This window comes from Microbacterium sp. NPDC079356 (assembly GCF_049545465.1).
GTDB lineage: Bacteria > Actinomycetota > Actinomycetes > Actinomycetales > Microbacteriaceae > Microbacterium > Microbacterium gawkjiense.
In genome coordinates this window covers 279,442-336,796 of record NZ_JBMWDN010000001.1, presented here as the reverse complement: position 1 = coordinate 336,796, position 57,355 = coordinate 279,442, and the positions used below count along the sequence as shown (strand labels likewise).

Here is a 57,355-nt window from a genome sequence, read left to right as displayed (position 1 = left end):
CGACGATCTCCACGACGGCGCGGCGACCGTCGGCATCCCGCCGGCAGTGGACGACCAGACCGACCGAGGCGGCGATCGCGGGCAGGAGGAAGTCACGGTCGATGTTCCGCCCGGCCAGCAACGGGAGCGAGCCGAGCTTGCGGAGCGCGTCGGGCGCCGAGTTGGCGTGGATCGTGGCGGCGCCCGGGACGCCCGTGTTCAGGGCGAGCAGCAGGTCGAGGGCCTCCGCATCGCGGACCTCGCCGACGACGAGGCGGTCGGGCCGCATGCGGAGCGCTTCCTTCACGAGCCGGCGCAGCGACACCTCGCCGGTCCCTTCGAGGCTGGGCTGACGGCCCTGCAGCGCGACGAGGTCGGGGGCCTGCGCGTTCAACTCGAACGTCTCCTCCACCGTCACGATCCGGTGGTGCGCCGGTGCGGCGGCGATGAGGGCGCCGAGCAGCGTGGTCTTGCCGGCGTGCGTCGCGCCCGAGACGACGACGCTCGTACCCTCGCGCATCGCGGTGCGGAGGATCGCCGCCGCCTCGGGGGCGACGGACCCGGCGGTGACGAGGTCGTCCAGGGTGCGGAAGCGGGTGAGGAACTTCCGGATGTTCACCGCCCAGTGCCGGCGCGTGATGTCGGGGATGACGACGTGCAGGCGCGACCCGTCCGGCAGCGACGCGTCGACGAACGGTTGGCTGAGGTCGACGCGGCGGCCGGTGGCGTGCAGCATCCGCTCGACCAGGTCGCGCACGGCCGCGTCGGTCAGGACGATCGGTGCGCGTTCGCTGCGCCCCTCGCGGGCGACGTAGACGCGGTCGGGCGCGTTGATCCAGATCTCCTCGACCTCTGGGTCGTCGAGGAGCGCCTGCAGGGGGCCGTACCCTGCGACGGTCGACAGGATGTCGCGGACGGACCCCGCTTCGTCCTCGATGACCTCCACGCCTCGCGCGAGGGCAAAGTCGTTGTGGCGACGCACCTCGGCGCGAGCGATGAACGCTGCGCGGTCGGGGTCTCGCGACGGGTCGACCTGCTCGCTGCGCAGCCGCTCGCGCACCCGCTCGGCGACCGCGGCGAGCCCGCGGGTCGACGTCGGGGCGGACGCGATGCTCATGGCCAGGGATCCTCGCAACCCGACCCCACCCGGCGCGGGAGTTATCCACACGCCACCGGCTCCAGGTGGACTGCGGACGCCCCTTCGGCGGGAGGCGAGAATCGAAGGATGGACGGAACGCGACGTGTCGACCTGCCCGTGCTGTACTTCGGGACCCCGGTCGCGTTGATCACCACGGTGAATCCCGACGGGTCCTCGAACATCAGCCCGATTTCCTCCGCCTGGACGCTGGGCGACCGCTACATGCTAGGGCTCGGCGCCGACGGCCAGGCGGTCGCCAACCTCCGCCGCGTCGGCGAACTCGTGATCAACCTGCCGTCATCCGACCTCGTCGGCGCGGTCGAGGCGATCGCGCCGACGACGGGGCGGAACCCGGTGCCCGAGGCCAAGAGACCCGCCTACCGCCACGAGCCCGACAAGTGGACCCTCGGGGGTCTCACCCCCCTCCCGTCGGACGCGGTGACGGCGGCACGTGTGGCCGAGTGCCCGGTGCAGATCGAGGCTCGTGTGGCGCAGATCGTCGGCGTCGACGGTGGCGACGCCGTCGCCGTGGAGGCGCAGGTCCTGCAGGTCCACGCGCACGAAGGGATCCTGCGGGCGGGGCAGGACCGCGTGGACACCGACGCGTGGCGACCGCTGTACTACGGGTTCCGCCACTACTTCGCGCAGGGGCCGCACGTCGGCGCCAACTTCCGGGCGCCGCTCCTGGACGATCCCGCGCATACCTGACCAGGTCGGCATCGCCGCGCGATCCTCGGGATATCCCTCTCAGTCGTCTCCCACCGCGCGCCCTAGACTGAACGCACCAGCGGGAGTGGTGAAATCGGCAGACACGCAGGATTTAGGTTCCTGTGCCTTCGGGCGTGGGGGTTCAAGTCCCCCCTTCCGCACGAGGCACCCGCGTGCCTCACACCTTGCGCCCGTCCGTCGGCGGGCCCACCGCCGCGAATCGAAGGACCTCCGTGCACCCCTTCGCACTGCTTCCCTGGCTCGATCCCGAGACCATCATCAACGCGGCCGGCCCGTGGGCCCTCGTCGTGGTCTGCTTCATCGTCTTCGCCGAGACCGGCCTGCTCGTCGGCTTCCTGCTGCCGGGTGACACCCTGCTGATCATGGCGGGCCTGCTGTCGAACCCGGTCACCCACGCCCCGAACGGCGTCTTCGGGATCAACGTCTGGGTGGTCGGCCTGCTGATCGGTCTCGCGGCGTTCCTCGGCGGTGAGGTCGGATACCTGATCGGTCGCAAGGGCGGACCCGCCGTGTTCGAACGCAAGGAGTCCGGCCTCTTCAGTCGCAGCAACGTCGAGCGGACGAATGCGTTCTTCGAGCGCTACGGCGGCGTGACGGTCATCCTCGCCCGTTTCGTGCCGATCGTGCGCACCTTCGCCCCGGTCGCCGCCGGCGTCGGCAAGATGGCATGGCACAAGTACTCGCTCTACAACCTGATCGGCGCCGTGATCTGGGGCTTCGGTCTGACGGTCGTCGGTTACCTCGTGAGCCTCATCCCGGGCGTCGGCGAGTTCGTCGCCGAGTACATCGACGTCATCCTGCTGGTGGCGGTGGCCGGCACCATCATCTTCATTGTGTGGCACTACTTCGCCGAGAAGCGCAAGGTCAAGCGCGAGATGGCCGCCGGACCCGACGGCGTCACCGACCAGGCCGAGGCGCAGCAGCTCGTCCTCGAGCCCGAGGCGTTCGACGAGCGCCCCGACGGGGAGAGCCGCCGCTCCTGATCAGGAGGCCTTCTTCTTCGCGGGCTTCTTCTTCGCCGCCGCCGGCTTCGTGTCGGCGGCGGCGTCTTTCTTCCCAGCGTCCGTCTTCCCGCTGCCCGCGCGCGCGGCGCGGCTCTTCTCGACGCTCGCCCGCAGGGCCTCCATCAGGTCGATGACCTCGCCCCCGGAGGCATCCGTCTTCTCGCCGAAGGTCTCGGCGGTGTCGAACGCGTCGCCCTTCTCGAGCTTCGCCTCGATGAGGGTGCGCAGCTCCTGCTGGTACTCATCGGTGAACTCGGTCGGGTCGAAGTCGCTCGAGAAGCTGTCGACGAGGGATGCCGAGAGCTCCAGCTCCTTGCTCGAGATCTTCACTGGCTCATCCAGCACGGGGAACGACGCCTCCCGCACCTCGTCCGCCCACAGGAGCGTCTGCAGCACGAGCACGTCGCCGCGCACGCGGAGCGCCGCCAGCCGGGTCTTCTGCCGCAGCGCGAAACGGACGATCGCGGTGCGGTCGGTCTGTTCGAGCGTCTGCCGCAGCAGGACGTAGGCCTTGGGGCTCTTCGAGTCGGGCTCGAGGTAGTACGCCTTGTCGAGCGTCAGCAGGTCGATCTGCTCGGTCGGCACGAACTCGACGACTTCGATCTCGCGGCTGCGTTCGCTCGGCAGGGCCGCGAAATCGTCGGAGGTCAGGACGACGGTGCGCTCGCCGTCGTCGTACGCCTTGTCGATCTCGGCATACGGGACGACCTCGCCGTCGATCTCGCAGATGCGCTGATACCGGATGCGGCCGCCGTCCGCCGCGTGCACCTGATGCAGGGACACGTCGTGGTCCTCGGTCGCGGAGTACACCTTGACGGGCACGTTCACCAGGCCGAAGGTGAGGGCGCCTTTCCAGATCGCTCGCATCACACCAGTAGACACCCGTCACAGCACGTTGCGACAGGGCTTGCGCACTACTCTGGGCCCATGCCAGCCCCACCCCAGGAGGTCGTCGTCGACGGGCGCCGCCTGCGGCTGACGAATCTCGACAAGGTCATGTACCCGGAGACGGGGACGACCAAGGGCGAGGTCATCGACTACCTCACCCGCATCGCGCCGGCGATGCTGCCGCACCTCGCCGATCGGCCGGTCACCCGCATCCGCTGGCCCGACGGCACCGGCGAGGGCTCGTTCTTCGCGAAGCACCTCGAAGCGGGGGCGCCGCCCTGGGTCGCGCGGCGGCCCATCGAGCATTCGACCGGCGCGAAGGACTACCCGCTCGTCGACGGGATCCCGACTCTCGTCTACCTCGCGCAGGTCGCCTCGATCGAACTGCACGTCCCGCAATGGCGCTTCGACGCCACCGGGGGACGACGGAACCCCGACCGACTTGTCCTCGACCTCGATCCGGGCCCGGGAGCGGGGCTCGCCGAGTGCGCGGAGGTCGCGCGCTGGGCGCGCGCGATCCTGATCGACCTCGGGATGGACCCGGTGCCCGTCACGAGCGGCAGCAAGGGCATCCACCTGTACGCCCCCCTCGACGGATCCCGCACGAGCGACGAGATCAGCGCCTTCGCGAAAGAACTCGCCCGCCTGCTCGAAGCCGACCACCCCGACCTCGTCGTCAGTCAGATGTCAAAGGCCGCCCGTCCCGGCAAGGTGTTCCTCGACTGGAGCCAGAACAACGGCAAGAAGACGACGATCGCACCGTACTCGCTGCGGGGCCGCGACCGGCCGACCGTCGCCGCGCCGCGCAGCTGGGACGAGCTCGACGACCCCGATCTGCGCCACCTGCTCTTCGACGAGGTCCTCGAGCGGCTGGGCGAGGTCGGCGACCTGTTCGCCGCGCTGGCGCCGACGGATGCCGGGCCGCTCACCTCGTACATCGCGAAGCGCTCCGCGGCGAAGACGCCCGAGCCCGTGCCGGACTCCCCCGCCGGCGCACCGTCCGCCGGCTCCGCGCGCTTCGTCATCCAGGAGCACCACGCCCGGCGCCTGCACTACGACCTGCGTCTCGAACGCGACGGCGTGCTCGTCAGCTGGGCGGTGCCGCGCGGCATCCCGGACTCCCCCTCGACGAACCACCTCGCGGTCATGACCGAGCCGCACCCGATGGAGTACCTGGGCTTCGCGGGCGAGATCCCGGCGGGCGAGTACGGTGCCGGGTCGATGTCGATCTGGGACAGCGGCACCTTCGCGCTGGAGAAGTGGCGCGACGACGAGGTGATCTTCACCGCGACCGGTCGCGAGGGCGGTCCGCTCGGTTCGGTGCGGCTCGCCCTCATCCGCACGAGCGGCGACGGCGAGAAGTCGCAGTGGCTGCTGCACCGGATGAAGACGGATGCCGCGCCCCCCGCATCCGCCCCTCCGACATCCGCGTCGCCGCCCTCCGCCGGCACGCCCCTCCCGACGCCGTCGCCGATGCTCGCGACGACCTCCACCCCTCCCCTGGCGCGCCGCGCGGCGGAGCGATGGGGAGCCTGGGTCGAGTTCAAGTGGGACGGCGTACGTGCCCTCGGAATCTGGAACGGACAGACGTTGCGGCTGCGGGCCCGTAGCGGCACCGACATCACGGCGCGCTACCCCGAGGTGACCGCGGCGGCGGCGTTCGGTCCCGCCTCCTGCGTGGTGGACGGCGAGATCGTCGCTTCCGACGAACGCGGTCGACCGAGCTTCTCCCTGCTGCAGCACCGGATGCACCTGACGAAGACGCCCGAGATCGAACGCGAGGCGCGGCGGATCCCGGTGCAGTACCTGCTATTCGACGTCCTCGAAATCGACGGGAGGGATGCCGGGCCGCTGCCCCTCGCGCAGCGGAGGGAGCTCCTCGAACGGCTCGCCGCCGATGCGCACGAGCCGATCGTCCTCCCCCCGATCGCGGACGACGTCGACGACGCCCTCGCCACGGCGCGCGCGATGGATCTGGAGGGTGTCGTCGTCAAGGACCCGTCGTCGGTCTACCGACGCGGTCAGCGCAGCGACCAGTGGCTCAAGGTCAAGCTCACCCTGATGCAGGAGATCGTGATCGGCGGCATCCGTCCGGGCAAGGGCGGTCGCTCAGGGGGGATCGGGTCGCTCCTGATGGGGATCCCGACGCCCGACGGGCTGCACTACGTCGGTCGGGTCGGCTCCGGCTTCGGCGACGCGACCCTCGCTCGATTGGATGCCGCGCTCACCCCGCTGCGCACCGACGAGAACCCGTTCGTCGACGTTGGCCGGGAAGAGGCATCCGATGCGCTCTGGGTGCGCCCCGAGCTCGTCGGCGAGGTCGAGTACGCCGAGGCGACGCCGAACGGGACCCTCCGCCACGCGCGCTGGCGCGGTCTGCGACCCGACAAGACCCCGGACCAGGTCCGGATGGAGGACTGACCGGCGTCAGGCGTGGGCGTCGTGTTCGACGTGACCGGCGGGTTCGAGCTGGAACGTGGAGTGCGCGACGTCGAAATGCCGGGACAGGCAGGACTGCAGCTGCGACAGGAGTGCGCCGGCGCGATCGTCGGCGAAGTGGTCGGGTGCGACGACCACGTGGGCCGTGAACACGGGCGCGCCCCGGGTGAGCTGCCACACGTGGACGTCGTGGACGTCGACGACGCCCTCGGCGCCGAGGATGTGATCCCGGATGTCGGCGACCTTCGTCCCCGCCGGCGCGCGCTCCCCGAGCACGGCGAACACCTCGCGCAGCAGGGCGACGGCGCGGGGCACGATGAGGGCGGCGATGAGGAGGGAGGCCACGGCGTCCGCCGGCATCCATCCCGTCAGCCAGATGACCCCGGCGGCGAGGATGACGACGACGGAACCGATGAGGTCGCCCAGCACCTCGAGGTAGGCGCCGCGCACGTTGATGCTCGTGCGTTGAGCGGCGCTCAGGACGTAGAGCGAGACGCCGTTCGCGACGAGGCCGATGACCGCGACCACGAGCATCGGCAGCCCCTGCACCTCGGCGTCGGCGGGGTCGACGAGTCGGGAGATCGCCTCGACGGCGATCCATCCGCCCAGCACGATCAGGATGACGGCGTTGAGCAGCGCGCCGAACACCTCGGCCCGCTGGTAGCCGTAGGTCTGGCGTTCGTCGGCGGGACGCGCCGCCACCGACGCCGCGATGAGGGCGATGACGAGACCCGAGCTGTCGGTGAACATGTGCCCGGCGTCCGCGAGGAGCGCGAGCGATCCCGTGAGGATCGCGCCGACGAGCTGGATGACGAGCACGGTCGCGGTGATGCCCAGCGAGACAGCGAGCAAGCGGCGGGGATGTCCGCCGCGGATGCCGGTGGGCGCGTGATCGTGCATACCTCGAGGGTAGGGCGGGGCGGCCGCCCTCCCGCCCGGTTCGGCCTACTCGGGAATGAGTCCGATTCTCAGGCTCAGCCGTGTGCGCGGGCGTGGGTCAGAGCGCGGCGAGGAGCGGCGCCAGCGCCTCGAATGCACGGGCACGATGCGACGTCGCGTTCTTCTCCGCGGCCGACAGCTGCGCGGCCGTCCGCCCCTCCGCGTCGTCGGGCAGGAACACCGGGTCGTACCCGAACCCGTTCCCACCCGCGGGAGCCGTCGCCAGCCGGCCCGGCCAGATCCCCGTCACCACGTGCTCCTCGCCGCCCGGGACGACGAGCGCGACCGTCGACACGAACTGCGCCGTCCGATGCGGGTCGGTGATGTCGGAGAGTTGATCGAGCAGCAGCTCGTAGTTCGCGACGCCGTCCTTGCGGTGCCCGGCCCAGTAGGCGGAGAACACACCGGGCGAGCCGCCGAGCACGTCGACGCTGATCCCGGAGTCGTCGGCCATCGCGGGGAGCCCCGTGTGGACGGCCGCCGCGCGCGCCTTAATCAGCGCGTTCTCGGCGAACGTCACGCCGTCCTCGACGGGCTCGGGTCCGTCGTAGCCGACGACCTCGAGGTCGGGCCGCGTCGCGGCGACGATCGCACCGAACTCCTCGACCTTGTGCGCGTTGTGCGTCGCCAGGACGATACGGCTCACGCGCGCTCCTGCGCGAGGGCGGCGAGCTGGATGTCGCGGAGGTCGCCGCATCCGTTCACCCCGAGGTCGAGCAGCGCGTCGAGCTCCCGCTTGTCGAAGGGCGCCCCCTCGGCGGTACCCTGCACCTCGACGAACAACCCGCGACCGGTGACGACGACGTTCATGTCGGTCTCGGCGCGCACGTCCTCGACGTAGGCGAGGTCGAGCATGGGCTCACCGTCGATGATCCCGACCGAGACCGCCGCCACCGAGTCCAGGAGCGCCTTCGCGTTCTTCCCGACGAACCCCTTGGCCCGGCCCCACTCGATCGCGTCCGCGAGGGCGACGTAGGCGCCCGTGATCGCCGCCGTGCGGGTGCCGCCGTCAGCCTGGAGCACGTCGCAGTCGATGACGATCGTGTTCTCGCCGAGCGCCTTCGTGTCGACGACCGCGCGGAGCGCGCGACCGATCAGCCGGGAGATCTCGTGGGTGCGGCCGCCGACCTTGCCCTTGATGGACTCGCGGTCGTTGCGGGAGTTGGTCGCGCGCGGCAGCATCGCGTACTCGGCGGTGACCCACCCCTTGCCCTTGCCGGTCAGCCAGCGCGGGACGCCGTTGGTGAAGGATGCGGTGCACAGCACCTTCGTTCCCCCGAAGGAGATGAGGGCCGACCCCTCGGCGTGGGCGCTCCAGCCGCGTTCGATGGTGACGGGGCGCAGCTGGTCGACGGCGCGGCCGTCGGCACGGGTGGTCTCGGTCATGAGGTCTCCTTCGGTAGGTCGATGGCACCGGTCTGGACGAGGCGGACACTGCTCACACCGCGTCCCATCAGCCGGTCGGCGAGGCGGAGGAAGTCCTCGGCGGAATCCCCCGTCGCCTCGTAGACATGCGTTGGTTCCGCGTCCGGTCCAGCCAGCAGGTCGCGCGACACGAGCTGACGATAGACGTCCTTCGCGGTCTCGGTGTCGCTCGAGACGAGCGACACGTCCGGGCCCATCACGTAGCTGATGGCGCCCTCGAGGAACGGGTAGTGGGTGCAGCCGAGCACGAGGGTGTCGATCCCCGCGTGACGCAACGGCGCGAGGTACTCCTCGGCGACGCGCAGGACGTCGGGCGTGTCCGTGACCCCCGCCTCCACGAAGTCGACGAAGCGCGGACAAGCCTGGGCGAAGACGCTCAGGCGCTCGTTGACGCCGAGCATGTCCTGGTACACGCCCGAGCCGATGGTGCCCGCGGTGCCGATGACGCCGATCCGCCCGTTGCGCGTGGTCGAGATGGCGGTGCGCACGGCGGGGCCGATGACCTCGACGACGGGCACGTCGTACCGCTCCCGAGCGTCGCGCAGGAGTGCCGCCGACGCGGTGTTGCACGCGATCACGAGCATCTTCACGCCCTCGTCGACGAGGGCGTCGAGCACCTCGAGGCCGTAGCGCCGCACGTCGGCGATCGGTTTCGGTCCGTACGGGGAGTGCGCCGTGTCGCCGATGTAGAGCACCGACTCCCGCGGCAGCAGCTGCGAGACAGCGCGGGCGACGGTGAGGCCGCCCACTCCGGAGTCGAAGATCCCGATCGGTGCGTCCGTCACGATCGTCCAGCCTAGTCTCGCGCGGGGGTCCACTCGCGCGTGGCTAGAGTGACGGCATGGGCATGTCCACGGCGCTGCTGACCGACCGCTACGAGCTCACGATGCTGGATGCCGCGCTGCGCGACGGCACCGCCGACCGCCGCTGCGTGTTCGAGCTCTTCGGCCGCCGCCTCCCGGGCGGACGCCGCTTCGGTGTCGTCGCGGGAACCGGGCGACTGCTCGCGGAACTCGCCGACTTCCGGTTCGAGGAGGCGGAGCTCGCCTTCCTCCGCGACAACCGCATCGTCAGCGCCGAGACCATCCGCTTCCTCGAGGACTACCGCTTCCGCGGGACGATCAGCGGGTACCGCGAGGGAGAGCTCTACTTCCCCGGCTCGCCGATCCTCACGGTCGAGGGCTCGTTCGCCGAGGCCGTCATCCTCGAGACCCTCGCCCTCAGCATCCTCAACCACGATTCGGCGGTCGCCACCGCTGCGGCGCGCATGAGCATCGCCGCCGGCGACCGCCCGCTCGCCGAGATGGGGTCGCGCCGTGCGGCGGAGCGCTCCGCCGTCGCCGCAGCCCGGGCCGCCTACATCGCGGGCTTCTCCGCGACGAGCAACCTCGAGGCCGGGCGCACCTGGGGCATCCCGACCATGGGGACGGCCGCACATGCGTGGACACTGCTCCACGACACCGAGGAGGACGCCTTCCGCAGCCAGATCGACGCGCTCGGCACCGACACGACGCTCCTCGTCGACACCTATGACATCCGCCAGGGCGTCGAGACGGCGATCCGTGTGGCGGGCACCGGCCTCGGAGGCGTGCGCCTCGACTCGGGAGACCTCCCGACCGTCGCCGCGTCGGTGCGCGCGCAGCTCGACGAACTCGGCGCCACGGGTACCCGCATCACCGTGACGAGCGACCTCGACGAGTTCGCGATCGCGGCACTGGCGGCATCCCCCGTCGACGCCTACGGCGTCGGGACCTCGGTCGTGACGGGATCGGGCACTCCGACCGCGGGCATGGTCTACAAGCTCGTCGCACGGCAGGGCGCCGACGGCGGGTGGGTCTCCGTCGCGAAGGCCTCGACGTCGAAGGCGTCCGTGGGCGGACGCAAGGCTGCGTTCCGCACCCGCGTCGACGGGGTCGCGACGGGCGAGGTGGTCGCCGTCGCCGCCGGCTTCGACGAGCTCGACACGCCCGCCGCCCACCCCGATGCCCGTCCGCTGCAGGTCGCTCTGGTCCAGCAGGGCGAAGCGGATGCCGCGCACCTCGGACCCGACGGCGTCGCCGCCGCACGGGCGCATCACCTGCGCGTGCGGGAGGAGCTGCCTGTCACCGCTCTCGCCCTCAGCCGCGCCGATCCGACGCTGCCGACGGTCTACGAGGTGAGCGAGGCGTAGATCTCCTTGCACGTGGGGCACACCGGAAACTTCTCGGGGTCGCGCCCCGGCGTCCACTTCTTGCCGCACAGCGCGCGAACGGGCTTGCCGGTGATCGCCGATTCGAGGATCTTGTCCTTCTTGACGTAGTGCGAGAACCGCTCATGGTCACCCGGCTCGATGGACTCCTCGCGGATGAGCTCCTCGAGCTCACGGTCGAGTGTGGCGAGGCCGCCCTGATCCGGGCTGTCGATCGGCGTGCTCATTCCCCCGAGTGTACTGCCGGCGGGACCCTCGTGGACGGGGGTCAGTGCGTTTCGGCGAACTCCATGAGGCGGCTCGTGCGGCGCTCGAAGACCGCCCCGCCGACGGCGATCCCAACCGCCAGAACCGTCACCCCCACACCCATGCCGGCCCAGAAGGACGTCCATGCGACGCCCTCGTCGCCGCCGAGCGCGAGCCAGCCCGACCACAGCGCGGGGACGGAGAGGATGATCGCCCCGAACAGGACCGCCGCCTGAGCGACCGACCCGCCCGTGCGCTGCGGCTGCTCGAACGGTCCTTCTCCGGGACGCGAGACCGCGTAGGGCGCGGCCGCAGACGCCACAGAGCTGAGGCCGAGACCCGTCGCGAAGAGCGAGACGCAGACTCCGACGAGGGCCGGGAGCACCACCCACCGCCCGTGGACCCAGATCGAGAGGGTGATGGCGAGCGCCAGGAGCGGCACCCCGAGGAGCAGAACGGGGACGAGGCGCCCCACCCGGTCGGCGACGCCGCGGACACCGGCGGAGATGTGCAGCCAGATCCCGGTCGAGTCGTACGCGAGGTCGTTGTGCACGAGCCAGCCGAGGAACAGCGCGAGGATCGGCGGCGGGATCAGCGCGACGGTCGACAACGGCACGCCCACCACCAGGAGCGGCAGCACGATGAGGACGGAGGCGATGGGAACGACCACGATGTTGGCGAGGTGCCGAGGGTCGCCCGACCAGTACACGATGCTGCGCGCGGCGATCGCGCCGCCGGGGGTGCCGGGCATGACGGCGAACCAGCCGAGTCCGCGACGCTCGCGCACCGGTACCTCGCGCTCCGTTGCGCTCATCATGATCTGGACGAGCAGCCGCCACGCACCCGCCAGCGCGAGCACGGTCACGAGGGCCACGAGGACCGAGACGACGAGGTCGCCGCCGGTGCGTAGCGGGATGGCGACGGCTGCCCCGAGAGGCGTCGCACCCAGCACCTGCGCCGCCTCGGCCAGCTGCGAGGGCAGACCCCCGGACCACTCGAGCGAGAAGGCGAACACGGCCACGGGGATGACGACGATCGCGGCCGCTGTGACCATCAGGCCCGTGAGCTGCGGCGACCTGCGCTCGCGGAGGGCGAGGACGGAGACGGCCATCGCGCACCGCGCGGCGAGGACGTTGGTGGCGACGAACAGCACCGCGGCGAGGACGGCGAGGGCGGGTGACGCGCCGTGACCGATCCACGCCACGGACATCGCGACCGCGACGGCGATCGTGACGAGTCCCGGTAGCCCGAAGGGGGATGCCGCCACCACCGCCCACGCGACGATCCGAGGCTCGACGCCCGTCACGACGAACCGCCGGGGGTCGAGAGGATCGTCGGCGCCCGTGAAGAGCGGTACGAGGAGGAAGCCGCCGACGATGAGCGATCCGCCCACGACGACGAGCGTCGCCGCATCCGCATCCGGAACGCGGTCGAGCCGGACGAGCGCGACGCACACCGCCGCCACGGCGACCGCGAGGATCCCGAAGGCGGCCAGGCGGCGGACGAGCACGCCGGGGCGGGCGTTCAGCGAACCCGCGAGCAGCGCGAGCCTCAGTCGGAGTACGTGTGCAACCACTCCAGGCCTTCCACGTCGCTGAGTCCGCCGGACAGCTGGACGAAGCGCTCCGCGAGGGTGTGATCACCACGGACCTCGTCGACGGATCCATGGGCCAGCACCTGGCCGGCGACGATCACGGCGACGCCGTCGCAGACGCGCTCGACGAGCTCCATGCCGTGGCTCGAGAGAATGACGGTGCCACCGCGCGCCACGTACGCCGTGAGGATCTCGAGGATCACCTCGCTCGAGACGGGGTCGACCGCCTCGAAGGGTTCGTCCAGCACGAGCAGGCGGGGAGCATGGATCATCGCGCCCGCGAGCATGATCTTCTTCGTCATGCCCGCCGAGTAGTCGGACACCGGCCGCACGAGCGCCGCGGTCAGATCGAAGGCGCGGGCGAGGTCTTCCGTCCGCTCGGCGACGACGGCCGGGCGGAGCCCGCGCAGGACGCCGTAGTAGTGCAGCAACTGCCGCCCGGTGAGGCGGTCGAACGTGCGCAGCCGATCGGGCAGGACGCCCATCAGCGCCTTCGCCGCGCGCGGATCCCGCTGCAGGTCGACCCCGCCGACGACGATCGTCCCGGCATCGGGCCGCAGCAGACCGGCGATCATCGAGAGGGTCGTCGTCTTTCCCGCGCCGTTGGGTCCGACCAACCCGTAGAAGGTGCCCGCGGGGATCTCGAGGTCGACGGCGTCGACGGCCCGCGTGCGACCGAACGACTTCGAGACCTTCTCCAGTCGCAGTGCCGGGGCGGGATCGGATGCGTCGGCGCCCGCCTCGGCGCCGTCGAGGTCGAGGACGGCCGTCGCCGTCTCGAGCGCGCCGGCGTCGGTCGCCGTGTCGTCGTCCGTCGCGGTCTCGTCAGCCGGGTCCGGCTCGGTCTCCGGCGCGGGCTCGACCTCGGGCTCCATCGCGGGCTCGGGTTCGACCTCGGGTTCGATCTCGGGCTCGGTTTCGACGCCGGCCGCGAGTTCGGTCTCGGGCTCGGTTTCGACGCCGGCCTCGGGTTCGACCTCGGGTTCAGGTTCGGATGCGGAGACGTGCTCGGTTTCGGCTGGAGACTCGTATTCTCCCTCGGGCTCGCCGTCAGCCTCGGGCTCGGGCTGAGCCTCGGGTTCGGCCTCGGGCAGCACCTCCTGCTCCGACACCGGCTCCGACGTCGCGTCGTCCTGGTCGGCGGGGGCCTCACCCGGGTCGCGAGAGGCCTCCTCGAACCGCGCAGCGGCGACGGCGGCCGGCACCTCGGGCTTGGGCGGCAGGGCCTGCGCGACCTCGTCGACGGGTACGGGCGGAGGCGGCGGAACCGGGTTGTCGGCGCCGGACACGGGAGCCTTCTTGCGGGGCGGTCGTGTCTTGGGAGGCGTCACCCCTCAAACTTAGCAAGCCCGACCGGTGCGACTTCCGGCGCACGCCACAGGGGGTCGCTCTATCACGAATGCACAACGTCGGGCCAGGATACGGGCCCTTTTCAGGTGACACCGATAGCATCGAGGGCGGCACGAAGATGTGTCTTTCCGATGTACGGACAGTGACCACATCGTCAGGAGCACCCCGTGACCAAGATCGTCATCCTCGCAGCCGGCATGGGCTCGCGCCTCGGCCGCAGCCTGCCCAAGCCGCTGACCGCGCTGAGCGACGGCCGCAGCATCATGGGGCAGCAGCACGACAACATCCGCGCGGCATTCGGGCCCAAGGCCCACATCACCACGGTGGTCGGCTACCGTGCCGAGACCATCGTCGAGGCCTTCCCCGACGTCGACTACGTCTACAACGACCGCTACGACCAGACCAACACGTCCAAGAGCCTGCTGCGTGCCCTCAAGGCGACGGGCAAGTCGGGTGTCCTCTGGATGAACGGCGACGTCGTGTTCGATCCGCGTGTGCTCGGCCGGGCCCTGGCGCTCATCGAGGCGGACCAGTCCTTCGTGACGGTGAACACCTCGAAGGTCAGCGACGAAGAGGTCAAGTACACCGTCGACGCGGACGGCAACATCGCCGACCTGTCGAAGACCGTCGTCGGCGGCCTCGGCGAAGCGGTCGGGATCAACTACATCTCGCGCGCCGACAAGCCGGCGCTCATCGCTCAGCTGGGCCACGTCGACAACCAGGACTACTTCGAGCGGGGTCTCGAGCTCGCGATCGCCGACAACGGCCTGAAGCTGCGGCCCCTCGACATCTCCGACCTGTACGCCGTCGAGGTCGACTTCGCGGAAGACCTCGATCGGGCGAACCTCTACGTCTGAGGCAGCGGACGATGCGTCCCGGCGCATCGTGAGATCCACCATGAGTGACGTCCCCCGCATCCACTCCCTTCCGGACGGGGCGCCCTGGGCGGGCGGGCTCCCCCCGGAGGGTTCCCCCGAGCACCCGTGGATGATCCGACTGCTCGACCGCGTGCTCGCGGTGCAGCGGCCGGCCGTCCTCGCGCACCTGCGGACGATCCGCGCGCGGCATCCCGAAGCGACCCCGGCCGAGATGGGCCGGATCCTCGAGCGTCGTTACCTCGCCACCGTCACGACCGGCGGTGCCGCCGTCGGCGCCACCGCCGTCGTGCCCGGCATCGGCACGGGCGTGACGCTCGCGCTCAGCGGTGCCGAGACCGTCGGATTCCTCGAGGCGACAGCCCTGTTCGCACAGTCCCTGGCGGAGGTGCACGGCATCCGCGTCAACGATCCCGACCGAGCCCGTGCACTCGTGCTGACCCTCATGGTGGGTCGCGAGGGTGTCGACCTGGTGAGCCAATTCGCCCGCCAGGTGAGCGGCACCGGCCCGGCCCGCGATGCGTACTGGGGCCAGATGATCACGACGTCGCTGCCGCGAGCGATGGTCGGTCCCCTCATCGACCGCCTCAAGGGCGCCTTCCTCCGTCGATTCGCCGCCCAGGGCAGCGCGTCCCTCCTCGGGCGGGCACTCCCCTTCGGCATCGGTGCGGTCATCGGCGGCGGCGGCAACCACATCCTCGGCCGACGGGTCATCGTCGGAGCCCGGCGCGCCTTCGGTCCGCCGCCGCTCGAGTTCCCGGCGGAGCTCACGGCCGTCGCTCCGCGTCGGCTGCCGCGATCCCGCAGGAAGCGACACGGCGACGACCCTGCCCTCAGCGGGTAGCGTGGCCGCGTGCTCCCCATCCTCGTGGCCCTTCTGATCGCCAACGCCCTGTTCAACGTGCTCGTGTGGCCGACGTTCTTCCGTCGCGTCTCTCGCGACACACGGGCGCGGGACGCGCAGGGCCGACCGACCCGGTTCCTCGTCGTGCACGCCGTCCTCATCGGCGTCGCCCTGCTGCTCGCGGCGGCATCCCTCGTCGTCGGCGTCCTGGCCGCCACCGGCGTCGGCAGCTGACCGTCGCGGGGCTGCACACCCGGCCCGGCGCGCGCAAGTGGTGTGGAGGCGGCGCGCGGACTGACTAGCGTTGTCGAATGGTCACGACTCCCTCGCAGCAGCCGTCCGGCCGGATCCAGAGCCTGGACGGACTTCGCGGAGTGGCCGCCCTCGTCGTGCTCCTGCACCACTGGCTGCTGATCGCGGAGCCGCTGCTGGAGGGAACCGTCAGCTGGGCGGTCATCTCCCAGTCCCCCGTCAAACTCCTCACTGCCGGCAACGAAGCGGTCCTCGTCTTCTTCGTGCTCTCGGGACTCGTGGTGGTCCTGCCGGTCTTCAAGGAGAACTTCTCCTGGATGGGCTTCCTCTCGGCCCGCGTCGTCCGCCTCTACGGACCCGTCATCGCCTCGCTGGCCCTGAGCGCGATCCTGATCCTCCTGGTCCCCCGCGACCCGTCGCGCATGCCGCCGGGGTCCTGGATGGCGGAGACGCACGCGGACAGCGTGTCGGCGGGATCGTTCCTGGCACAGGCATCGCTCGTTCCGCGTCAGTATCCCCTCAACAACCCGTTGTGGTCGCTCCACTGGGAACTGCTCTACTCGATCGTCCTGCCGCTGGCGACGGCTCTGGCTCTGCTCGTGCGGCGGCACGCGCTCGCGGCGGTCATCGTCTGCTGCGCCCTGAGCGTCGTCGGGCGCCTCTTCGAGCAGAGCGAACTGCTCTACTTCCCCGTCTTCGTGATCGGGACGATCATGGCTGCGCGGATGCCGGACCTGCTCGCCTGGGTGGAACGCCCCCGCCCGCGCTGGTTCATGCCGCTGTTCACCCTGGTGAGCGCCCTCATGCTCATCGGCAGCTGGCTGGCGCGCCCGATCTTCCCCAGCGGCACCGACCTCAATCACCTGCTGTGGGCGTTCGCCGCACCGGGTGCTGCCGGCACCGTGCTGGTCGCGCTCGCGTGGCGGCCGGCGATCCGGCTCTTCGAGACACGCCCGATCCAGTGGCTCGGCAAGATCTCCTTCAGCCTCTACCTCGTCCACGTGCCGGTGCTCGCCACCCTCGCCTTCGCGTTCGGATCCGAGGCCTGGGGGCTCGTCGGTCTTCTCGGCATCCCCCTCAGCCTCCTGGTCGCCTGGGGGTTCTACGAGGCGGTCGAAGCTAGAATGCACAAGGCGGCGCGACGCGTTCACCGAGCAGTTGCGGCGCGAGCGCGTCGCCGGGCCGGAGAAGTCGCGCCCTGACCTGCCGTCGACGAGAGCACAGCACCCCTCATGCGTTCGCCCCTTCCGCCCGCCGTCACCCGTGCCATCCGCTCCGCCCTCACCCGCGCCAAGCGCGTGCCGACCTCCGAACTCATCGCCTGGTCCCGGTCGCGGCCGATCCGGCATCGGACGGTCCTCTACGAGTCCTTCGCGGGCAACGGTGCGCTCTGCAATCCCGAGGCGATCTTCCGGGCCCTCCTCGCCGATCCTGAGTTCGCCGACCTGACGCACATCTGGGCGATCAGTGACGCGGATGCCGCAGCCACCCTCCGCGCGGAGTTCGCCGGCGACCGGCGGGTCGAGATCGTCTCCCGGGGCGGCGGCGCCTATTGGCGTGCGGTGTCGACCGCGGGGTACCTCATCAACAACGCGACCTTCCCGACGGCATTCAGCAAGCGGGTGGGACAGGTCTACCTGAACACCTGGCACGGCACTCCGCTGAAGCTGATGGGCTTCGACATGCCGGGCGGCGCACGGGAGTCCGCCAACACCCTGCGGAACCTGCTGAACGCCGACTACCTCCTCGCGGCGAACCCCTTCATGGCCGAGACCATGTACGAGGACGCCTATCAGCTGCGCAACGTCTACCGGGGCGCGATCATCGAAGAGGGCTACCCCCGCATCGACCGTCAGCGAATGCCCGAGGCGGAACGCGTCGCCCGGATCGCCGACCTGGGGAGCCGTCTGGGCATCGAGCTCACAGGCCGGCGCATCGTCCTGTTCGCACCGACGTGGCGAGGCAGTTCGTTCCAGGCGCCGGACGCCGACCTCGCCCATCTCGCCGACCAGGCGGCGGGCCTGCAGCGACAGCTCGGCGACGACGTCGTCGTCCTCCTCAAGACCCACCAGGTGGTCCACCGCGCGGCCAGCGGCATCCCGGCACTGCGCCGCCTGCTCGTTCCCAACACGACGCCGACCAACGTGCTCCTCGGTCTCGCGGACGCCCTCGTGACCGATTACTCGTCGATCTTCTTCGACTACCTCGCGACCGATCGGCCGATCGGCTTCCTCGTGCCCGACGGCGACGCGTACGGCGCCGAGCGCGGCACCTACATGCCGCTCGACGAACTGCCCGGTCCGGTGCACACCGACCCCGAGGCGCTCGGGCGCGACCTGGCCGCGCTCCTGGCCCCCGGTGCTCCAGCGCACCCGCGGTACGCGGACTGGGCCCGCCGCTTCGTGCCCCACGAGGACGGCGGAGCCACGTCCAGGGTCATCGACGTCGTGTTCCGGGGCCGCACCGCCGAGCGCCGGGTCCGCCCGGTGCGCCGCGACGAGCGTTCGCGCCTGCTGTTCTACCTCGGCGGCATGCGTCTGAACGGCATCACGACCGCAGCCGTCAACCTGCTGAACTCGCTCGACACCGAGAAGTACGACGTGACGGCGCTCATGGCGTTCCCGCGCGGCGCGACGACCACGCACAACCAGTCGCGACTCGACCCGGGCATCCGGCAGGTCTTCCGCGTCGGCGGCATGAACGGGCTGAAGGCCCGTCAGATCATGCGGCGCGTCGCCGACGTCAGCACCGACCCGCTGCGAGCCCACCGGCGACTCGGCCACCGCACGCTCTGGCGCGACGAGTGGACGCGCATCTTCGGGTCCGCCACGTTCGACTGGGTCGCCGACTTCAGCGGATACAGCCCGTTCTGGGCCCACCTGATGCTGCACTCGCCGCGCGCCGTCCGCGCCATCTGGCTGCACAACGAGATGGCCGCCGATCGCGACCGCACGGTCAACGGCAAGCAGCCGTTCCGCCGGTCTCTCGGCCGCGTGTTCGCCATGTACCGGGCCTACGACCAGCTCGTCTCGGTGTCGCCCGCCCTCACCGACCTCAACCGCGCCGAGCTGGCGGAGTACGCCCCCGGCGACCGGTTCGTCACCCTGCGGAACCTGCCCGACATCGTGTCCGCGGCCGCACTCGACGAGCGAGACGAGGAAGGCGAGGAGCCGGAGGAGGATGCCGTGCTCGGCGAGACGCTCGACGCCGCCCTCGCGGTGCCGGGGATCCGCAGGTTCGTCACGGTCGGACGGCTCTCGACCGAGAAGAACCACGCGCGCCTGATCCGCGCCTTCGCCCTCCTGTCCGCGACCGAACCCGACACCCAGCTGCTCATCGTCGGCGGAGGGCCCCTCCGTCGCGACCTGGAGCAGCAGGTCCGCGACGCGGGACTCACCGGACGCGTCATCCTGACCGGGCCGCTGCGGGACCCGGCATCCGTCATGCGGCGGTGCGACTGCTTCGTCCTCTCGAGCGACTACGAGGGCCAGCCCATGGTCCTCATCGAGGCAGCGCAGCTGGGCCTCCCGATCGTCTCGACCGCCTTCGGATCCGCCCGCGGTGCGCTCCCCGGCGACGACATGCACATCGTCGACCGCGAGGACACCGCCCTCGCCGCGGGGATGGCGGACTTCCTCGCCGGGCGCGTGGCACCGGCATCCCTCGACGTCGCGGCCTACACCGCCGAGGTGCTCACCCAGTTCGACGCTCTCATCCCCCGTACCCCCGGCGCGTCGTGACCGTCGACGCCCCTGTGCCGGCGCCCGGATCGGGAGTCACGTTCGTCATGCCCGTGCTGAACGAACGGGACTACCTCGAGCGCGCGGTGCAGACGGTCCTCCAGCAGGACGTCGACGGACCCGCGGAGCTGATCCTGGCGCTCGGCCCCTCGAGCGACGGGACGACGGAGCTCGCCGGGCGACTGGCCGCGGCGGACCCCCGCATCCGTCTCGTGGAGAACCCGCAGGCCGACATCCCGGTGGCCCTGAACCTCGCGATCCGCGCCGCGCGGCATCCCACGATCGTGCGGGTCGACGCGCACTCCGAACTCGCCCCGGGGTACACGCGGCGCGCGCTCGCCACCCTCGAGCGCGCTCGCGCCGCGAACGTCGGTGGCGTGATGCGCGCCGACGGGCGCACCCCGTTCCAACGCGCGGTGGCGATCGCCTACAACTCCCCCGCCGGCCTCGGCGGCGGGGCGTATCACGTCGGGGCGCCGGAGGGCCCGGCCGAATCGGCCTACCTCGGCGTCATGCGACGCGAGGTGCTCGAGGAAGTCGGACTGTTCGACGAGTCGATCCGCCGCGGCGAGGACTGGGAACTCAACCTCCGCATCCGTCGGGCCGGCTACCGCGTCTGGTTCGACCCCCAGCTGGCCGTGACGTACTGGCCGCGCGAGAGCTGGGCGCGCCTAGCGCGGCAGTTCGTCGCAACCGGGACCTGGCGCGGTGAGCTCGTCCGCCGGTTCGGGCGGCTCAACTCGCTCCGCTTCTTCGCACCGCCCGCGCTGGTCGCCGCCGTCGTGGCGAGCCTCGTGATCGCGGTGCTGCAGGTCACCGGCCTGGTGAGCGGTGTCGCCTCGGCGGTCCTGTCGGTCGTCCACCTGCCGATCGCGCTCTACATCCTCGGCGTCCTCGGCTTCGGCGTCGTCGCCGGGCGGTCGTTGCGGGAACGCGCCTGGCTGGCCGCGGTCCTGCCCACCATGCACCTCTCCTGGGGAGCGGGCTTCCTCGCCGGCCTCGTGCGGGGGGCGAAGGACACGATCGACACGTCACGGTTGGATCGCAACACGCCCCTGCCGTGACGACAGCCGCCACGGCAGCGGCGAGGCGTCAGTCGCGCGAGATCATGCCCTGGTCGAGGAGGCGCGCGACGACACGCTCGGCGGCGCGGCCGTCGTCGCGCGCGTTGAACCGTGCGCTCCAGGAGGCATAGCGCTCCGCGAAACGCTGGGGAACGTCCGGATCGTTCAGTCCCGCCGTCAGCTCGTCCTGCGTCGCCGCGAGCGGCCCCGGTGCCCGTTCGGCCAGGTCGAAGTAGAACCCGCGGAGCCTGCCGCGGTAGTGCTCCAGGTCGGGCACGAAGAAGTGGACCGGTTTGCCGGTGGCGGTGAAGTCGAACATGACGGAGGAGTAGTCCGTGACGAGCGCATCGGCCGCCAGGAGGAGCGCCGAGATGTCGGGGTACCCGGTGACGTCGACGACGCGCGGCCCCGTCGCATCCGCGCCGGGGAGGAGGGTCCGCGAGTGGCCTCGCACGAGGACCGTGGCCCCGGCATCCTGCGCGAGCTTCTGCAGGTCGAGGAAATCGACCATCTGCTCGCGGTCGTCACGCCACGTCGGCGCGTAGAGGAGGACGCGCTCGTCCGGCCCGACGCCCAATGCGCGGCGGACGGCGTCGCGATCCCCGGTGCGCAGCACGTCGTTGCGGGGATAGCCCTCCACCCACACGGGCCGCCGACCGAAGGCGTAGGCGGTGCGGAGGATGCGGGCCGCGTACGGGTTCTGCGCGAGCAGCACGTCCCACCGCCGGCTCTCGCGGACGACGGCGAGAGCACGACGCGGGTCGAACCCGGGCCGGTCGAGGGCGAGCCGCTTCAGCGGTGTGCCGTGCCAGGTCTGCAGGACGCGTTGGCCGGGACGCCGGACGAACCGACGGCGCAGCCAGTCGTTGACGACCAGCAGGCGCGCCGCACCGCGCGCGCGCCACCACTCCGGGGACCCCTCGACCACGGCGACGGCGCCGGGCGGCACCTCGACCGACCGGTCGACGACGCTCCAGTAGCGGACGACGGTCGGGGCGATCCGCGCGATCTCGGCGTCGATCGCCCGCGGGTTGCAGCTGGCGTTGCGGCCGTAGAAGCTCTCGAAGAAGACCGCGTTCTCGAGGTCGTCCGATCGGTCGGCGTAGGCCCGCTCGAGCGCAGCCTGCCCGGCGGGCGCGGCGTCGGCCTCGGTCAGCGGCGGGCCGACGATCACCTGCCCGTCGCGGACCTCGACGGCGAGGGTCTCCGCCACCGTGCGCGCCAGCGGAGCGATCTCCGCCGAGCCCGGCGCGGGACCGTCGAACTCGAGGCGGTAGGTGCCGCTGGGCAGCGCGAGCTCGGGCCTTCCCCACCGCGACACCCGCAGCGGGAGGACGGCTCGCCAGCCCGCATCCGCCGCCGAGATCGACGCCGCGGAAACGGCTCGAGGCCCCGCGGCACGGAGCCCGGCGGGAGCGGGGCCGCGACCCTCGAACTGCAGCGCGTCCCCGGCCACCAGCGACACCTGGATCATCCTCGACCCCTTCCCCGGCGCGTGGTCGACAGTCCGCGGCGGATGGCGCCGTGGACGCGCTCGGCGTTGCGGCCGTCGCGGTAGGCGTGGACCTGCGCGCTCAGCGCCTCGGCACGCGCGACGCGGCGCTCGCGCTCGCGGTCGTCGCCCAGCACCGCCGTGACCTGCGCCATGACGCCAGTCCAGTCGACGGCGACGTCCTCGCCCGCGACGTCGCGGTAGCGACCGTAGAACCCGCGCTCGGCGGCGTAGCGGGCCTCGTCCGGCGCGAAGAACACCACCGGTACCGGCACGAGCGCCGTGTCGTAGACGAGCGACGAGTAATCCGTGATGAGGACGTCGAGGGCCGGGAGGGCCGGGGTCACGTCCGGCAGCAGGTCGGACCCGAGCAGACGGATGCGGTCGCCCGCCGCCCCGGCGCGGTACTCCCCCGCCCCCAGCGGATGCGATCGCACGAGCAGCACGGCGTCGACGCGCTCGAGCGCGGTCGAGATCGTCTGCCACTCGCTCGAGGTCGGCACGGCCGGATCCGGCTCGCCGTCGCGCCACGTCGGCGCGTAGAGCACGACTCGGGCGCCGCCGAGCGGCCCCACGAGCGCCTCGACGTCCGCCCGGGCCTCGGCGGCGGAGCGCCCGCTCGAGAGCACGTCGACACGGGGCTCGCCCGTGACGAGCACCCGGTCGTGACCGAGCCCGAACGCCGACTCCAGCCGACCGCGGACGAGATGCGAGGCGGCCGGGAGCAGACGGATGCGTCGCTGGGTGTGCCGGTAGGCGATCCGCAGCAGGCCGGCGAGCCCCGGGATCGGCAGGGGTGCGCGCGCCGTGACCGGGGAGTCGAGGCCGAGCCGCTTCAACGGGATGCCGTGCCAGAGCTGCACGAGGTAAGACCCGGACGTGGCGTAACGGTTCACGTCGCCGGCGCCGTGCGTGACGACCACGACGCGAGCGCGCGCGGTGAGCCAGAAGCCCCGCAGCCCGCGTTTGGGGGCCGACGGGATGCCCGCTCGGCGCGCGGCATCCGCGTCGGCATCCGACCCGGTGAGCCACACCGCACGTTCGCCCGCAGCGGCCGCGACGTGCCACAGCGCGAGGGCGCCCTCGCCGATCCCGACGGCGGAGCCGAAGACCCACAGGTCCCGGGAGCGCGGGATGACACGGGTGAGGACGAGCCCGAGGACGTGGAGCGGAAGCCTCATCACCTGGGCGGCATTGCCCGACGCGAACGAGAAAGACCCCACCCCGCGAGCCTATCGCGGGGTGGGGTCGTGACTCGGACGGGCTACTCGGTCAGCTCGCCGAGGGTGACATCGGCGCTCTGCGTCTTGCCGTCGCGAACGTAGACGAGACTGGCCTTCGCGCCCGCCGCCAGCGCACGGACCTGGGCGGTCAGATCGGTCGCGTCGCGGACCGGGACGCCGTCGAACTCGGTGACGACGTCGCCCGCCTTCAGTCCTGCCTGCGCCGCGGCACCACCCGAGGTGACGTCGCTGATGAGGGCCCCCGCGACGGTGCTGTTCTCGGCGTCCGCGGCGTTGCCGACCATCGCGCCGAGCAGACCGTGGCTGGCGGAGCCGTCCGCGATGATCTCGTCCGTGACCCGCTTGACGATGTTCGACGGGATGGAGAACCCGACGCCGATCGATCCCGCCTCGCTCGAGGAGGACGAGCCGCCGCCCGCCGTCGCGATCGCGACGTTGATGCCGATCAGGTCGCCGGTGTCGTCGACGAGCGCACCGCCGGAGTTGCCCGGGTTGATGGCCGCGTCGGTCTGGATGACGGCGATCGAGATCGTGCCCGAGGATCCGGAGCCGCGCTCCTGACCCTGGCCGAAGTCGAACTGGAACGGCGACTCGCCGTTCTGGCCCTGGTCCTGCTGCTGCTCACCGGAGTCCGGGACGGCCGAGGACGCGATCTGGATCGAGCGGTTCAGCGCGCTGACGATACCGGTGGTGACGGTGTTCGACAGACCCAGCGGAGCGCCCACGGCGACGGTCGTGTCACCGACGTTGAGCTTGCTCGAGTCAGCGAAGGTGATCGGGGTCAGCCCGCTCGCCCCCGTCAGCTTGATCACGGCGAGGTCGTAGATCGGGTCGGTCCCGACGATCTTCGCGTCGTACACGCGGCCGTCCGACGTGGTGACCCGGAGGGCCGCATCCGAGCTCGCCCCGTCGAGGGTGACGACGTGCGTGTTCGTGACGATGTAGCCGTCGGAGCTGAGGATCACACCCGATCCGGTGCCGCCGCCGTCCGACGACGTCGCACTGATCGTCACGACGCTCGGGAGGGTCTTGGCCGCGATCCCCGTCGTCTGGTTCACGTTGTCGGGATCGTTGACCGTGACGGTCGTCGATCCGCGCGACACCGAGGTGCTGCTGTTCGCAGCGAACATGTCGTTGCCGATCGCGGCACCGCCGAGACCAGACACCGCGCCGACGATGGCCGCGGCGACGAGGACGGCGACGATCTTGCCGGATCCGACCTTGGCCTCGGCCGCACGGGGCGCGTGAGCGTCGGGCTGGGGTGCGGTCGGCTGACCGGAGAAGCTCGCTCCCGGTGCGTGCTGTCCGCTCGCCTGCGAGCCGTGCGAGAACCAACCACCGCCCGCGTGCGGGGCGCCGGATGCCTGCGGGCCGGCGGCCGACGGACCGGCGGCGCCCGAGTCGGGCAGCGGCGGACGCGGCGGCACGGGGGCGCCGGACGTGTTCGGGTCGGGGATGTTCGAATCGCTCATGGGACTGCTCCTTCTTCGAGGCGACTTCAGAGTGCTCCCGGAGTCTGTGGGCCAGCTATGCCGACCCTCCGATCAGCCTATGGGAGTGGATGACGCCCCGGGTCGCGCCCGCGGAAGCCGCCCGGTGCCGGGCGATACGCTGGGCCGGTGCTGCACATCCCCGGTGCCTGGCAACGCGCAGCCCGCGGCGCCGGCCTCCTCGCCCCCGACGGGACGCTCGCGGCGACGATCTTCGCGGAGATCACCGCCGCCGCCGTCCGCCACGACGCGATCAACCTCGGCCAGGGCTTCCCCGACGAGGACGGTCCCGCCGAGGTGCTCGCCACTGCCGTCGACGCGATCCGTTCCGGCGTCAACCAGTACCCGCCGGGACGGGGAATGCCGGTGCTCCGAGAAGCCGTCGCGGATCACCAGCACCGCTTCTACGGCATCGGCCTCGACCCCGAGCGGCAGATCCTCGTCACGGCGGGAGCGACCGAGGCGCTGACGGCGACCCTGCTGGCCCTGCTGGAGGGACCGGACGATGAAGTGGTCGTCTTCGAGCCCTACTACGACTCCTACGCCGCCGCGATCGCCCTCGCGGGGGCCCGGCTCGTCCCGGTGCCGCTGCGCTGGCCCGACCTCGAACCGGACCTCGCCGATCTGCGCGCGGCGGTCGGCGAGCGGACCCGGATCATCCTCGTCAACGACCCGCACAACCCGACCGGAACGGTGTTCTCCGCGGAGGTGCGCGCCGAGATCGTGCGCCTGGCCGCACACCACGACGCCCTGATCGTCACCGACGAGGTCTACGAGCACCTCGTGATCGACGGGACGCACATGCCGATCGCGACGCTTCCCGGCGCCACCGAGCGGACCCTCACGATCTCCTCGGGCGGCAAGACCTTCCGCACGACCGGATGGAAGGTGGGGTGGGTGAGCGGCCCGGCTGACCTCGTCGACGCCGTCCTCGCGGTCAAGCAGTATCTGACGTATGTGAACGGCGCCCCGTTCCAACCCGCGATCGCCGTCGGCCTCGGGCTGCCGGACGCCTACTTCGACGACCTCGCCGCGACGCAGCGGGAGAGGCGTGACCTGCTCGGCGAGGGCCTGATCGCCGCCGGCTTCGACGTGTCGACGCCGGCCGGGTCGTACTTCACCGTCGCCGACGTCGGTCCGCTGCTGGATGCGGGAGAGGATGCGGCCGGGTTCTGCCGCACGCTGCCCGAACGAGTGGGGGTCGCCGCCATCCCCCTCACCGCCTTCGTGTCCGAGGACCATCGAGCGGACTACGCGGGCCTCGTGAGGTTCGCGGCGTGCAAGCGGACGGACGTCATCGCCGAGGCGGCGCGGCGCCTCGCGGCATCCGCTCGGTGAGACCCGTCCGGGACCTCACTCCCGCGGCACGACGCGGTAGCGGCGCAGCGCTAGCGCCGGGTTGACCCGTCGCACGCGGTCGACCACCGCGGCGTCGACGGCGGCCACCGCGACATCGGTGGCGGTGCCGATGGAGGCCACCGGGACGCCCAGCGGATCGATGACCACGGAGTGCCCGACGCCGAGCGGCGGCGGGTGATCGGCGCCGGCAACGTAGAGCGTGTTCTCGATCGCTCGCGCCTGCAGGAGCGTCCGCCAGTGATCCTCCTTGAGCGGGCCCCGCACCCACTCGGCGGCCACGAGCACGACGTGTGCGCCGGTGTCGGCGAGGATCCGGGCGACTTCGGGGAAGCGGAGATCGTAGCAGGTCATGAGGGCGAATCGGATGCCGTTCACCTCGAACGTCTCGGGCGTCTCGATCCCGCCCGGCTCCACCCAGTCCGATTCGCGCTGCCCGAACGCGTCATAAAGGTGGAGCTTCCGGTAGCGCGCGACGACACCGCCGGCGTCGACGGCGACGACGGTGTTGCGCACGCGATCGCTGCTCGCGGCCCGTTCGACGAGGCCCGCGACGATGTGGACGCCGTGGCGGGCGGCGAGATCCGTGAGCGCCGTCACGAAGGGGCCGTCGAGGTCCTGCGCGTGCGCGGCGAGCGAGGCGTCGAACGGGTCGACGAAGTAGCTCGCGTACTCGGGGAAGAGGACGATCCGCGCCCCGCGCGAGGCGGCGCGCGCGACGAGGTCGGCGATCGTGTCGAGGTTGGCCGCGTCATCGGCGGCCGGCGCGAACTGCGCGACCGCGAGGCCGAGCGGGGTGACGGTCATGGAGTGCCTTCCGAGCGACGGCGCGTGACGAGCGGGACGATGAGCCAGAGGGCCGCGATCACGACGGCCAGGCCGACTCCCGCCACCCAGGATGCCGCACCGCCCACGACGACGTCGAACACGAACGTGACGACGCCGACCAGCAGGGCCGACACCAACACGAGCGCGCCGATCATGCAGAGATGACCGAACCGGACGATGGCGGGCTTGGCGCGACGGGCGAACAGGATGCGGTGCACCGAGACCGGGGCGAGGGCCACGACGGCGCTCAGCGCCGAGAGGACCACGAGCACGAGGTACCCGAGCCGCTGCGAGGACTCCAGGTCGCCGAAGGAGGGTTGGAACGCGAGGGCGAGGAGGAAGCCGGTGAGGATCTGCGTGCCCGTCTGCAGCACACGCAACTCCTGCAGCACCTCGTTCCAGTTGCGGTCGGCCCGTTCGTCGCGGGTCTCGTCCCGCCCGTCGGGCTGTGCGTCGGCGGAGGCATCGGTGTCGCGGCGGACCATGCGTTCCATCCTGCCGACAACGGGCCGCATCCTCGGACCGATTCGCGTGCCCGCGAAACCCGTGCTAGTGTTTTCTCTTGTGCCGCGGGGTGGAGCAGCTCGGTAGCTCGCTGGGCTCATAACCCAGAGGTCGCAGGTTCAAATCCTGTCCCCGCAACAAGAAGAAGAAGGCGTTCCCTCTCCGGAGGGGGCGCCTTCTTCGCGTTCGAACCACGGATCGAGCCGTCACTCGGCCAGCATCGCCCGCTCCATGTCGGCGAGGAACCGCACGATCGTGCGCAGTTCGTCGTCGGAGTACGGTTCGGTCGCCTCCCGCATCCGCCGCAGCCGTTCCCCGAAGTGCTTCCGGAAGGTCGCACGCGCCTCGTCGGTGAGCGCGACGATCCGCGACCGTCGGTCGTGTGGGTGGGGCTTGCGGACCAGGTAGCCGTCGGCTGTCAGCCGGTCGAGCAGTTTCGTCGTCGATGCGGTCGAGATCGCGAGGTGCGTCGCGAGATCGTGGGGCTTCACGACCTCGCCGTGCTGCTCGCGGACGATGAGCATGCGGAGGGCAGCGAGGTCGGTCGTGTTCATGTCCATGTCGCCGCGCATCGAGGCGAACATTCGGTCCAAGGCGTCCGAGAAGGCCCGCACCGCCTCGAGCGCGCCGAGCACAACGACGTCGCGCTCGTTGGCCGGAATCCATGGTTCCGCCACCATTGGACACCTTTCCGGTCGGTCTGTATCATGTCGATTGATCGCTAGATAATCTAGCAAATTACGGAGGAATCGTGTCGGACATCGAGTACGTCGTTCTGCTGGACGACGACGGACGCGACATCGGCACGGCTCCGAAGGCTAGCGTGCACGGGACCGACACCGCACTCCACCTCGCCTTCTCGTGCCACGTCTACAACGATCGCGGGCAGCTGCTCGTCACTCGACGCGCGCTCAGCAAGACCGCCTGGCCGGGCGTCTGGACGAACTCCTTCTGCGGACACCCCGCCCCCGCCGAACCCGTGCTCGACGCCGTCCACCGTCGGGCGGCGTTCGAGGTCGGCCTCACCCTCCGCGACGTCTCGCTCGCCCTCCCGCTCTTCCGGTACCGGGCCACGGACGCCTCGGGCATCGTCGAGCACGAGATCTGCCCCGTCTACGTCGCCTACACGGACGACGAGCCGCGGCTGAACCCCGACGAGGTCGCCGAGGCCCGCTGGGTCGACCCCGCCGACCTGGATGCCTCGCTCACGACGACGCCGTGGGCCTTCAGCCCGTGGCTCGTGCTGCAGGCGCAGCAGCTCGAGCTGTTCGCCCCGCACGAGCAACGGAGGGCCTCGTGATCGGCCTGCCCCCCGCCGCCTGGCGGGAGATCGACGATGCGCTCGAGGTCGCGCTCGAGCGGCTCCGGGTGCGCTCGGCGGCGCTCGGCGAGGCATCGGCGGCTCTCGGGGACGCCACCGCGGCCTCTGCGACGGGCGGCAAGCGCCTCCGGCCCGCGCTCGTCGTCGCCGCCTTCGAGGCGTTCGGCGGTGATGCCGGCCACTCCCCCGGCCTGTGGCGCGTCGCGGCCGCCTTCGAACTGCTCCACGCCGCCTTCGTCGTCCACGACGACCTGATCGACGGCGACGTCGAGCGGCGCGGCATCCCGAACGTCGTCGGCCGCTTCCGCGAACGCGCGCGCGTGCGGGGCGGGGACGAGGACGAATCACGACTGCTCGGGTCGGCGGCGGCGGTGCTCGCGGGAGACCTGCTCCTGTTCGAAGCGACCCGGCTGATCGCGACGGCACCCGCCACGTCGCCCCAGCGTGCGGCCCTGTTCGTCCTGCTCGACGACGCGGTCCTCGTCTCGGCGGCCGGGGAGCTCGCCGACGTCGAACAGTCCATCGGCGCGGACCTGCCGCCGACGGACACGCTCCTGCGCACCGCGCGCGACAAGACGGCCTTCTACTCGTTCCAGGCGCCGCTGGCCGCCGGCGCCCTGCTCGCCGGCGCGAACGACGACCAGCGCGCGGCGCTCGAGGCGGCCGGGTCCGCCATCGGCGTGGCGTTCCAGCTGGCCGACGACCTGATCGGCACCTTCGGCACCCGTGCCGAGGCCGGGCGCGAACCCGGCGCGGACCTGCGCGCCTCGAAACGGACCCCTCTCATCGCGATGGCGGCCGAGACCGAGGCCTGGCCCCAGATCGCCTCGGCCCTGGCGATGGCCCCCACCGGCCCGATCGCGATCGAACACGCCCAGCGCGAGCTGACGGCGAGCGGCGCCCGGGAGCGCACCGTCGAGATGATCGCGCAGACGCTGCGCTCCGCGCGGACCCTCGCCGCCGACGCCGCGCTCCCCCGCGACGCCGTCGTCCTCCTCGCCGCACTCGCTGCCGCCGTGGAGGACCGCATCCCCCGATGACCGACACGCTCTACGACGAGACGGCGGTCGCCGCCGCGGCATCCGTCATCCGCGCCTACTCCACGTCGTTCGGCCTCGCGACGAGCCTGCTCGGGCCGCGCGTCCGGCCGCATGTGCGGAACGTCTACGCCCTCGTCCGCGTCGCCGACGAGATCGTCGACGGCGCAGCCTCCGCTGCGGGAGTCCCGCTCGGCGAGCAGCGCGACGTGCTCGACGCACTCGAAACCGAGACCTACGCCGCGATCGAGCGCGGCTTCAGTGCGAACCTCATCGTCCACGCGTTCGCGCGGACGGCGCGGGAGTGCGGCATCGCGCGGCACCACATCGAACCCTTCTTCGCGTCGATGCGCACCGACCTCGAGCGCGCCGAGCACGACGAGGCGTCGCACGACGACTACGTCTACGGCTCGGCGGAGGTCGTCGGGCTCATGTGTCTGCAGGTGTTCGTGAACGCCGGCGCGGGAGTCCCCCGCGCCCCCGACGCCGTCCTGGTCACGGGGGCGCGTCGGCTCGGCGCGGCGTTCCAGGACATCAACTTCCTCCGCGACCACGCCGACGACGCCGGGCGGCTGGGACGGGACTACCTCGGTGTCGGCGACGGCGCGACGCGCCGCCGCGAGGTGCTCGCGCGCATCGACGGGGACCTGGATGCCGCGGCCGCGACCATCCCGCTCCTCCCCGCCGACTGCCGGGTCGCCGTCGCCACCGCGCACGGCCTCTTCGCCGAACTCACCGAACGGCTGCGCCGCGCCGAGGACCTCAGCGTCCGGGTCCGCGTGCCCACGCCGGTCAAGGCGGCGATCGCCGCCCGCGCGGCCGTCGCGCACCGTCGACCCCTCACGCCTCGCACGACACGACAGAACCGGAGAACCCCCGAATGAGCCGGCGTATCGCGATCATCGGTGGCGGCATCACAGGCCTGGCGACCGCGGCGCTGCTCGCCGACCGCGGTGACCGGGTGACCGTCTTCGAGGCGTTGGACGACGTCGGCGGGCGTGCCGGGAGCTGGGAGAAAGACGGTTTCCGGTTCGACACCGGCCCGAGCTGGTACCTCATGCCCGAGGTGTTCGACCACTTCTTCGCCCTCCTGGGCACGGGCGCCCGGGAACAACTGGACCTGGTGCGCCTCGAACCGGCCTACCGCGTCTACCACGAGGGCGAGCGGGAGCCCTTCGACGTCGTGTCGGGGCGGGATGCCGCCGTCGCGGCCTTCGAGGCGCGCGAACCCGGCGCCGGCGCCGAGCTGGCGACGTACCTGGACTCGGCGGGCGAGATCTACGACCTCGCCGTCTCACGGTTCCTGTACGACCCGTACGTGTCCCTCAAGGGCCTCGCCCACCCCGACGTCCTCCGCAAGCTCGGCACCCTTCTGCCGCTGCTCCTGCGCCCCCTCTCGACCCACGTCGAGAAGAAGTTCTCCGACCCCGTGCTGCAGCAGGTGCTGGGTTACCCGGCCGTCTTCCTCGGCGGATCGCCCTACGACGCGCCGAGCCTGTACCACCTCATGAGCCACCTCGACCTCGACGACGGCGTGCTCTATCCGCGCGGGGGCCTCGTGCAGGTGATCCGGGCGATCGCGCGCCTGGCCGAAGGCCGGGGCGCCGAGATCCGCACCGGCACCCCGGTCGAACGGATCCTCACCGAGGGGGGCCGGGCCACCGGCATCCGCCTGGCCGACGGCACCGTCGTCGCGGCCGACCAGGTCATCTCGACGGCGGACATGCACCACACCGAGACGGTCCTCCTCGAGCCGGAGCTGCGCTCGCGCAGCGACGCGTGGTGGGACAAGCGCACGCCGTCGTTCGGCGCGCTGCTCATCCTCCTCGGCGTCGAGGGGGAACTTCCCCAGCTCGAGCACCACACCCTCCTGTTCACGAAGGACTGGAAGGCGAACTTCGACGCGATCTTCGGCGAGGGAGCCGCAGACGGCATCCCGGACCCCGCGTCGCTCTACATCTGCCGCCCCAGCGCGACGGACGACGACGTCGCGCCGGCCGGGCACGAGAACCTCTTCGTCCTCGTCCCCATGCCCGCCGCTCCCGAGCTCGGCCGCGGCGGCGTGGACGGCGCCGGCGACCCCCGGATCGAGGCGGCCGCCGACGCCGTCATCGCGCAGATCGCCGACTGGACGGGCGTCCCCGACCTCGCCGACCGCGTCCGGGTGCGTCGCACGATCACGCCCGGCGACTTCGCCGCGGACTTCGGCTCGTTCCGGGGCGGGGCGCTCGGACTCGCGCACACGCTCCGACAGTCGGCGATGTTCCGACCGGGCCTGCGCTCGAAGGTCGACGGACTGCTCTACGCCGGCCAGACCGTGCTCCCCGGCGTCGGCCTGCCCATGTGCCTCATCTCGGCGGAGCTCGTCGTCAAACTGCTCGACGGCGACACCTCCACGGGGCAGCTGCCCACCCCGGCGCACGCGAAGGGCTGAGCGCCGTGGCGGGACTGTACCTCGTCGCCCTGATCGTCTCGGCGCTCGGGGTGCTCGCCGTCGACCTCCGGCATCGCCTCGCCCTCGGTGCCGCCCCCAGGCGGACGCTGCTGCTCATCGCGTGCGGCACGGTCTTCCTGCTCGTCTGGGACATCGCCGGCATCGCGAGCGGCGTCTTCGTCCGCGGCGACAGCCCGCTGCTGCTCGGCGTGGACCTCGCCCCGCACCTCCCGCTCGAGGAACCGGTCTTCCTCGCCTTCCTGTGCCACCTGACGCTCGTCGTGCACGCGATCGCCCTGCGTGTCGCCGCGCAGCGACGTGCCGGGCGGGAGGCGGCGTGACGTATCCGCTCCTCGTCGTCCCGTTCGCGCTCGTCACCGCCGTCGTGACCCTCGTCTCCGCGCGGCGCCCGGGTGCTGCGGCGCGCCTCAAGGCCTCCCTGTGGACGGCGATCGTCCTCATCGCCTTCACGGCCGTGTTCGACAACCTGATGATCGCCGCCGACCTGTTCACCTACCCCGAGCAGCACATCAGCGGCATCCGCATCGGCCTCGCCCCGATCGAGGACTTCGCCTACCCGATCTGCGCGGCGTTCCTGCTGCCCGCGATCGGCGCCCTCCTCCCCGCGCCCCGCCGTCGTTCCCAGCGGGATGCCGCATGAGCCCGGCGCTGTTCGTCCGTCAGCTGTTCATCTCCTCACGACCGGTGAGCTGGATCAACACGGCCTACCCGTTCGCCGCGGCGTACCTGCTCAGCGCACGCGAGATCGACCTCGTGCTGGTGATCGGGACGATCTTCTTCCTGATCCCGTACAACGTCGCCATGTACGGCATCAACGACGTGTTCGACTACGAGTCCGACCTCCGCAACCCCCGCAAGGGCGGCGCGCACGGAGCCATCCTCGACAAGCGGCTGCACCCCGCCGTCCTCAGGGCGTCCGTGCTGCTCTGCGCCCCGTTCGTCATCGCCCTCGTGATCGCGGGGCACCCGGCATCCTGGCTCGTCCTCGGCCTGAGCCTGCTCGCGGTCGTCTTCTACAGCGCGCCGCCGCTGCGACTCAAGGAGCGGCCGTTCGCCGACTCGATCACCAGCAGCATCCACTTCTTCTCGCCCGCGGTGTACGCGCTCGTCCTCACCGGCGCGATGTGGATGCCGCAGCTCGTCCTCGTAATCGTCGCGTTCGCCCTCTGGGGCGTGGCGTCGCACGCGTTCGGCGCCGTGCAGGACGTCGTCGCCGACCGCGAGGCGGCGATCTCCTCGATCGCGACCGCGCGCGGCGCCGCGTGGACCGTGCGGTTCTCGCTCGTCGCCTACGCGGCCGCCGGCGCGCTCATGCTCGCCACGGAATGGCCGGGACCGCTGGCCGCGATCGTCGCCATCCCGTATCTCGTCACGGTCTGGCCGTACCGCTCGATCCGCGACGCGGATGCCGCAGCCGCCACCCGCGGCTGGGACCGCTTCCTGTGGCTGAACCAGATCGCCGGGTTCCTCGTCACGCTGCTGCTGATCTGGTGGTGGCTGCTCGTCCGCTGAGCCGCCACCACCCGATCGGTCGGGGTCACTCCCCGTCGAGCTGGATGAGCCGGTCGATGATGTTGGTGAGCCGCTCATCCTGCTCGCCGTAGGCGGCCCAGTCGCCCTTCTGCATCGCGTCGTCGCGGGCGAGCATGACCTCGCGCGCCTCCTGCAGCAGGCGGGCGGTCTCGTCGCCGACACCGGCCGGCGGCGTGGAGGTGCCGTCCGTCGGCTCCGGCGACGGGGTCGCGCCGGGTGTCGCCGACGGCGTCGGGGTCGTCCCGTCGTCGCCCGCGGTCGCGCCGGAGTCGCCGCCGAAGAGCTTGTCGAGTGCCTGCTGGAGGGTGTCCTCGAAGGCGACCTGCTTGCCGAAGGAGACCAGGATCTTCCGCAGCTGCGGCAACTGCGTTCCGCTGGAGGCCTGCACGAAGACCGGCTGCACGTACAGCAGACCGCCGCCGACGGGCAGAGTCAGCAGGTTGCCGTTCAGGACGTCCGACTGGCCCTGCTGCAGCAGGTTGACCTCGCGGGCGACGCTCGCGTTCGAGCGGAACTCGTTCTGCACCTGTCCGGGACCGGGAACGGACACGTCCGCCCCGATCTCGAGCATGCGGAGCGTGCCGTAGTCCTCGCCCTTCTTGCCGGCCTCGGATCCCGCGTTCGAGTCGACCGCGAGGTAGCCGAGCAGCACGTTCCGCTCGTCCTCACCGACCGAGGCGGGGATGAACGAGGTGAACATGGAGAAGGAGGGCTGGTCCTGCCCCGGCATCTGCATCGTCAGGTAGTACGGCGGCTGCAGGTTGGCGGGCGTCACCGGGTCCTGCGGGGTGCGCCAGGCGTTGTCGCGGCGGATGAAGGATTGCGCGTCGTCGACGTGGTAGGTCCCGAGCATGGCGCGCTGCACCTTGAACAGGTCCGTCGGGTAGCGCACGTGGCTCATGAGGTCGCCGGACATCTCGCTCACCGGCTTCAGCGTCGACGGGTAGATCTTCTGCCACGCCTTCAGCAGCGGGTCCTGGTCGTCCCACGCGTACAGCGTCACCGAACCGTCGTAGGCGTCGACGGTCGCCTTCACCGAGTTGCGGATGTAGTTGACGTCGTCGAGCGCGACGCGCGGCTGCGTGTTGGTCGTGTCCGAGATCGCATCCCGCAGGCTCACGATCGAGGAGTACGGGTAGTTGTTGCTGAGGGTGTAGCCGTCGATGATCCACACGACACGACCGTCGACGACGCTCGGGTAGGGGTCGCTGTCGAGCTCGAGGTACGGCGCCACCTTCTGCACGCGATCGCGCGGGTTGCGGTCGTAGAGGATCTGCGACTTCTCGTTGATGCCGTCGGAGAAGAGGATGTCGGTCGACTGGAACTTCAGCGCGTACAGCAACCGGTTGAAGGGGTTGCCGATGTTCGGGCCGCCGTCGCCCGCGAACGTCGTACGGGTCTGGTCGGCGCCGTCCTCACCGCGGGGGTAGTCCAGCTCGACGGGGTCGCTGCCCTCGGGGGCTCCGACGATCGAGTACGGCGGCGACGACTCGCCGAAGTAGATGCGCGGTTCGTACTCCTCGTTCTGCGTGAGGTCGCCCGCGGTCGGGATGCCGCGCTCGAGGAAGACGGGGTTGCCGTCGTCCGTGCGCTCGTTGCCCTTGGCCGCGACGACACCGTAACCGTGCGTGTAGACGAGGGTGTTGTTGTACCAGGACTGCGCGGTGCCCAGCTGGTCGAGGTTGAGCTCGCGCACCGAGACGACGGCATCCTGCGTCTTGCCGTCGATCTCGTACCGGTCGACGTCGAGCGGGTTCTGGAACTGGTAGTACGAGCGGTACTGCTCGAGCTGGCGCACCGTCGGACCGATGATGGCGGGGTCCATGATACGGATCGACGCCGTGGTGTCGGCGTCCGCGCGGAGCTGCCCCTGTTCGGCGGTCGTGACCGCCTCGTACGGGGTCTTCTCGAGCCCATTGATGCCGTAGGCGAACTTCGTCGCCTCGAGGTTCCGCTCCACGTAGGGCGCTTCGTAGGTCTCTAGGTTCGGCGCCACCTGGAACTGGCTCACCGCCCACGGGTAGGCGACGCCCACCACGAGCGAGGAGACGATCAGGAGCGCGGTGCCGATGAGCGGGAAGCGCCAGCGGCCGATGATCGCGGTGACGATGAACAGCGCCGCGACGATGGCGGCGGCGACGGAGAGGATCGCAAGTCCCGGGATGACCGCGTTGACGTCGACGTAGCTCGCGCCGGTGAAGCGCTCGCCCTGCGTCGTGAGGGTCTTGTACTGGTCGAGCCACAGGCTCACGGCCTGCACGGCGAGGTAGAGCGCCGCGACGATGGCCAGCTGGATGCGGGCGGCCTTCGAGATGCGCAGCTCGCGCTGGCCGACGCGCACCGATCCGTAGAGGTAGGAGACGACGACGGTGACGAGCAGGCAGATGAGCAGGACGGCCGAGGCGAACCCGAGGACGACGCTGTAGAACGGCATCTGGAACAGGTAGAACCCGGTGTCCAGACCGAACTGCGGGTCCTTCTGGCCGGTGGAGACGCCGTTCGCCCAGAGCCAGACCGTCTCCCACTGCGCGGAGGCCGCGAACCCGGCGAAGAAGCCGAAGAAGACCGGGATGCCCCACATCGCCAGGCGTCGCAGCGGTTCGACGACCTCCTGGTAGTGGTCAAGCTGCGAGCTGAGTCGCGCGTAGACCGGACGGAGCCGGTAGGCGAGCTGGATGGCCGCGAACACCGGCAGCGCCATCGCGGCGAAGCCGACGAGGAACATGACCACGCGGGCGGTCCACTGCGTCACCAGGACGCCGTCGAAACCGAGTTGCCGGTACCACTGCCAGTCGGTGTACAGGCCCGCGAACGCGAAGAACGCGATCACCAGGACGACGAGCACGCCGACGGTGATGGCGATCGTGCGACGAACAGGATTCGGAGGGGTGGACGTGGCAGGCCCGGCAGGTGTCGAGGTCACCCTTTCATCCTAGGCGGGGGTCATCGGGCGCACGGCCGGGGCGCGGTGCGCTCTGGGCGGAATCGCAGGGGCGGGATGCCGCGCTCAGCCGACCGTGCACACGGGCAGGTCGTCGACGCCCTCCCCCGTGCGGATGGCGTCGAGGGCGGCGAGCGAGTCGTCCAGGGTCGCGACCGGGATGACGCGCAGGTCACCCGGGATGTGCCCGACGACCTCGTCGCAGTTGCGCTGCGGGGCGAGGAAGTAGTCCGCACCGGCATCCAACGCTCCATAGAGCTTCTGACGGATGCCGCCGATCGGACCGATCGTGCCGGCTGAGTCGATCGTGCCGGTGCCGGCGACCTGCTCGCCGCCGTTGAGCTCGCCGGGGGTCAGGGTGTCGATGATGCCGAGGGCGAACATCTGACCGGCGCTCGGACCTCCGATGCGGTCGAGCTGGATCGTCACGTCGATCGGGAAGTCGAAGTCGCGGGCCGTCGTGATCCCGATGATCCAGACCGGGCCGTCCGCCGTCTCGCTGCGCACCGGGGTGACGGTGACCGTGCGCTCGGCGGCACCGCGACGGATGACGAGCTCGACCGGGTCGCCGCCGCCGTCGTTGATGACGGAGCGGAGCTGCGCCGTGTCGCCGATCGGAGTTCCGTCGGCGCTCACGATCTCGTCGCCGACCTCGAGGATCCCGCTCGAGGGCGAGTCCTCCGTGAGGGCGCCGACGCCGACGTGCGAGCGGACCTCGTAGCCGAGCTGCGTGAGCGCCGCCGCCGTCGCCTCCTTCTGCGAGTCGACCATCAGGGCGGCGTTCTCCTCGTTGCGCTGCTCGGTGGTCGTCCCGGCGGGGAACACCTGGTCGATCGGCAGGACCGCCTGGGACGGGTCGAACCACGCCATCGCCAGCTCGAACCACGACGGGGTGCGTTCGCGGTTCCCGGCGATCTGCACGGTGGTGAGGTCGAGGGCACCGGCCGTCGGATAGGTCTCCGCGCCGCGGACGGAGATGAGCGGGACCTCCTCACCGTCGGTGTTCTCGGCCGAACCGAGGGTGTTGACGACGGGTCCCTGGCGCTGGATGACGAACCCGGTCGGGAGGAAGCTCAGCACCAGGAGCGCCACCAACGCGATCACGAGCGCCCAGACGCCCACGGAGAAGCGACGTGACCCGCTAGAGCGCCGCGGGTCGGTGGAGCGCGACGGGGTGGCGGTGGCGTCCTCGAAAAGCGACACGCGGGTCCTTCCTCCGGCGTTCGTTCGCGGCCGGCGTACACGGGATGTCTCCCGCTCGGACCGGGCGGAGAAAACCTGCCATTAGCGTAGAACGAGACGTCTCCCCCCTGCTGAAAGGCGCCTGACATGACCGATGACGCGGACCGGACCGGCGACGATCTGCCCGGCGACGACGACCTCGCCGAGATGCTCCGCCGGATGCTGGGCGGTCAGGGCGGGATCGACCCCGACCAGCTGCGGCAGCTGTCGGGGATGGGGATCGACCCGGCCATGATGCAGAGCATCATGCGCCAGTTGCAGGCGGCGATGGCGGGAGCCGACGGCGACGACGGCGTGGACTGGTCGGCGGCGAAGACGCAGGCACTCCACATCGCCAACCGCGACGGACTCGGGATCACGGCGGGGGCGCGCACCGAATTCGACCAGGCCTTCGCGCTGGCCTCGCTCTGGCTCAGCGAGGCGACGACGATCGGCGAGCTGGCCCAGACGCCCCGCCCGATCACCCGCGGGCAGTGGGTCGAGGCGACGCTCCCCGTGTGGCAAGAACTCGCCGAGCCGGTGGCGACCTCGATCAGCGACGCCCTCATGGCGGCGCTCGAGTCGCAGACCCCGGAGGAGATGCGTCCGGCCATCGAGGGCGCCGGCCGCCTGATGCGCCGCGTCGGCGGGGCGCTGTTCGCCGGCCAGCTGGGCGCGGTGATCGGCAAGCTCTCGCTTGAGGTGGTCAGCGGCGGCGATGTCGGCATCCCGCTCATGCCCACCGGCGAGGCCGCGATCCTGCCACAGAACTTCGCCGACTTCGGACGCGACCTCGAGATCGAGGAGGACCAGCTCGCCCTCGTCCTCGCCACCCGCGAGCTCGCCCACGCACGCCTGTTCCGTCACGCGAAGTGGCTGCGCCTGCACGTCATCTCGCAGGTGACCGACTTCGCGCGCGGCGTCCACGTCGACACCGACGCGCTCGAGGACCTCGCGTCACGGTTCGACCCGTCCTCCCCCGACGAGCTGAAGGCCGCGATCGAGAGCGGCGCCCTGCTGCCGCAGCGCTCCGAGGCGCAGGTCGCGGCCCTGACCCGGCTCGAGAACCTGCTCGCGACCATCGAAGGCTGGGTCGACGTCGTCACGGCGGACGCGACCACCCGCGTGCCCTCCGCCGACCGCATCGCCGAGGCGGTCCGCCGTCGCCGGGCCGTCGGAGGTCCTGCCGAGCAGGCGATGGCGTCGCTCGTCGGCCTCGAGCTCCGTCCGCGACGACTCCGGGAGGCCGCGGCCATGTGGCGCGCCGTGACGGATGCCGTCGGCTCCGCTGCTCGCGACGGTCTCTGGGACTACCCCGACCTGATGCCCACGGCCGAGGACATCGACGAACCGGCGGGACTCATCGCGCGACTGCAGGCGCGTCAGCGGGGCGAGGAGCCCGAGCGCGACGCGTTCGACGACGCGCTCGAGGCGCTGCTCGACGAAGAGGCCGGCGGACAGGACGACCCGACCACGGGCGACGCCGCGGGCGGGGACGACGGTCCCACCGGGCCGCGCCCCGTCTGACCCGCGCCTCCTCCACAGCCCCCGCCCGCGCCCTCGGCACGACGGGTCTGTGGAGGGCACACCCGACGGTGACGGCATCCCGGCCAGAATCGCGGCATGCTGCGTCTCGCCCCCTCCCACCCGCCGCTGTGGCGCACCCCCACCAGCGTGCAACTCGGCATCGACGACGAGCGCCCGCTCACGGGCCTGCAGCCCTGGCAGGAACGTCTGCTCGACGCGCTGGTCGACGGCATCCCGGACGGTCGCCTCGTGCCGCTCGCGCGGGAACTGGGCGCGGGTCCGGATGAGGCGAACGCCTTTCTCAGCCGCATCCAGGACGCTCTGGTCGCCGACGCCGCGCCGGTCCCGCCGATCCGCATCGAGCTGCCCGCCGACCTCGGCCACGACGACGAGACGACCCTCGTGGCGGGCCTCGCGGCCGCGGGTCTGGAGATCGACGCGTGCGAGCGGTGGGCCCTGCCGCCCGGGCCGGGCCCGGTCGTGGTCGTCGCCGCTCAGCTGATGGATCCGCACCGCGCGGCGCGCCTCACGGCGGAGGACACCCCGCATCTGCCGATCGAACTCGCCGGCGACCGCGTTGTCGTCGGCCCGCTCGTCGTGCCGGGCCGGACGGCCTGTATCGCGTGCCTCCACGCCGACCGGTGCGACCGCGACGCGGGCTGGCCGCTCGTCGCGGCTCAGCTGCTCGCGCGCCCGTCCGTCGCGACCGAGCCGCTCCTGCTCGTCGAGGCGGCGGCGCTGGCCGCCCGATTGCTGCGCACGGGCGACGCGGGACGGTCGGTCGTCCTCACCGCGGCGGACGGACAGCGCGAGACCCGCGCGCACCGCCCTCACGCAGCGTGCCTCTGCCGATCTCCTGAAGGAATCTGGAGCGCTGACGCTCCCGGTTCCCCGACCGTCGAGCCCACGAGAGCGACAGCGTACGCGCGGCCCGCGTGACACCCACGTAGGTCAGGCGACGCTCCTCGTCGATCTGCTCGAAACTCGTCGCGTACGAGATCGGGAGCAGCCCCTCGCTGAGGCCCATGAGGTGCACGTGCGGCCACTCGAGACCCTTCGCGGCGTGCAGCGTCGCGAGGGTCACCGTCCGCATCGCCGGCTCGTGCTGCGCCTTGGCGCGCGCCGTCAGCTCGTCGGCGAACGCGCGGAGCGTCGTGCCCTCGGGCGCCTCCTCGGCGAGGCGGAGCACGGCGGCGCGCGCCTCCCAGGCGTCGCGCAACGCCCCGCCCGCCGGCGGCGCCTCGTCGGTCAGCCCCAGCGACCGGAGGACGTCGCGGACGGTCGCGAGGAACGATCCCGACAGCGGCGCCACGGAGGCGCCGCGCAGGGCGAGCAGGGCCTGGCGCACCTCGGGCAGGTCCCAGAACCGCTTGCCGCCGAGGACGGTGGCGGGGATGCCGCGGGCGGAGAGCGCGGCCAGCAGCGGCGCCGACTGCGCGTTCAGCCGGTACAGGACGGCCACGTCGTGCGGGTCGACTCCGGACGCGAGCTGCGCGGCGATCCGCGCGGCGATGCCCTCCGCCTCCGCGGCGTCGTCGTCGTACGCGGTGACCTCGGGAGCGGGCCCCGCGGGCGCGGGGGTCGAGAGCTGCAGTGCCCCGGGGCGCCCGCGCATCAGCTCGTTGGCGACCGCGAGGACCGCGGCATCCGATCGGTAGTTGCGCTCCAGGCGCACGACCGTCACGTCGTCGTCCCGCGTGGCGAAGTCCAGGAGGTAGCGGGGGTCGGCGCCGGCGAACGAGTAGATCGTCTGGCTCGCGTCGCCGACGACGCAGAGGTCGCGGCGATCGCCGAGCCACAGCTCCAGCAGCCGGTTCTGCACCGGGGACACGTCCTGGAACTCGTCGACCGTGAAGTGCCGGTACTGCTCGTGGACGGCGGCGGCGACCCGCGGCTCCGACTCGATCATGCCCGCGCACGCGAGCAGCACGTCCTCGAAGTCGAGCTGACGCCGTTCGTCCTTCAGCTTCTCGTAGGCGCGCTGCAGGGCGATGAGGGGGTCCAGGGCCAGACCCGGGATGCCGCCGGGGCGGTCGACCGCGTACTGCTCGATCGAGCGCATTGTGACCTTGCGCCATTCGATCTGCGACGCGACGTCGCGGAGGGTGGAGGCATCCAGCCGCAGACCGATCCCGTCGGCGGCATGCGAGAGCAGTCGCACCTTGCTGTCGACGATCGCGGGAGCGGTGTCGCGCGCCACCTGCGGCCAGAAGAAGTTGATCTGCGCGAGCGCGGCGGCGTGGAAGGTGCGCGCGGCCACACCCTCGACGCCGAGGGCGCGCAGCCGGCCACGGAGTTCACCGGCGGCCTTCGTCGTGAAGGTCACGGCCATGACGCGTTGCGGCGAGTACGCGCCGGTGTCGACGCCGTGGGCGATCCGGTGGGTGATGACCCGCGTCTTGCCGGTCCCCGCGCCGGCGAGCACGCAGACGTGCCCGCGCAGCGTCGACGCCGCTTCGCGTTGCCGCTCGTCCAGGTCCGCGAGGGGGTCGACGCTCACTCCCCCACCCACCGCAGGATGAGGCTGCGCGCGATGGACGCACGGCCGGGCAGGCGGATCTCCCCTCGACCGGCGAGGGCGTCACGGATCTCATCGCGGGTGAACCAGCGGACGTCGAGGATCTCCTCGCCGTCGGCGCGGGCCTCCGCATCCGCGACGGCGTGGGCGGTGAAGCCGAGCATGAGCGAGCGCGGGTAGGGCCACGCCTGCGACCCGCGGTACACGATCCGATCGAGACGGACGCCGGCCTCCTCCGCGACCTCACGCTCGACGGTCGTCTCCAGCGATTCGCCGGCCTCGACGAACCCGGCGAACGTCGAATAGGTGGGGATGTCGCCCCGGGCCGCGTTCCGGCCGAGCAGCAGACGCTCGCCGTCGGCGCTCGCGACGGCCACGATCACGGCGGGATCCGTCCGCGGGAAGTGCTGCCGGCCGCACTGCAGGCAGCGTCGGGACCAGCCGGCCTGCTCGACGCGCGTCTCTCCGCCGCACGCGGGGCAGAACGGCGCGTCGATCAACCACCGCCCGATGCTCAGTCCCTGCACGAAGCGTCCGGCCTCGTCGGCGTCGAGGTCGCCGCCCACCGCGCGGAGCCCCGCCCACTCGACGCCCGGGATCACGGGCTCGTCCGCGGATGCCGGGAGCGCTGCGACGGCGACGGGGCGGTGCGCGTCGTCGCGGCCGAGGAAGGCCCACACCGCTCCGTCCGGGACGGCGTCGGGGGCGACCCACTGCAGCGTCGACGGGTCGCCGACGGGGGTGCGGTCGCCGTGCAGCAGCAGCACGCGGGTGTCGGCATCGGTACGGATGCGGTCGAGCAGACCGTCGTCGAGTCGCTCCTGCGCCGCACGGTCGATGACCGCGCGCGCCAGGGGCGGCGGGACGTCCTTCGTCGTCATCGAGGACCTCTCTTGCGGGCGTGGCGCCGGTGCGCGGGGGCGTGCCCCGCCTACCCTGGGGGGCATGGCACGCTCTCCTCTCACTCTAGCCGCGGCTGCCACGGCGGCTCTCTCGCAGGCGACGGGTGTGCGCACGGCCATCACGGGCGCCGCGGCCCTCACCGAGGGAGCGGGCCGGCGTTTCGACAGCGCCGTCGTCCACCTCGACGACGGCTCTCGCCTCGTGGTGCGTGTCCCCGAGAGCGACGAGGCCGAAGCCGAGGCCGTCCGAGAGACGACGGCGCTGGCCGCCCTCACGGCGGGGGTCCGCGCCATGCTGCCCTTCCGGGCTCCCGAGCACGTCGGACAGGCGCGCCTCGGCACCCGCACGGCCCGCGTACAGACCTACCTGCCGGGCTACCGGGTCGATGCCGCGCACGTTCCGCCGGGTCGCGGGGTGGCGACCGCCCTCGCGGCGGCGATCGCCGGCATCCACGACCTGCCGACCTCGATCGTGCAGGGCGCGGGGCTCCCCGCCCGCACCGCGGCGCAGGTCCGCACCGACACCGAGCGCCTGCTCGACCGCGCCGAGGCGACGGGCCGTCTGCCGTTCGGCCTGCTCCGCCGCTGGAGCCGCGCCGTCGCCCTCGACGCGCTCTGGAACGTCGAGCCCACCGTCACCCTGGGTGGCGTCGACCCGTCCGCCTTCACCCTGACCGACGTCGACGGGGTGCCGACGGTCTCGGGGCTGCTGACGTGGGGCGGCCTGAGCATCGGGGACCCGGCCGAGGACCTGCGCTGGATCGCGAGCGCTCCCGACGCGGCATCCGACGTCGTCGTCGCCTACAGCGCCGCCGCCGGCCGCTCCCCCGACACCATGCTCGCCGAGCGGGCCCGCCTGCACGCCGAGCTCGAGTTCGCGAAGTGGCTCGTCCACGGACACGATTCCGCCTCCGAGACGGTGACCGCGGATGCCGTGGCGCTGCTCGAGTCGCTGGACGAGAGCGTCCGCGACGAACCGCCGATCGGCAGCGGGACGATCAGCGTCGACGACGCCATCGCCGCGCTCGGGCGCGTCCCCGCCGGCGCGGCCGAGGCCGTCGACACCTCGATGCACACCGACGCCTACGACCCCGGTCTCATCGACGGCCTCCTCGACGAGGACGCCGACGCCGCGTCTGACGCCGTCGACCAGGAGACCGAGCCGATCGAGTTCAGCGACTGGCCGGGAACCGACGACGCACCCGCCGCCGAGGAGAGCGATCCCGACGACGCCGCGAAGAACGCGCTGCGCCGGTGGACGGGCACGGCCTGACCCCTCCCCGGACCGCACGCCGGTTCACCCGCGCAGGATGAGGCCGTCGGCGACGTAGAACAGCGCGACGTCGATCCGCTCCATCGGCACGCCGTGCTTCGCGTGGTACGCCCGCCGGTAGAGCTCGAGCTGCAGCATCCGCTCGGTGCGCTCCGCCGCGGTGCGGGGCGGGCGCCCGGTCTTCCAGTCCACGATCTCGATCCGGTCGCCCCGGCGGTAGACGGCGTCGAGCTTGCAGATGACGACGTGCGGCCGGCCGTCGCCGAGCGGATCCGGTTCGACGAAGTCGATCTCGGTCTCGACCTCGATCGGCTGCAGGTCCCCCCACTCCGAGGCGAGGAACGCCTCGCGCAGCCGGTCGAGCGCCTCGGCGTCCGCGGGCGACGCCGAGGTCGCGTCCTCGTCGTCGTCCCAGAGGACGTCGTCGGCCGATCGCGCGCGGCCCACCAGTCCGGAACGCTGCTCGACCCACGCGTGGAAGAGCGTGCCCAGCCGCGTCTGACGGTAGGGACGTTCGGGCAGCGGCCGGGCCGCCGCGGTCGCGGCCGCGCCGTAGTCCGCCACGAAGTCCTTGAACCGGGATGCCGGGATGCGCGTCGGTGCGTGCGGCGACCGCCCCGCGGCCCGGGCGGCCCGCTCGGCCAGCAGGAGCTCGAGGTCGCGCGTGGGTGTCGCCGGGGCGGCCGCCATCGCCTGCCGCACCCGCGCCGCCGCGTCCCGCACCCGCGCCGACCGCGCCCCGAGCGGGTCGATCGGCCACTCGAGGGTCGCCCGCGCCCCCTCGTACGGGTTCTCCGTCGTCTCCGACTCGGGCAGGGGCGCCTCGAGTTCGTCCGCGATCTCACGGACGAACCGGCTCACGACGCGCGGCTTCTTCGTCCCCGCCCAGGGGGACGCCGAGATGAGCAGGTGCTCGCGGGCCCGGGTCACCGCGACGTACGCGAGCCGCCGTTCCTCGGCGAGGTGTCGCTCGCGGATGCCGTCCTTGAACGCCGCGTGCTCCCGCTTGAGATCTTGCTGCGTCGGCGCGTCGTGCGCCGACCACAGGAACGCGGGCAGCCACTCGCGGTCGCCGCGGAAGGAGTACGGCAGGACGCCGAAGCCGAGCCATCCCTGCGCATCCCGGAGTGCGGCGGGCAGCTCGTCCTCGACGGCACGGACGACGGCGACGGCATCCCATTCCAAGCCCTTGGATCCGTGGATCGTCAGGAGCTGAACGACATCGTCCTCGGGCGGCTCCGTCCGGGGCGCGAACTCGTCGATGCGCTCGGCCCGGTCGAGCCAGGCGAGCAGGCTGGGCAGCGAGCCGCGCTCGTCGGTCTGCAAGAACCCGTGCAGCTCGTCGACGAACGCGCGGAGCTGATCGGAGGCCGTACGCGCGGGTCCGCGCGACTCGTTCGCCGCGAGCTCGATGTCCAGGCGCAGCTCGTTCTCGATGAGTCGCACGAGCTCGGGGATGGGAAGCCCCGCGGCCCGGCGCAGACCCGCGAAGACGGCTCCGGCGTCGCGCAGCCGCTCCCGGGCGGCGGGGGTGAACCCGGCCAGCCACCCGTGGTCGGGCTTCTGCCGCGCGACAAAATCGAGCGCCGCGACGAGCGAACCGCCCTCGTCGCCGGCAGAGGCGCGGATGATCTCGGCGAGCTCGGTCGGCAGCGGCTGCAGGGCGGTGTCATGCCGCACCAGCCGCGCCGCGACCTGCGCGAGTTCGCGGAGGTCCGCGAGCCCCACGGACCACCGCGGGCCGGCGAGCAGCCGGATGAGCGCGGAGCCGGACCGCGGATCGCTGATGACCCGCAGCGCGGAGACGACGTCGACGACCTCCGGGGTCGAGAGCAGTCCGCCGAGCCCCAGGATGCGGTGAGGGATGCCGCGACGCCCGAGCGCGTCCGCGAAGCGCAGCATGTGCTTCTTGCTGCGCAGCAGGACCGCGCCCGTCGTCGCCCGTCCCGCGCGGTGACGCTCGTCCCGGACGTCCGCGAACCACGCCGCGACGGCATCCGCCTCGGCGTCGAGGTCGTCCTCCACCACGATGTCAACCCGCCCCGCCGGCGCCCCCGGACGCGGCCGGAGGGAGCCCACCTCGACGGGGGCGTCCAGCGGAGCGAGCACCGCACCCGCGGCGCGCAGGACGTCGACGCCGTTGCGCCAACTGGTGAGGAGCGCGTAGCTGCGGCCGGCGGCATCCGGATCGAAAGAACGGGCGAAGTCGCCCAGGTTCCCCGCGCTCGCCCCGCGCCAGCCGTAGATCGACTGGTGCGGGTCGCCGACGGCCATGACGGCGGTGCCCCGGAAGAGGGTCGCGAGCAGGTCGGTCTGCACGACGGACGTGTCCTGATACTCGTCCAGCAGGACGACCCGGTACCGCTCGCGCAGCTCCGCGGCCACCGCCGGATGCGACCGGACCACCTGGAGCGCCCCGGCGACCTGATCGGAGAAGTCGATGAGCCCGCGGCGGCGCTTCTCGGCCTCGTACGTCCGCGCGAGGGCGACGAGCACGGACAGGCCCGACACCTTCTCGGCCGCCGTCCGCACCTCGGCGTAGACGGAGGTCCCGGCGCGCTGGCTGGGACGCTCGAGGACGTCCTGGAAGGCCGTCGAGAACGCGTCGAGGTCGTCCAGCTCGACGAGGTTGTCGACGCTGTCGCGGGCGATCCGCAGCGCCGCGTCGATGATGGTCGACGGACGCTCGGCGCGATCGGGCAGACGGGGGTCGTCGGAGGAGAGCACGACCTGCCGCATGAGCAGCCACGCCGCCGACTCGCTCATCACGACCGCCTCGGCATCACGACCGATGCGGACGGCGTTCTCGCGGACGATGGCGTCGGCGAAGCTGTTGTACGTCGACACCGCCGGCCGCTCGAGCAGGGCGTCCGCGCCGTCACCGCCGGGCGACTCGGGTGCGAGGGCGTCGAGCGCCGCACGCCGAGCGGACTCGGGAGCACCGGACCGCTCGAGCTCGCCGAACACCGCGAGCCGCCCCTCGGCGTGGAGCCGACCGAGGTGCGGGAGCAGGCCGCGCCGCTCGAACTCCCCGAGGCGACGCAGCCGCGAACCGATCCGTTCCGCGAGTTCGCCGGCGGCCTTGCGCGTGAAGGTGAGCCCCAGCACCTCGTCCCGGCGCACGAGACCGTTCGCGACGAGCCAGACGACACGACCGGCCATCGTCTCGGTCTTGCCGCTGCCGGCGCCCGCGACCACGAGCGCCGGGGCCAGCGGCGCGGAGATGACGGCCGACTGCTCCGCCGTCGGCGGGAACTGCCCGAGGGCCGCCGCAACGGCCTCGGGACTCAGGAGTGCGGGGGTCACGCCGAGCTCACCGGTCCGATCGTGTGGATGCGGCAGAGTCCGCGGGTGTGGTCGTCACGGCAGTGCTCCTCGAACGGGGCGACGAACGATGTGCCGCGCATGATACGCACCGCCTCGTCGACGCGTCCCAGGAACGCGGCCCGCGTCTCGTCATCGAAAGGCTCCTGCCTCGGCTCGGCGTACGGGCCGTGACGGGTGCCCTTCAGGACGAGGAGTTTCGCACCCCCGGGCTCCGCTCCCGCCGCCGCCGGGATCGCACCGCGCTCGAACGCCAGCTGGTAGGCCGCGAGCTGCGGGTTCTCGAGGGCGGCGCGCTCACCCGTCGCCTCGCTGCGCCCCGTCTTCAGGTCGACGATCACGACGCGTCCGTCCCGGGTGCGTTCGACGCGGTCGATGTACCCCGAGAGGATCGCCGGGTGCGCGGCATCCGGCACCGGGAGCTCGACCTCGAAGTGCGGTTCGGCGCCGACGAGCGTCGTGCCCGCCCGCTCGGTGTCGCGCAGGTACGCGGCGAGCCGGGTCACGAGGTCCCGCGCGCGACGGCGCTCCGCCTCATCGATCCAGGGCGCCTCGAACTCCAGCTGAGACCAGCCGTCCTCGACGTACGACCACAGCGCCTCCTCGTCCGCCGTCGCGACGTGCTCGAGCGCGCCGTGCAGCAGCGTCCCGAGCCCGGCGACGGCCGTGCCGGGATCCCCGCCGAGGTCGCCGATCGCCCAGTCGAGCTGGCACTGCTCGAGGGCATGGATGCGGGAGGGCGACACGCGCAGCGGCGCGACGTCGAGATCCCGCAGCGGCGCGGTGCTGGTGGGTTCCGCGAGGCCGTACCACTGCGCCGGATGCGCGCCCGGCACACCCGCCGCGGCGAGGAGCGCGAGCTGGCCCGCGGCATCCTCCCGGTCGGACTCCGACGACCGCGGGTCGGTGAGCCGGCGGCGGTGCGCGGCGACGAGTCCCCGCAGCGTGAGGGGGTGCTCCGCCGAGCGCGGCGCCGGAGAGGCGGGCGGGAGGAGGTCGAACAGGACGCTCGGACCGGTGTCGTCGTCGTCGACGGCGGTGACGATCAACCGGGAGCGGGCGCGCGATACGGCGCGGGCGAAGAGCCGCAGCTCGTCGTGCAGCACCGCGCGACGTCGGTCGGCGGTGTCGAGGTCGGTGTCCTCCTCGGCCAACCGCGCCGTCTCGAGGAGGCTCCCTCGCAGCCGCAGGTTCGGCCAGACGCCGTCCTGCACGCCGGCGACGACGACGGTGTCGAACTCGAGGCCGAGCGCCGCGGCAGGCGTCGAGATCTGCACGCCGCTGGCGACGGTGCCGGTGCGGAGGCGATCCTCCGCGACCTCGGAGTGCAGCAGCGCGCGCAGGTGGTCGATCGGCGCGGTCCCGTCCTCCCGCTCGCCGTGCCGCTTGGCCGCTTCGAAGAGCGCCACGACGGCGTCGAGGTCGCGACGGGCCTGGTCGGCCAGCGGTCCCTGGCCGTCGGCCAGCGTGCGCAGCTGCCGCTCCAGCCCACGCTGCTCCCACACGGTCCACAGCAGCTCGTGCGCCGTCGCGCCGGCCCGGATCTGCTCGGCGACCTCGGCCAGCGTGCGCGACAGTCGTGCGGCGCGCCGGGCCTCCGGGGTGTCCACCACGTCGAATTCCACGGGATGACGCACCCCCGACGCGAGCAGCTCGCGCGCGGACCGCTCGCCGCCGCGGCGCAGCTCCGCGTGCCGCAGCGCCGCCCGGAGCCGGCGGAGTTCGACGGGGTCGAGACCGCCGCCGACGAGCACGTCGAGCACCTCGTCGTCGCTGCGTGACTCCGCGGAGACGGCCGCGAGGTCGACCGCCCGGAGGAGATCCCGGACGATGGGCGTCTCGGCGAGGGCGCGCGCAGGCCCCACCGCCGCGGTCGGGACGTCGCGCGCCGACAGCTCCGCCTCGAGCGCCGTCACCTGTCGGGAGTCGTGCGCGATGACCGCCAGCTGCTCCCAGGGGACGCCGTCGTGGACATGCCTTTCGCGCAGCAGGCGTGCGATGAGGTCGACCTCCTCCGCTTCGGAGCGGAGTGCGAAGGCGCGCAGGCTCTCGTCGGGTTCGACCCCGACGGGCGGATGCCGGTGGGCGACCAGTCCCGCGGCGCCGATGCGCGAGGTGACCTGGGCGACGAGGTCCCGCTGGGCGGGCGTGCCGCGGTGGATGCGGTCCAGGACGTGCGTCCGCGTCGCGAGGCGGGCGAAGTTCTCGGGGCGCGCGCCGCGGAAGGATCCCGAGCCCACGTCGGGGTCTCCGAAGGCGAGCACGGCGATCCCCCGCCGTCGGCACGCCTCGAGCAGTTCCACGCCGCCGAGGGTCAGTTCCTGCGCGTCGTCCACGAGGATCGCCCGCAGTCCCGCCACCGCGCCGAGCGCCGGCGAGCCGGCGGGGGCGTTGCGGAGGAGCCCGACCGCCTCGCGCACGAGCCCCGCGGCATCGCGGTGGGCGCCGCGCATGCGCGCGCGGACCGAGCGGTACTCCCGCGCGAACGAGGCGAGCGACGCCCAGACCGGACGGTCCGTGGCGGCGGCGCGCGCGGCGAGTTCCTCGGGCTCGATGCCGAGCGTCGTCATCTCGGCGAGGAAGGCACGGATCTCGGCCCGGAGCCCCGGAGTGCTGCGGATGTCGGCGGGCAGCCATTCCGGCCAGCGCGACGGGCCGTCGGCCTCGTCCTCGGCATCGCCCGCCAACAGGTCGCCGATGATCCGGTCCTCGTCGGGCCCGGTGAGCAGCTGCGGAGGCTCGTCGCCCGCGTGGACGGCGTGCGACCGGACCACCTGGTACGCGAAGGCGGGGACCGATCGCGCGAGCGGACCGCTCGTGGCGACGCGCACGCCGACCGCGAGCCGGTCGCGCAACGCGGTCGCGGCCGTCCGTGTCGGGGTGAGCACGACGACCTCGTCAGGACGCATCCCGTCGTCGATGAGTGCGACGACGCGGGAGACGAGCGTCGCCGTCTTGCCCGATCCCGGCGCGCCGATCACGACACCGGATGCCGCCGGTTCGAGACCCACGACGGCCTGCTGCGCCGTGTCGAGGGCGAACGGCAGGTCGGGCATGGGCTCCACGCTAACCGGAGCGACGGACACCCGCCCCGCAGCGCCCCGCGTGGCGCCGACGGGCCGTTCGCCGACAGCGAGCGGCCCGCGCGTCCGGGCCGGGAGCCGGTGTCGTAGGCTCGAGACGCGCCCGGAGACCCGGGCCGGGAAAGGCAGGCATCACCGTGGAGATCCGCATCGGCATCGCGAACTCGCGCGAGCTCGGCTTCGACTCGAACGAGACGGCCGACGCCGTGAAGCAGACCGTCACCGCCGCTCTCGACAGCGGCGCGACCTACGTGACCCTCACCGATTCCAAGGGCGCCACCTACGTCATCCCCACGGCCGGCATCGCGTTCGTCGAGGTCGGGACCGACCAGTCGCGTCGCGTGGGCTTCGTCGCCTGACATGCTCGTCGTCCTTGCGCTGGTCTTCGGGGCGATCGCGGGGACGGCCGTCCACTTCGCCCTGCCGCAGCGCGCGCTCCGCGGCGTCGCGATCGGGCCGCTGCTCGGCGCCGCCCTCGGCACCGCGACGTGGGCCGCACTCACCTGGGCGGGTCTCGGGCCGGATGCGGCGTGGATCTGGCTCGCCAGCATCCTCGTGCCGATCCTGCTCACCGCGGCGGTCCTCGTGCTCCTCGCCCGCACGCGGGCGGCGCGGGACGCCCGGACCCGTCACGAGCTCGGCATCGCCTGATCCCGGCGCACACCCGCCGCCCTCCGCGGCTCGCCGCCGGTCTCAGGCGTCGAGGCCGATGCTCGTCATCCGGCGCGAGTGGGCCCCCAGCAGCTGGGTGAACACCGGCTCAACCTGCTTCTCGTCGTCGACGTCGAGCGCTCCCGGGCGCTCGGTCGTGCTCGACCGCAGCGCGCCGCGCGCGACCAGGAGGGTGTCGCCGACGAGGCGCCTCCCCCACAGGCTCAGCAGGGAGCGCAGTTCGTCGTCGTCCGAGATCGCGTCGGTGATGATGCCCACGAGCGGGGCGCGGTCGGCATCCGCTCGGAGGATCGCGGCCGCACGGCGTCCGGTCTCGCCGTAGCTGCCGGACAGGGACAGATAGAAGTCGTCGAGCAGGCCCGCCGTCAGGTGGACCGACAGCATCGTCTCGAGGGGCCGCGCGCCGTGGGTGGCCCGGCGGAAGGCGTCGAGGGGCTCGCGGAACGGCAGCATCAGCTCGAGCGGGTCGTCGCCGCGGTCCCGGATGAGGGCGACGAGTGCCTGGTGCTTGAACAGCGCGGCGCCGGCCGCGCGGGAGAGCGACTCCTTGTGCCCGAGCTCGGGGCTGCGCTCGATGAGCGAGCTGAGGGTCTCGACGTAGCCGAGCTGCAGGTAGGCCGCCTGACCGAGATAGGTGGCGAGGTCGGGAGCGAGCTGCTCGAAATCGACGCGCCGGACGTCGCTCGCCTCGTCGCGCGAACGCAGCCGCAGGGTGCGCCCGGGGGGCCGCCGTCGCTGCCAGAACCACCTCACCACGGCACCAGCCTACGGGGCGCGGCGGCCCCCTCCGGTAGGGTGGTGGGGTCCCGGCGTCGGATCGGGACCCCGCGCCTGGGGCTGAGTGAAGGGCGTGGACCCCTCATCACGGCGGCATCTCACCGCCAGACAGGCACGGAAAGCATGACCACGTTCGCAGAGCTCGGCGTCGACCAGGACATCGTCGACACCCTCGCCGCCAAGGGCATCGTCGACACGTTCCCCATCCAGGAGCAGACGATCCCGCTCGGCCTCCCCGGCCAGGACATCATCGGCCAGGCCAAGACCGGCACCGGCAAGACCTTCGGCTTCGGCATCCCCGTCGTCCAGCGACTCGGCCTGAACCCCGAGCCCGGCGTCAAGGCCCTCATCGTCGTCCCGACGCGCGAGCTGGCCGTCCAGGTCTACGAGGACATGGACATGCTGACCTCCGGCCGCGCCACCAGCGTCGTCGCCATTTACGGCGGCAAGGCCTACGAGGGTCAGATCGATCAGCTCAAGGCCGGCGCGCAGATCGTCGTCGGCACCCCCGGTCGCCTCATCGACCTCAACAACCAGCGACTCCTCGACCTCTCGAACGCGACCGAGGTCGTCCTCGACGAGGCCGACAAGATGCTCGACCTCGGCTTCCTCCCCGACATCGAGAAGATCTTCCAGAAGGTCGCGCCCGTCCGCCACACCATGCTCTACTCGGCGACGATGCCCGGGCCGATCGTCGCCCTCGCGCGCCGGTTCATGTCGAACCCGATCCACATCCGCGCGAGCGACCCCGACGAGGGCCTCACGCAGGCCAACATCAAACACCTCGTGTACCGCGCGCACTCGCTCGACAAGGACGAGGTCATCGCCCGCATCCTGCAGGCCGAGGGCCGCGGCAAGACCGTCATCTTCACGCGCACCAAGCGCGCTGCGCAGCGCCTCGTCGACGAACTGAACGACCGCGGCTTCAGCGCCGGGGCGGTCCACGGCGACATGAGCCAGGAGGCGCGCGAGCGCTCGATGGCCGCGTTCAAGGCCGGCAAGCGGGACGTCCTCATCGCCACCGACGTCGCCGCCCGCGGCATCGACGTTGACGACGTCACCCACGTCATCAACCACACGATCCCCGACGACGAGCAGACCTACCTGCACCGCGCCGGCCGCACCGGCCGCGCCGGCAAGACCGGCATCGCGGTGACCTTCGTCGACTGGGACGACCTGCACAAGTGGGCCCTCATCAACCGCGCGCTCGACTTCGGCCAGCCCGAGCCGCAGGAGACGTACTCGTCGAGCCCGCACCTGTTCGAGGACCTCGACATCCCGGCCGGCACGAAGGGCCGCATCACCGCGGCGCCCAAGGCGGCCCCCGCACGGTCGAGCGCCGCTCCCACCCGCGCGGCGGACGCCGCCGCCGACGCGTCCGGCGAAGCGGGCACCCGTCGTCGCCGCCGCCGGCGTTCCGGCAGCGGCGAGGCGAAGGTCGGCTCCACCTTCACCGAAGGGGCGGATGCCGCGGCATCCGACTCGTCCTCGGCGTCCGCCGACAGCGCGGACCGCGCAGTCGACGGTGCCGGCACGCACGACGGCGCCGGCAAGGAGCACCACGACGGCAAGCCCGCACCGGCGCGCCGGCGGCGCCGCCGTCGGGGCGGATCGGGCGCAGGCGCGCCCGTCGCGGGGGCCTGATTCCGCTCGTCGCGCTACGGCGTGACGAGCGAGCTGCCCGACCCGAGGGCGACGATCCTCGCGATCGCGTCCTCGGACGTCGTGTTCTCCCCCGGCACGTTCGGCTTCCCCCGGCCGTGGTAGTCGCTCGAGCCGGTCGCGATGAGGTCGTGCGCGGCGACGAGGCGCCGCAGTTCCCCGAGCGCGGGTTCGACGTTCTCGCGATGGCCGAGCTCGAAGCCCGCGAGGCCCGCGTCGAGCATGTCCCGAACGAGCCGGTCGGGCAGGAGGCCGGCGCGGCCCGCCGGGTGCGCGATCACCGGCACTCCCCCGGCGCCGGCGACGGCCGCCACCGCCGCAACCGGGTCGGGCGCGTACAGGGCGACGTAGTAGTCGCTCCGAGGGGACAGGATGCCGCTGAACGCCTCGCCGCGGTCGCGGACGTGGCCGCGGGCCACCAGGGCGTCGGCGATGTGGGGCCTGCCCACCGTCGCCCCCTCGGCGGTCTGCGCCTCGATGTCCTCCCACGTGAGGTCGTAGTCGCGGCCGATCCGTTCGGCCATCGTGCGCGCACGGGAGAGCCGGGAACGCCGGATGCGGTCGGTCAGGGCGCGCAGGCCCGCGTCGTCCGGGTCGATGAGGTAGGCCAGGACGTGCACGCTCCGCCATTCGTGCCGCGCCGAGAGCTCCATGCCCGGCAGGAACGACATGCCGAGCGACACGGCCGCGTCGGCGGCCTCCGCCCATCCCGATGTCGTGTCGTGGTCCGTCAGCGCGGCGGTGCGGATCCCGTGGCGGTGCGCCGCGGCCATGACCGCCGCGGGCGGCTCGGTGCCGTCGGAGTGATCCGAGTGCAGGTGCAGGTCGCCGGGTCCGAACGGGCCGGACGGAGCGGAGGACCCTGCGGACATGGACACGAGCGTACCGCGCGCAGAAACTCCCCAGCCTCCCCGCCTAATCTCGTGGTGTGCTGCGACTGACGGGGATCCTCTTCACGATCGCCACCGCCATCGTCGCCGCCGTCCTGACCTGGCCGCAGTTCTTCCGCCTCGAGCAGACCTTCCCGATCGCACAGCTCGTGTCGCTGCGCCCGGTGCTCGCCGTCGGCTTCGCGGTTCTCGCGCTCGTCGGCCTGCTGATCTGCCTCGGGCGCCGCACCCGCGGATTCGGCGCCGGACTCGCGATGATCGGCCTCCTCGCGAGCGGGGCGAACGTCGGCATCCTCGTCGTCCGCGGCGTCGGGACGACGGGCCTGCCCGAGAAGACGGCGGACAGCATCCGCGTCATGACGTGGAACACCGCGGGTCCCGCCACCGACGTCGATGCGATCGTCACGACCGCCATCGCGATGGACGTCGACATCGTCGCACTCCCCGAGACGAACGACGACACCGGCGAGGCGATCGCGATCGCGATGCGCGAGCGCGGCAACCCCATGTGGGTGCACGAGGAGAACTACCAGGGGTGGGACGCGACCTACACGACCCTGCTCATCTCCCCCGACCTCGGCGACTACGCCGTCGTCGAGTCCGACGCATCCGGCACCACCAACACCTCGGTCGTCCCCAGCGTCGTCGCGATGCCCGTCGACGGCGACGGTCCGATCGTCGTCGCCGTCCACGCCGTCGCCCCTCGCCAGGGCGACATGGACCACTGGCGCAGCGACCTGCGCTGGCTCGCCGACCAGTGCGCCAGCGACGACGTCATCATGGCCGGCGACTTCAACGCGACGGTCGACCACATGAGCCGGCTCGGGACCGACGGCGGCACGATGGGCCGCTGCCGCGACGCGGCGACGGCGACGGGCAACGGCGCCGTGGGGACGTGGGACACCGCGTGGCCGGCGCTGGTCGGCGCGCCGATCGACCACGTGATGACGACGGATGCCTGGCGGCCGACCGGGTCGGTGGTCGTCACCTCGCTCGACGGTTCGGGCGGCGATCACCGTCCGGTCATCGTGCAGGTGGAGCGGGCGGGCTGACGTCCCGCGCGGTCGGTGGGAGACTGGGAGGATGACCACCGACGATCGCGACACCATCGCACCGGAGACCACCGAGACCGCGGCCGCAGCGACCACCAATCGCAAGCAGCCCTTTCCCGCCGGCTTCCTCGACTCCATCTCGACGGGCTGGGCCGAGCGTCCCGCGTCGCTGCCCGAGCAGCGCGCCGAGGCACCGTACGCCGCAGCGCGCCGCGCGGCGGTCTCCGCCGCGTTCCCGGGCTTGCGCCTGGTCGTCCCCGCAGGCTCGTACAAGCAGCGCTCGAACGACACCGACTACCCCTTCCGCGCGCACTCCGCGTTCTCGCACCTGACGGGGTGGGGCGCCGACGCCGTCCCCGACTCGGTGCTCGTGTTCGAACCGACCGGCGACGGCCACGACGTCACGCTGTACCTGCGCGAGCGCGCCGATCGGACGACGACCGAGTTCTACGCCGACGCCGCGATCGGCGAGTTCTGGATCGGCCCGCGCCCCGCGCTCGACGCGGTCGCGGCGGACCTCGGCATCCGCACAGCGCACATCGATGCCTTCCAGAGCACGGCGGAGGACCGCACGGTCGAGGTCGACGACGAGCTCACCCGGTTCGTGTCCGAGCTGCGCCTCGTGAAGGACCCGTACGAGATCGCCCAGATGCGCCTCGCGGTCGAGGCGACCGGCCGGGGGTTCGACGACATCGTCGCCGAGCTCCCCCGCATCATCGACACGCCCCGCGGCGAGCGTGCCATCGAGGGCGTCTTCCACCTCCGCGCGCGCACCGACGGCAACGGCGAGGGGTACGACACGATCGCCGCTTCGGGTCCGCACGCCTGCTACCTGCACTGGACCCGCAACGACGGCGCGGTCGTCCCCGGCGACCTCGTGCTGATCGACGCGGGCGTCGAGGTCGACAGCCTCTACACGGCCGACATCACCCGCACCCTGCCGGTCTCGGGGACGTTCTCCGCCGTGCAGCGCCGGATCTACGACGCCGTCCTCGAGGCGGCGGATGCGGCCTTCGCCGCGGCACGCCCCGGGGTGAAGTTCCGCGCCGTCCACGAGGCGGCGATGGCCGTCATCGCCGCTCGCACGGCCGAGTGGGGCCTGCTCCCCGTGACCGCCGAGGAGGCGCTCCACGCCGACAAGGGCGGGCAGCACCGCCGGTACATGGTGCATGGCACGAGCCACCACCTGGGCATCGATGTGCACGACTGCGCGCAGGCGCGGCGGGAGATGTACTACGACGGCGAGCTCGAGCCCGGCATGGTCTTCACGATCGAGCCCGGGCTCTACTTCCAGATCGACGACCTCACGGTCCCCGAGGAGTACCGGGGCATCGGGGTGCGGATCGAGGACGACATCCTCATGACCGAGAACGGCCCGGTGAACCTGTCGGCGGACATCCCGCGCACCGCGGACGAGATCGAGGCCTGGATCGCCCGCGCCCGCTCCTGAGGACGCCTCGATGTCCGCCGTCGGGTACACCCCGCCGCCGTCGTTCACGACCCGCCCGCAGCTGACAGGGACGTTCGGCATGGCCGCGTCGACGCACGCCACGGCGACG

At 72.0% G+C, this 57,355-nt stretch carries 49 protein-coding genes and 2 tRNA genes (2 of these 51 running past the window's edge); 28 read left to right on the top strand and 23 right to left on the bottom strand.

All coding sequences use genetic code 11. From position 1 onward, the window contains the following. Window positions 1-1,096, bottom strand: partial view of a CpaF family protein gene (locus tag ACPEH0_RS01610; protein ID WP_217530161.1) — the 5' portion only. The gene continues 68 nt to the left of window position 1, outside the view; only the first 1,096 of its 1,164 coding nucleotides appear in the window; the start codon lies at window positions 1,094-1,096; its stop codon lies beyond the left edge, outside the window. 108 nt (window positions 1,097-1,204) lie between these two features. Here ACPEH0_RS01610 and ACPEH0_RS01605 point away from each other — a divergent pair, with 108 nt between their 5' ends. From ACPEH0_RS01605 to ACPEH0_RS01595, 3 genes are all read left to right on the top strand, one after another. Then, a complete protein-coding gene (locus ACPEH0_RS01605; protein WP_366213178.1) occupies window positions 1,205-1,825 on the top strand; it encodes a flavin reductase family protein in 621 nt (206 codons plus the stop codon). 79 nt (window positions 1,826-1,904) lie between these two features. After that, window positions 1,905-1,986 (top strand) — tRNA-Leu (locus ACPEH0_RS01600). Between the two features lie 72 nt (window positions 1,987-2,058). Continuing rightward, window positions 2,059-2,829: a DedA family protein gene (locus tag ACPEH0_RS01595; protein WP_217530546.1), complete on the top strand. Its 771-nt coding sequence runs from the start codon at window positions 2,059-2,061 to the stop codon at window positions 2,827-2,829. Here ACPEH0_RS01595 and ACPEH0_RS01590 read toward each other — a convergent pair whose 3' ends face one another. Next, window positions 2,830-3,717, bottom strand: coding sequence for a Ku protein (locus tag ACPEH0_RS01590; protein WP_217530167.1), 888 nt, complete (start codon window positions 3,715-3,717; stop codon window positions 2,830-2,832). A 60-nt stretch (window positions 3,718-3,777) separates the two neighbouring features. On the opposite strand from ACPEH0_RS01590, the gene ACPEH0_RS01585 reads away from it, so the two are divergent. Further along, window positions 3,778-6,159: an ATP-dependent DNA ligase gene (locus ACPEH0_RS01585; protein ID WP_366213179.1), complete on the top strand. Its 2,382-nt coding sequence runs from the start codon at window positions 3,778-3,780 to the stop codon at window positions 6,157-6,159. A 6-nt stretch (window positions 6,160-6,165) separates the two neighbouring features. On the opposite strand, the gene ACPEH0_RS01580 is transcribed toward ACPEH0_RS01585, so the two are convergent. The 4 genes from ACPEH0_RS01580 to murI form a co-directional block, all read right to left on the bottom strand. Then, window positions 6,166-7,077 carry a cation diffusion facilitator family transporter gene (locus ACPEH0_RS01580; RefSeq protein WP_366213180.1) on the bottom strand — a complete coding sequence of 304 codons (912 nt, stop codon included), beginning with the start codon at window positions 7,075-7,077 and terminating at the stop codon, window positions 6,166-6,168. A 97-nt stretch (window positions 7,078-7,174) separates the two neighbouring features. After that, on the bottom strand, window positions 7,175-7,813 hold the full coding sequence (gene rdgB, locus ACPEH0_RS01575; RefSeq protein WP_217530173.1) for an RdgB/HAM1 family non-canonical purine NTP pyrophosphatase: 639 nt from the start codon (window positions 7,811-7,813) through the stop codon (window positions 7,175-7,177). After that, on the bottom strand, window positions 7,759-8,502 hold the full coding sequence (gene rph / locus ACPEH0_RS01570; protein WP_064001858.1) for a ribonuclease PH: 744 nt from the start codon (window positions 8,500-8,502) through the stop codon (window positions 7,759-7,761). The genes rdgB and rph overlap by 55 nt, the downstream gene beginning before the upstream one ends. Beyond that, window positions 8,499-9,326 carry a glutamate racemase gene (murI, locus tag ACPEH0_RS01565; RefSeq protein WP_064001857.1) on the bottom strand — a complete coding sequence of 276 codons (828 nt, stop codon included), beginning with the start codon at window positions 9,324-9,326 and terminating at the stop codon, window positions 8,499-8,501. The genes rph and murI overlap by 4 nt, the downstream gene beginning before the upstream one ends. A gap of 56 nt (window positions 9,327-9,382) precedes the next feature. Here murI and ACPEH0_RS01560 point away from each other — a divergent pair, with 56 nt between their 5' ends. Beyond that, a complete protein-coding gene (locus ACPEH0_RS01560) occupies window positions 9,383-10,711 on the top strand; it encodes a nicotinate phosphoribosyltransferase (protein WP_366213181.1) in 1,329 nt (442 codons plus the stop codon). On the opposite strand, the gene ACPEH0_RS01555 is transcribed toward ACPEH0_RS01560, so the two are convergent. From ACPEH0_RS01555 to ACPEH0_RS01545, 3 genes are read right to left on the bottom strand one after another with little or no spacing between them, the layout of a single operon-like run. Next, a complete protein-coding gene (locus ACPEH0_RS01555) occupies window positions 10,690-10,956 on the bottom strand; it encodes a DUF3039 domain-containing protein (protein WP_064001855.1) in 267 nt (88 codons plus the stop codon). The genes ACPEH0_RS01560 and ACPEH0_RS01555 overlap by 22 nt on opposite strands. A gap of 41 nt (window positions 10,957-10,997) precedes the next feature. After that, window positions 10,998-12,551 carry a hypothetical protein gene (locus ACPEH0_RS01550; RefSeq protein ID WP_366213182.1) on the bottom strand — a complete coding sequence of 518 codons (1,554 nt, stop codon included), beginning with the start codon at window positions 12,549-12,551 and terminating at the stop codon, window positions 10,998-11,000. Further along, window positions 12,527-13,900, bottom strand: coding sequence for an ATP-binding cassette domain-containing protein (locus ACPEH0_RS01545; RefSeq protein WP_366213183.1), 1,374 nt, complete (start codon window positions 13,898-13,900; stop codon window positions 12,527-12,529). The genes ACPEH0_RS01550 and ACPEH0_RS01545 overlap by 25 nt, the downstream gene beginning before the upstream one ends. 186 nt (window positions 13,901-14,086) lie before the next feature. Here ACPEH0_RS01545 and ACPEH0_RS01540 point away from each other — a divergent pair, with 186 nt between their 5' ends. The 6 genes from ACPEH0_RS01540 to ACPEH0_RS01515 all read left to right on the top strand — a co-directional run bounded on the left by ACPEH0_RS01540 (window position 14,087) and on the right by ACPEH0_RS01515 (window position 20,694). Then, window positions 14,087-14,776: a phosphocholine cytidylyltransferase family protein gene (locus ACPEH0_RS01540; protein ID WP_366213184.1), complete on the top strand. Its 690-nt coding sequence runs from the start codon at window positions 14,087-14,089 to the stop codon at window positions 14,774-14,776. Window positions 14,777-14,816: 40 nt separating this feature from the next. Continuing rightward, window positions 14,817-15,638 (top strand): hypothetical protein, encoded by an 822-nt coding sequence (locus tag ACPEH0_RS01535; protein ID WP_253034192.1) that lies wholly within the window; start codon window positions 14,817-14,819, stop codon window positions 15,636-15,638. Between the two features lie 9 nt (window positions 15,639-15,647). Beyond that, window positions 15,648-15,872, top strand: a complete 225-nt coding sequence (locus tag ACPEH0_RS01530) for an SCO4848 family membrane protein (RefSeq protein ID WP_217530182.1) — start codon at window positions 15,648-15,650, stop codon at window positions 15,870-15,872. Window positions 15,873-15,949: 77 nt separating this feature from the next. Next, a complete protein-coding gene (locus ACPEH0_RS01525) occupies window positions 15,950-17,092 on the top strand; it encodes an acyltransferase family protein (RefSeq protein ID WP_363377993.1) in 1,143 nt (380 codons plus the stop codon). 30 nt (window positions 17,093-17,122) lie between these two features. Then, window positions 17,123-19,630: a glycosyltransferase gene (locus tag ACPEH0_RS01520; protein ID WP_366213185.1), complete on the top strand. Its 2,508-nt coding sequence runs from the start codon at window positions 17,123-17,125 to the stop codon at window positions 19,628-19,630. Further along, the gene (locus tag ACPEH0_RS01515) at window positions 19,627-20,694 is read left to right on the top strand and encodes a glycosyltransferase family 2 protein (RefSeq protein WP_366213186.1); all 1,068 of its coding nucleotides are present in this window, start codon (window positions 19,627-19,629) and stop codon (window positions 20,692-20,694) included. The genes ACPEH0_RS01520 and ACPEH0_RS01515 overlap by 4 nt, the downstream gene beginning before the upstream one ends. Before the next feature lie 28 nt (window positions 20,695-20,722). Here ACPEH0_RS01515 and ACPEH0_RS01510 read toward each other — a convergent pair whose 3' ends face one another. From ACPEH0_RS01510 to ACPEH0_RS01500, 3 genes are read right to left on the bottom strand one after another with little or no spacing between them, the layout of a single operon-like run. Further along, entirely contained in the window at window positions 20,723-22,168 is a 1,446-nt protein-coding gene (locus ACPEH0_RS01510) for a CDP-glycerol glycerophosphotransferase family protein (protein ID WP_366213187.1), read from the bottom strand. Further along, complete coding sequence (locus tag ACPEH0_RS01505; RefSeq protein ID WP_366213188.1) at window positions 22,165-23,409, bottom strand: CDP-glycerol glycerophosphotransferase family protein; 1,245 nt, start codon at window positions 23,407-23,409, stop codon at window positions 22,165-22,167. The genes ACPEH0_RS01510 and ACPEH0_RS01505 overlap by 4 nt, the downstream gene beginning before the upstream one ends. A 41-nt stretch (window positions 23,410-23,450) precedes the next feature. Then, complete coding sequence (locus tag ACPEH0_RS01500; protein WP_366213189.1) at window positions 23,451-24,902, bottom strand: S1C family serine protease; 1,452 nt, start codon at window positions 24,900-24,902, stop codon at window positions 23,451-23,453. Window positions 24,903-25,049: 147 nt separating this feature from the next. On the opposite strand from ACPEH0_RS01500, the gene ACPEH0_RS01495 reads away from it, so the two are divergent. Then, window positions 25,050-26,258 (top strand): aminotransferase class I/II-fold pyridoxal phosphate-dependent enzyme, encoded by a 1,209-nt coding sequence (locus ACPEH0_RS01495; protein ID WP_366213190.1) that lies wholly within the window; start codon window positions 25,050-25,052, stop codon window positions 26,256-26,258. 15 nt (window positions 26,259-26,273) lie between these two features. Here the strand turns inward: ACPEH0_RS01495 and ACPEH0_RS01490 are convergent, their stop codons facing one another. Both ACPEH0_RS01490 and ACPEH0_RS01485 read right to left on the bottom strand, forming a co-directional pair. Next, window positions 26,274-27,083 carry a carbon-nitrogen hydrolase family protein gene (locus tag ACPEH0_RS01490; protein ID WP_366213191.1) on the bottom strand — a complete coding sequence of 270 codons (810 nt, stop codon included), beginning with the start codon at window positions 27,081-27,083 and terminating at the stop codon, window positions 26,274-26,276. After that, the gene (locus tag ACPEH0_RS01485) at window positions 27,080-27,589 is read right to left on the bottom strand and encodes a DUF6328 family protein (protein WP_311862414.1); all 510 of its coding nucleotides are present in this window, start codon (window positions 27,587-27,589) and stop codon (window positions 27,080-27,082) included. Before ACPEH0_RS01485 ends, ACPEH0_RS01490 begins: the two co-directional genes overlap by 4 nt. Before the next feature lie 83 nt (window positions 27,590-27,672). Here ACPEH0_RS01485 and ACPEH0_RS01480 point away from each other — a divergent pair. Continuing rightward, window positions 27,673-27,746 (top strand) — tRNA-Met (locus ACPEH0_RS01480). 68 nt (window positions 27,747-27,814) lie between these two features. Here the strand turns inward: ACPEH0_RS01480 and ACPEH0_RS01475 are convergent. Beyond that, window positions 27,815-28,288: a MarR family winged helix-turn-helix transcriptional regulator gene (locus ACPEH0_RS01475; RefSeq protein ID WP_366213192.1), complete on the bottom strand. Its 474-nt coding sequence runs from the start codon at window positions 28,286-28,288 to the stop codon at window positions 27,815-27,817. 71 nt (window positions 28,289-28,359) lie between these two features. Here ACPEH0_RS01475 and idi point away from each other — a divergent pair, with 71 nt between their 5' ends. From idi to ACPEH0_RS01440, 7 genes are read left to right on the top strand one after another with little or no spacing between them, the layout of a single operon-like run. Next, on the top strand, window positions 28,360-28,908 hold the full coding sequence (gene idi, locus ACPEH0_RS01470; protein ID WP_366213193.1) for an isopentenyl-diphosphate Delta-isomerase: 549 nt from the start codon (window positions 28,360-28,362) through the stop codon (window positions 28,906-28,908). Beyond that, complete coding sequence (locus tag ACPEH0_RS01465) at window positions 28,905-29,969, top strand: polyprenyl synthetase family protein (protein WP_366213194.1); 1,065 nt, start codon at window positions 28,905-28,907, stop codon at window positions 29,967-29,969. The genes idi and ACPEH0_RS01465 overlap by 4 nt, the downstream gene beginning before the upstream one ends. Then, window positions 29,966-30,850, top strand: a complete 885-nt coding sequence (locus ACPEH0_RS01460; protein WP_366213195.1) for a phytoene/squalene synthase family protein — start codon at window positions 29,966-29,968, stop codon at window positions 30,848-30,850. Before ACPEH0_RS01465 ends, ACPEH0_RS01460 begins: the two co-directional genes overlap by 4 nt. Further along, window positions 30,847-32,400, top strand: a complete 1,554-nt coding sequence (gene crtI, locus ACPEH0_RS01455; RefSeq protein ID WP_366213196.1) for a phytoene desaturase family protein — start codon at window positions 30,847-30,849, stop codon at window positions 32,398-32,400. The genes ACPEH0_RS01460 and crtI overlap by 4 nt, the downstream gene beginning before the upstream one ends. 5 nt (window positions 32,401-32,405) lie before the next feature. Next, the gene (locus ACPEH0_RS01450; protein ID WP_217530211.1) at window positions 32,406-32,741 is read left to right on the top strand and encodes a lycopene cyclase domain-containing protein; all 336 of its coding nucleotides are present in this window, start codon (window positions 32,406-32,408) and stop codon (window positions 32,739-32,741) included. After that, window positions 32,738-33,061, top strand: coding sequence for a lycopene cyclase domain-containing protein (locus ACPEH0_RS01445; RefSeq protein ID WP_366213197.1), 324 nt, complete (start codon window positions 32,738-32,740; stop codon window positions 33,059-33,061). The genes ACPEH0_RS01450 and ACPEH0_RS01445 overlap by 4 nt, the downstream gene beginning before the upstream one ends. Continuing rightward, window positions 33,058-33,933, top strand: coding sequence for a prenyltransferase (locus ACPEH0_RS01440; protein ID WP_366213198.1), 876 nt, complete (start codon window positions 33,058-33,060; stop codon window positions 33,931-33,933). The genes ACPEH0_RS01445 and ACPEH0_RS01440 overlap by 4 nt, the downstream gene beginning before the upstream one ends. A 25-nt stretch (window positions 33,934-33,958) precedes the next feature. Here ACPEH0_RS01440 and ACPEH0_RS01435 read toward each other — a convergent pair whose 3' ends face one another. Continuing rightward, the gene (locus ACPEH0_RS01435) at window positions 33,959-36,877 is read right to left on the bottom strand and encodes a UPF0182 family protein (RefSeq protein ID WP_366213199.1); all 2,919 of its coding nucleotides are present in this window, start codon (window positions 36,875-36,877) and stop codon (window positions 33,959-33,961) included. Window positions 36,878-36,961: 84 nt separating this feature from the next. Continuing rightward, window positions 36,962-38,098: a YlbL family protein gene (locus ACPEH0_RS01430; protein WP_366213201.1), complete on the bottom strand. Its 1,137-nt coding sequence runs from the start codon at window positions 38,096-38,098 to the stop codon at window positions 36,962-36,964. A 126-nt stretch (window positions 38,099-38,224) separates the two neighbouring features. Between ACPEH0_RS01430 and ACPEH0_RS01425 the strand changes: the two genes are divergently transcribed. Next, entirely contained in the window at window positions 38,225-39,643 is a 1,419-nt protein-coding gene (locus ACPEH0_RS01425) for a zinc-dependent metalloprotease (RefSeq protein ID WP_253034173.1), read from the top strand. A gap of 787 nt (window positions 39,644-40,430) precedes the next feature. Here ACPEH0_RS01425 and ACPEH0_RS01420 read toward each other — a convergent pair. Both ACPEH0_RS01420 and nudC read right to left on the bottom strand, forming a co-directional pair. Next, window positions 40,431-42,143, bottom strand: coding sequence for an ATP-dependent helicase (locus ACPEH0_RS01420; RefSeq protein ID WP_366213202.1), 1,713 nt, complete (start codon window positions 42,141-42,143; stop codon window positions 40,431-40,433). Beyond that, on the bottom strand, window positions 42,140-43,042 hold the full coding sequence (gene nudC / locus ACPEH0_RS01415; RefSeq protein WP_366213203.1) for an NAD(+) diphosphatase: 903 nt from the start codon (window positions 43,040-43,042) through the stop codon (window positions 42,140-42,142). The genes ACPEH0_RS01420 and nudC overlap by 4 nt, the downstream gene beginning before the upstream one ends. Window positions 43,043-43,106: 64 nt before the next feature. Between nudC and ACPEH0_RS01410 the strand changes: the two genes are divergently transcribed. After that, the gene (locus ACPEH0_RS01410) at window positions 43,107-44,336 is read left to right on the top strand and encodes a phosphotransferase (RefSeq protein ID WP_366213204.1); all 1,230 of its coding nucleotides are present in this window, start codon (window positions 43,107-43,109) and stop codon (window positions 44,334-44,336) included. A gap of 24 nt (window positions 44,337-44,360) precedes the next feature. On the opposite strand, the gene ACPEH0_RS01405 is transcribed toward ACPEH0_RS01410, so the two are convergent. Continuing rightward, window positions 44,361-47,642 (bottom strand): ATP-dependent DNA helicase, encoded by a 3,282-nt coding sequence (locus tag ACPEH0_RS01405; RefSeq protein ID WP_366213205.1) that lies wholly within the window; start codon window positions 47,640-47,642, stop codon window positions 44,361-44,363. Beyond that, window positions 47,639-50,716: an ATP-dependent helicase gene (locus ACPEH0_RS01400; RefSeq protein WP_366213206.1), complete on the bottom strand. Its 3,078-nt coding sequence runs from the start codon at window positions 50,714-50,716 to the stop codon at window positions 47,639-47,641. The genes ACPEH0_RS01405 and ACPEH0_RS01400 overlap by 4 nt, the downstream gene beginning before the upstream one ends. A gap of 164 nt (window positions 50,717-50,880) precedes the next feature. Between ACPEH0_RS01400 and ACPEH0_RS01395 the strand changes: the two genes are divergently transcribed. Together ACPEH0_RS01395 and ACPEH0_RS01390 are read left to right on the top strand one after the other, a co-directional pair. Continuing rightward, window positions 50,881-51,102, top strand: coding sequence for a DUF3107 domain-containing protein (locus ACPEH0_RS01395; protein WP_064001825.1), 222 nt, complete (start codon window positions 50,881-50,883; stop codon window positions 51,100-51,102). A 1-nt stretch (window position 51,103) separates the two neighbouring features. Beyond that, window positions 51,104-51,394, top strand: coding sequence for a hypothetical protein (locus tag ACPEH0_RS01390; protein WP_366213207.1), 291 nt, complete (start codon window positions 51,104-51,106; stop codon window positions 51,392-51,394). A gap of 42 nt (window positions 51,395-51,436) precedes the next feature. Here ACPEH0_RS01390 and ACPEH0_RS01385 read toward each other — a convergent pair whose 3' ends face one another. After that, a complete protein-coding gene (locus ACPEH0_RS01385; protein WP_064001823.1) occupies window positions 51,437-52,171 on the bottom strand; it encodes a ferritin-like fold-containing protein in 735 nt (244 codons plus the stop codon). Window positions 52,172-52,315: 144 nt separating this feature from the next. Here ACPEH0_RS01385 and ACPEH0_RS01380 point away from each other — a divergent pair, with 144 nt between their 5' ends. Next, window positions 52,316-53,836, top strand: coding sequence for a DEAD/DEAH box helicase (locus tag ACPEH0_RS01380; protein WP_366213208.1), 1,521 nt, complete (start codon window positions 52,316-52,318; stop codon window positions 53,834-53,836). Window positions 53,837-53,850: 14 nt separating this feature from the next. On the opposite strand, the gene ACPEH0_RS01375 is transcribed toward ACPEH0_RS01380, so the two are convergent. Beyond that, window positions 53,851-54,726: a PHP domain-containing protein gene (locus ACPEH0_RS01375; protein WP_217530225.1), complete on the bottom strand. Its 876-nt coding sequence runs from the start codon at window positions 54,724-54,726 to the stop codon at window positions 53,851-53,853. A 56-nt stretch (window positions 54,727-54,782) separates the two neighbouring features. On the opposite strand from ACPEH0_RS01375, the gene ACPEH0_RS01370 reads away from it, so the two are divergent. The 3 genes in view from ACPEH0_RS01370 to ACPEH0_RS01360 are tightly spaced (at most 31 nt apart) and all read left to right on the top strand, a layout consistent with a single transcriptional unit that may run on beyond the window. Beyond that, window positions 54,783-55,796, top strand: a complete 1,014-nt coding sequence (locus tag ACPEH0_RS01370; RefSeq protein WP_253036184.1) for an endonuclease/exonuclease/phosphatase family protein — start codon at window positions 54,783-54,785, stop codon at window positions 55,794-55,796. A 31-nt stretch (window positions 55,797-55,827) separates the two neighbouring features. Beyond that, window positions 55,828-57,246: an aminopeptidase P family protein gene (locus tag ACPEH0_RS01365; protein WP_366213211.1), complete on the top strand. Its 1,419-nt coding sequence runs from the start codon at window positions 55,828-55,830 to the stop codon at window positions 57,244-57,246. Between the two features lie 10 nt (window positions 57,247-57,256). Continuing rightward, a protein-coding gene (locus tag ACPEH0_RS01360) for a gamma-glutamyltransferase family protein (RefSeq protein ID WP_366213213.1) crosses the window boundary here: on the top strand, window positions 57,257-57,355 show its start. The gene runs 1,677 nt beyond the window's last position; the window shows 99 of its 1,776 coding nt (coding positions 1-99); it begins with the start codon at window positions 57,257-57,259; the stop codon falls past the right edge of the window.

Excerpts from the sequence above, each read along its gene's own strand:
- ACPEH0_RS01605 (WP_366213178.1), top strand. The coding sequence starts at position 1,205 with ATGGACGGAACGCGACGTGTCGACCTGCCCGTGCTGTACTTCGGGACC.
- ACPEH0_RS01590 (WP_217530167.1), bottom strand. The coding sequence starts at position 3,717 with ATGCGAGCGATCTGGAAAGGCGCCCTCACCTTCGGCCTGGTGAACGTG.
- ACPEH0_RS01585 (WP_366213179.1), top strand. The coding sequence starts at position 3,778 with ATGCCAGCCCCACCCCAGGAGGTCGTCGTCGACGGGCGCCGCCTGCGG.
- ACPEH0_RS01580 (WP_366213180.1), bottom strand. The coding sequence starts at position 7,077 with ATGCACGATCACGCGCCCACCGGCATCCGCGGCGGACATCCCCGCCGC.
- rdgB (WP_217530173.1), bottom strand. The coding sequence starts at position 7,813 with ATGCGGCGACCTCCGCGACATCCAGCTCGCCGCCCTCGCGCAGGAGCG.
- rph (WP_064001858.1), bottom strand. The coding sequence starts at position 8,502 with ATGACCGAGACCACCCGTGCCGACGGCCGCGCCGTCGACCAGCTGCGC.
- ACPEH0_RS01560 (WP_366213181.1), top strand. The coding sequence starts at position 9,383 with ATGGGCATGTCCACGGCGCTGCTGACCGACCGCTACGAGCTCACGATG.
- ACPEH0_RS01555 (WP_064001855.1), bottom strand. The coding sequence starts at position 10,956 with ATGAGCACGCCGATCGACAGCCCGGATCAGGGCGGCCTCGCCACACTC.
- ACPEH0_RS01535 (WP_253034192.1), top strand. The coding sequence starts at position 14,817 with ATGAGTGACGTCCCCCGCATCCACTCCCTTCCGGACGGGGCGCCCTGG.
- ACPEH0_RS01525 (WP_363377993.1), top strand. The coding sequence starts at position 15,950 with ATGGTCACGACTCCCTCGCAGCAGCCGTCCGGCCGGATCCAGAGCCTG.
- ACPEH0_RS01520 (WP_366213185.1), top strand. The coding sequence starts at position 17,123 with ATGCGTTCGCCCCTTCCGCCCGCCGTCACCCGTGCCATCCGCTCCGCC.
- ACPEH0_RS01510 (WP_366213187.1), bottom strand. The coding sequence starts at position 22,168 with ATGATCCAGGTGTCGCTGGTGGCCGGGGACGCGCTGCAGTTCGAGGGT.
- ACPEH0_RS01500 (WP_366213189.1), bottom strand. The coding sequence starts at position 24,902 with ATGAGCGATTCGAACATCCCCGACCCGAACACGTCCGGCGCCCCCGTG.
- ACPEH0_RS01490 (WP_366213191.1), bottom strand. The coding sequence starts at position 27,083 with ATGACCGTCACCCCGCTCGGCCTCGCGGTCGCGCAGTTCGCGCCGGCC.
- ACPEH0_RS01485 (WP_311862414.1), bottom strand. The coding sequence starts at position 27,589 with ATGGTCCGCCGCGACACCGATGCCTCCGCCGACGCACAGCCCGACGGG.
- ACPEH0_RS01475 (WP_366213192.1), bottom strand. The coding sequence starts at position 28,288 with ATGGTGGCGGAACCATGGATTCCGGCCAACGAGCGCGACGTCGTTGTG.
- ACPEH0_RS01460 (WP_366213195.1), top strand. The coding sequence starts at position 29,966 with ATGACCGACACGCTCTACGACGAGACGGCGGTCGCCGCCGCGGCATCC.
- crtI (WP_366213196.1), top strand. The coding sequence starts at position 30,847 with ATGAGCCGGCGTATCGCGATCATCGGTGGCGGCATCACAGGCCTGGCG.
- ACPEH0_RS01440 (WP_366213198.1), top strand. The coding sequence starts at position 33,058 with ATGAGCCCGGCGCTGTTCGTCCGTCAGCTGTTCATCTCCTCACGACCG.
- ACPEH0_RS01425 (WP_253034173.1), top strand. The coding sequence starts at position 38,225 with ATGACCGATGACGCGGACCGGACCGGCGACGATCTGCCCGGCGACGAC.
- nudC (WP_366213203.1), bottom strand. The coding sequence starts at position 43,042 with ATGACGACGAAGGACGTCCCGCCGCCCCTGGCGCGCGCGGTCATCGAC.
- ACPEH0_RS01410 (WP_366213204.1), top strand. The coding sequence starts at position 43,107 with ATGGCACGCTCTCCTCTCACTCTAGCCGCGGCTGCCACGGCGGCTCTC.
- ACPEH0_RS01400 (WP_366213206.1), bottom strand. The coding sequence starts at position 50,716 with ATGCCCGACCTGCCGTTCGCCCTCGACACGGCGCAGCAGGCCGTCGTG.
- ACPEH0_RS01390 (WP_366213207.1), top strand. The coding sequence starts at position 51,104 with ATGCTCGTCGTCCTTGCGCTGGTCTTCGGGGCGATCGCGGGGACGGCC.
- ACPEH0_RS01380 (WP_366213208.1), top strand. The coding sequence starts at position 52,316 with ATGACCACGTTCGCAGAGCTCGGCGTCGACCAGGACATCGTCGACACC.
- ACPEH0_RS01375 (WP_217530225.1), bottom strand. The coding sequence starts at position 54,726 with ATGTCCGCAGGGTCCTCCGCTCCGTCCGGCCCGTTCGGACCCGGCGAC.
- ACPEH0_RS01365 (WP_366213211.1), top strand. The coding sequence starts at position 55,828 with ATGACCACCGACGATCGCGACACCATCGCACCGGAGACCACCGAGACC.